This window comes from Micromonospora arida, from assembly GCF_003857035.1.
Taxonomy (GTDB): domain Bacteria; phylum Actinomycetota; class Actinomycetes; order Mycobacteriales; family Micromonosporaceae; genus Micromonospora; species Micromonospora arida.
This window is the reverse complement of the sequence record NZ_QGSY01000331.1, coordinates 1-44,652: the sequence shown is the minus strand read 5'-3', so window position 1 is coordinate 44,652 and position 44,652 is coordinate 1. Positions and strand designations below refer to the sequence as shown.

Below are 44,652 nucleotides of genomic sequence, written 5' to 3'. Positions count from 1 at the left end.
GGAACGGGGCGGGCGCGATCTCGCCTGGCGAGGTTCTACCTGCCGTTGAAGACCGGAGGGGCGTAGCCGGTCGGCTTGTCGCCGATGCCGAGGCCGGGGCTCACCACCCAGGACTGGTACTGCGGGGTGAACATCACGTAGGGCACTTCGAGCTGCGGCGCGCTGGCCTCCTCGAGTTGGCGGCGGGCGTCGGCGGGGATGTCGAAATTGAGGGCCTCGAAGTTGCTGCCGACCTGCTCGGCGCTGCTCGCACCGATGATCACCGAGGCCACGGCGGGTTGGGTGGCGACCCAGTTGATCGCGACCTGTGCCATGCTGCGGCCCAGTTCGGCGGCGACGCTCTCCAGGGCGTCGATGACCTGCCACTCGCTGGCGCTGACCTCGCGGCCGCCGGTGTCGGGGTTGGTCAACCGGCCGGTCCCGCTCAGGCCGTCGCCGCTGCGCCGGTACTTGCCGCTGAGCAGACCACTGGCGATCGGGCTCCACGCGGTGAGCCCCATGCCCATGGTCTGGGCCATCGCCGCGTACTCCGCCTCGATGCCGCGACTGACCAGGGAATACGGCAGTTGCAGGTTGATCATCGGGGCCAAGCCGTGCGCTTCGGCGTAGCTCTGTGCGCGGGCTGCGTACCAGGCCGGTACGTCGGAGAGGCCGGCGTACCGGATCTTGCCGGCACGCACCAGGTCGTCGAGGGTGTGCACGACCTCCTCGACCGGGGTGATCCGGTCCCAGGTGTGCAGCAGGTACAGGTCGATGTAGTCGGTGCCGAGCCGGCTCAGCGATGCCTCCACGGCCCGCATGATGTGCTTGCGCCCGTTGCCGCTCGCGTTCGGGTCGCTCGGGTCGACGGTGTTTGTGAACTTGCTGGTGAGCACGAGCCGCTCGCGTACGCCGGCCCGCTCGATCAGCCGGCCGAGGATCTTTTCGCTTTCGCCTGCGGTGTAGAAGTCCGCCGTGTCGATGAAGTTCCCGCCCGACTCCAGGTACTGCCGGAAGATCGGCTCGGCCTCCTCCTCGGTCTTGCCGTACGCGGCGTGGAACCCGTCGACGCCGAAGTTCATCGTGCCCAGCGCCAGCCGGCTCACCCGCAGACCGGACCGCCCGAGCAGGTAGTAGTGGTTCATCGTGGTGCCCTCCCGATCTTGGTGTCGGTCCGCTGCGGACCGCGCGTTCCAGACCATTGCTCGGCAAAAATGGACCTGCAAGTCCAAAAACCGAGATAGGGTTGGACCCGCAGGTCCAGACGAGGAGATCGCATGACACGGGCGTTGACCCGCAAGGGCGAGGCGACCCGGGCGCGGATCGTCGCCGGCGCCGCCGCCGAGATCCGTGAGCGTGGCGTCGACGAGGTACGCCTCGAGGACGTGATGGCCCACACGGGCACCAGCAAGGGCCAACTCTTCCACTACTTTCCGGACGGAAAGGAAGAACTGCTGCTGGCGGTGGCCCAACACGAGGCCGACCAGGTCCTGCTCGACCAGGAGCCGATGCTCAGCAACCTGACGTCCTGGCCCGCATGGCTGGCGTGGCGCGAGCGACTGATCGAGCGCTACCGGGCGCAGGGGGTGAAATGCCCGCTCAACGGCCTGCTCGGCCAGACCGGGCGGCGAGCGCCGGGCGCACAGGCGATCGTGACCGGGCTCATGTGGCGCTGGCAGAACGCGATCGCCGACGGCGTCCGGCACATGCAGTCGACCGGAGACATCTCCGGAGACGTGGACGCCGACCGCGCCGCCGCGGCGCTGCTCGCCGGCATCCAGGGCGGCGTACTCCTGCTGCTCTCCACCGGAAAGACCGACCACCTGGAAGCGGCCCTCGACCTCACCATCGACTCCCTGCGGGCAAGTGCCCGGACGCAGACGTGGCAGGTGACGACGACATCTCCGGGTGACGGCTACGCGGGGTCGAGGTGATCGAGTCGTTCGAGGTCGGCGGTGCCGGACCGGACCACGGCCGACGCCAGCGCGACGGTCGCCGGCTGGACTCCGCTCTGCTGCTCTGCGGTGGCGATCCGGACCGACTGCGCGAGATGCGCCCGCAGGTGCCCGGCCAGCAGGCGGTGAAACGGCCGCCCGCTGGCCGCCCGCAGCGCGGTCATCTCCTGCGCGGTGACCATGCCCGGCATGTCGTGCCCCTCGTGCGGATTCGTCGTCGGGGCGGCGGCGTCGGCCAGTAGCCGGCGGGCGCGGTCCAGATCGGCGCGCCGGGTGGTCGCGACCTGGGTGGCGGTCTGCCGCCAGGCCGGGTCGGTGGTCCGCGCCGGCACCAGATCGAGGACGGGCAGCAGACGTTCGGTCATCGCCACCGTCAGTTGCAGCCAGGCGATGTCGGTGGGGTTGAACGCCGTACCCGTGGGTGTCGGCGCGGTCGTCGCCGGTGGCGCGGTCACGGGCGGTGTGGCGGTGCTGGCCGCGTCTTGTGGCCCGGCGCCGCAGCCGGCGACGAGCAGCACCGCGCCGAGCACTGTGGAAGCCGTGGGCCGGCGCATCCGATCTCCCTTCTCGACCAGGGCGGCGGGCCCGGGTGACCGGACCCGCCGCCGTGGTGTGGAGTTGTCGCTCAGATCGGTCGGCCGTCGTGACCGCACTTGATGACGGGACGGATGCAGTCCTGGACCCGGCGGGCCAACTCCGCCACCGGCCAGGCGTTGAAGAAGTCGCCGTGCATCGTGTAGCCCGGCCCGGAGGCCAGCCGGAACCGCGACGGGTCACCGGTGACCGGGTACCGCAGCACCTGACGCAACTTCGGCACGTGCACCGGGTGGGTGCTCGGGCAGGCCTGGTTCACCGGGTACGCCAGGTGGCTCTTGTGGTCCGGCGAGTCGAGGTCACGGCCGTTCCAGCACTGCGGGAAGTCCAGGTACGACTCCAGCATCGTGCCCGACGGGCAGTTGACGAAGTCCTTCGACGGCGGCACGTGCCCGGCGTGCAGGCAGGACCAGCGGGCGATGCTGTCGTTCGGTCCGGTGGCCTTCGCGTTGCCGGCGACGAGCCGCAGCCCCAGCGGGAACGGCTGGGTGTTCGCGACGACGTCGGCGCGTACGCCCTCGCCCAGGTAGTAGAACGTGGCGATCGCCGGCTCCACGGCGACGTTGTCCCGATACAGGGTCGGCACCCAGTACGACGAGACGTCCACCCGCGGGTTGCAGGTGGTGGGCGAGTTGACCAGGTCCGGGAGGGTGGTCTTGGCGTTCGTCACCGTGCTGCCGAAGAAGCTGTGCATGTGCGACGCCCCGGGCAGCCCGGGGAAGACGATCGGGTCGTCCGGCAGCCGGTGGCTGTAGGTGCAGTCGGCGGGGAACTCGGCGACCCGGATGGCGTTGGCGCCGAAGTCAGCGCCGGCTCGCCCGGGGGCGGCGTCGGCCCGGTTGGTGGTGGACACCAGGTACGTGCCGAGTAGCACCAGCAGTGCGCCGATCGCCGTGGCGAGGCGCAGTCGGCGGGGGATGCCGGAGAGGGGTGCGGCCCTGTCCATCGTGACTCCTGTCGGGGGGGCGGGTCAGGGACAGCTCCGGCGCCGCCGCCGAAGACATCGGAGTTGTGCCTGGCCAGACTGGGTGGTGGCCGGTTGGGCCGGTGCGAGAGAGCGCTCTCACTGCTCCCAGCCTCACGCTGAAGTCGACAATTGTCAATACGCCCCGCAGTTGGTGGAAAAGACGCCGAAGGGCCGGCCCCGTGGTGGGGTCCGGCCCTTCGGTGTGTGCTGGTGTGCAGGTCAGCTGGTGGCGTAGCCGCGGGTGGCGATCCAGTCGGCGAGGTGCTCGACGGTGACCTCGTAGGAGGCGGTGTTCGCATCGGCGGAGTCGGCGATCTTCACCACGTTCCCGCCGTCGCGGTAACCCACGACGCTGATGTAGTGCCCGCCCTCGAAGGAGTGCACGCCGCCGGCGGTGTCGACGCTGGTGCCGGCGATGTTCGCGACCACGGCCCGGCCGTCGTCCACGGTGCGCACGATGTCGGCGCGCAGCCGGTCGGTCTGCTTACCGTCAGCGTCGGGGCTGGAGATCTCCACGCTGTGGTAGGCGTCGTTCTTGCCGGTCTCCTTGTTCAGCACCGGGGTGATGTCGTTGATGGAGTTGGTGCCGGCCTCGGTGGTGCCCATCTCCTTGGCCATGGCGTCCACGCTGATCTCCTTGCCCTGCACGGACAGGGCATTACGCGTGGCGGCCGGGCCGCAGTAGTAGAAGTTCGGCTGGGCCTCGTAGCGCACACCGAGCTGACGCTCACCGGCGGGCTTACGGTCGCTCTGCGTCTGGGTGGCCGGCTTGGCCTCCGACGCGGCGTACGCGGTGGTGACGGGGCCGGCGATGGCGCCGCCGGTGAAGGCGAGGCCGGCGGCGGTCAGGGCGGTCTTACGGATCAGATCGGTACGCATGATGGCGTGCTCCTCTGCATCGGGGGTGCCCGCACGGCACTCAACGGGGGGTCAGTGCGACGTGCGGGGAAAGTTCGAGGGGTTCTGCCCGGTGACCCGCGAGGGGGGTCGGCGTCGGGACAAGGTGTAACCGTTCGGGGTGGCAGGTCATTCCGCCTGCCCGCGGGGGCCGAACCTGTTGTGCTGCTCGGCCGTGCGGGGATGTAACCGGGGCGGCCTGGCGGGTGTTCCCGGCGGCTGCCCTGCCCGGCCGTTGTCGTGCTCGGCCGTGCGGGGATGTAACCGGGGCGGCCTGGCGGGTGTTCCCGGCGGGGGCCGGCGCGCCAATGACCCGGGCTGTTGCGGTGGTCTGCCAGGTATAACGACCCGACCCGGCCGCCGATTCCGCCGACGGGGTGGCCCCGACCACCCGACACCCGACGCCAAACCCGGCAAACCACCCACCCTGCCGGCCGTGCGAACCCGACACGGAGGTCACGGCGGCGTGATCCACTCGGGTTCCTGAAAGTCGCGGTGTCCCGGCGCCGGGGATGCCCCGACTTCATGAAAGCCGAGTGGATCATGCCGGTCTGCGCCGTTCGCGCGCCCCGGACCGGTCCGACCCCGAGGCCAGCGCGCCGTGTGCCCCGGCCTGGTCCGCGGCAGCCCGCGTCATGTGGCCTGGCCTGATTCGCGTCACCGCGCCGTGACCTGGCCCGGGTCAGCGTGTGGCCTCGCCTGGTGCGGGTCACCGCGCCGTGGCCTGGCCTGGCTGGCCGGGTTAGAGCGTCGTGTGGCCTGGCCTGGCCCGGGTCAGCGTGTGGCCTCGCCTGGTGCGGGTACCGCGCCGTCGGCCTGGCCTGGCCCGGGTCACCGCGCCGTCGGCCTGGCCTGGCCCGGGTCGGCGCGCGGACCGAACCTCGCGTCCCGCATGATCGTGCTCGATCCAGGAAACAGGCCCTTCCCCATGCCACGAGACCACTACATCCAGGATCGAGCACGATCATGCGGACTCGGGCAGGGCGGCTGCGTTCGGGCCGGTCCGACGCGGGGTCAGTGTGGCGAGCAAACCCGGCACGGCGAAGACGGATGGCGCGATCCACTCGGGTTCCTGAAAGTCGCGGTGTCCCGGCGCCGGGGATGCCCCGACTTCATGAAAGCCGCGTGGATCACGCCGCTGAGTGGCGGCCGGCGGCACCTGCGCGGCAGCACGCGGTGCTACGCCGGCGGAGGGGGTCCCGACGTGCGGGTGGGGCAGCCCGAACGTGTCGGACTGCCCCACCCGGGAGCGCAGGGACGAATCAGAACCCGAGGACGCTCCGCCCGCCGACAACCGGCAGTCGCAGTTCGCTGTCGTTCGGCGCGACCCGCAGCTCGGTGCCGCCCAACGGCAGCAGGGTGTACTCCTGGTCGCTGGAGAAGACGACCACGCCGATCCGGTGTCCCGCCGGGAAGATGTAGTCCTTCGGCTCCATGGTCCACCGGTAGTCGTACAGCTTGCCCTGCTTGACCGGCTCGGTGCGCGCGGCGCTCTTGCGGTTCTGCGGGTCCATCCAACCCCGCGTCACCACGGTCGGGGCGGCGGTCGACCCGGCCGGGCCGTAGTCGACCAGGTACGCGGTGAGGTTCGCGTCCGGCTTGTTGTCGATCGCCATCCGCAGTCGCATCTCCGGACGCCCGGAGATGCGCACGCTCTGCGTCAGCTCGGGGGAGCGGTAGGCGAGTCGGTTGGCGCTCGCGGTGTCCGGGTTGGACACCAGGGTGTCCGGGTGGATGGTCCGGCCCTCGTCGACGAAGCTCTGCTCGATTTTGGCCTTCGGCGGCTTGCCGGTGGTGAGCGCGCCGGGTGCGGTGGTGTCGGTGGCCGCGAAGCGCAGGCCGACCTCCCGCGCCGCCGGGTCGGGCCAGTTGGCGTACGTGGTGTAGGCGCGGTCCTCGCGCTGGAGCACCGCCGTCGGCTCGTCCATGATGCCGTTGCGCACGTTCCACAGCCAGAAGTCGAACCAGCGGTTCTCGGTCTGCTTGTACGTCCACGTCTGGCCGCCGGGCAGGGTCACCGAGGCGCTGCTGCCGGGACCGCCGTGGCCGCCCTGGTGCAGCCAGATCTTGCGGGGGACGTCGCGCTTGGCGAGCTGGTCCCACCAGCCGGCGAAGTGTTCGGTCTTCACGTTCCAGTCGTTGAGGCCGTGCACGACGAAGACGCTGGCCTTGACGTCGCGGGCGTCGAGGTAGTCGCGATCCTGCCAGAACTTCGAGTAGTCGCCGGTGACCCGGTCCTGCTTCGCGGTGATATCCGCGAGCTCGTCGGCGCACTGCCCCTCGGCGCGGGCCTGCCCGGCGGTGTACTGGGCCAGGATGTCGAGGTCCTCGCCCTGGAACGTCCCGGGCGCGACCACCAGGCCGTTGGCCCGGTAGTAGTCGTACCAGCTGCTGATCGCGGAGACCGGCACGATGGTCTTGAGCCCCTTGACGCCCGTGGTGGCCACCTGGTTGGGCAGCGTCCCGTTGTAGGAGACGCCGGTCATGCCAACCGCGCCGGTGGTCCAGCCGGCGGTGACCGGGGCGCCGTTCGCGTCGTACCCCTTGGCACGGCCGTTGAGCCAGTCGATGACCGCCTTGGTGCCGAGCGTCTCGGCCTGGTCCCCGCTGGTCGGGCAGCCGTCGGAGTCGCCGGTGCCGACGCTCTGGCCGAGCACCACCGCGTACCCGCGGGGCACGTAGTAGTCGTCCAGCGAGCCGGGCAGGTTGGCCTTCGCCTGGGCCCGCTGTGCGCCGGCGTCGAGTGCGCGACGCCCGTTGCGGTCGGTCAGACCGTTCTGCGGCAGCTCGTCGACCAGCACGCTCGGGTACGGCACGTCACCCCAGGTGCCCTTGCGGTACGGGCTGTGCTCGAAGATGACAGGCACCTTGAAGCCCTGCGTGGCGGTCTCCCGGGGGCGGGAGATGTCGATCGCCACCCGGTCGGGCCGACCGTCGTGGTCGGTGTCCACCGGGGTCTGGACGAACACCCGCTCCTCGATCGCGTCGGCGAGCGAGAACACCGGTTGGGTCATGCCGTCGCTGACCACGATGCCGGTGGGCGTGGTGGGCGTGGGCGGGGCGGCAGCCGCGGGTGGGGCTGCGCTGAGGACCAGGGCGCCGGACACGCCGACGCTCAGGAGTGCCAGATGACGGGGTCGACGCATGCGCGTCTCCCTTCGGTTGGGCTGGTTGCCGGGGTCGGCAGGGGCCAATCTCGAAGATCCATTCGTCGCCATGCTAGGTCCGGGCCGGCGTCCCGTCGATCCCTTCGGCCAGGGACGCATCTGTCGCCCACACCGTCGCTGCCGGTCTACCGGGCGGCAATCGAAACGACATCGAACTGAGCCCGGCGGCGAAACAGCGCCGAAATCCTCAGCGTGCGAGCCGGAAAACCCCTCGTCAAGGGGTGCCCGGGTGATCCTTTCCCTGCATATGATCTTGCCGAAGTCGCCCGAAGAGGCGGGTTCGTCCACATTAGACGAGGAGCAAGATGCTCAGGAAAATGCGATGGCTGTTGGCCGTCGCCGTCACGGCCACGACGCTGACCGCCCTACCGGGCGGCACCGCCACGGCCGGACCCAGCGACATCGGTCAGACCGGCGCACCCGCAGCCACTGCTGACGGGAAGAGGCACACCGTCACCCTGCTGACCGGGGACGTGGTGACCGTACGGGACACCGGATCGGGTTGCCCACACGCCACAATTCGGCCGGCGGACGAGAACGCGGTGATCCACCAGAGCTGCGGCCCCGACGGGCACCTGCACGTCATCCCCGCCCGCGTCGCGTCCCAGCTCGGCTCGGTCCTCGACCCCGACCTGTTCGACGTCACCACGCTGATCGCCGACGGCTACGACGACGACAACTCCGCCGAGCTGCCGCTCATCGTGCAGCCCGCCACCGCGTCCGCCCGGGTAGCCGCGCTCGGTGACGTGCTGGCGTTGCCCAGCATCGGTGCGGTCGCCGGCCGCGTACCCAAGAAGAGCCCGGCCACGGCGAAGCTTGCGACCAACTCGCTGCTCGCGGGCGCGAAGAAGGTCTGGCTCGACCGCAAGGTCCGGGCCACCGCCCTGACCGGCGGTGGGCGCCCGGCCGGCCTGGACCGCAACCTGGGCCAGATCGCCGCGCCGGATGCCTGGAAGGCCGGCTGGACCGGCAAGGGCGTCCGGGTCGCGGTGCTCGACACCGGCGCCGACTTCACCCACCCGGACCTGGTCGGCCGGGTCGCCGAGCGGGCCGACTTCACCGTCGAGGGCGGTGACGCCGTCGACCACAACGGCCACGGTACGCACGTCGCCTCGACCATCGCCGGCACCGGCGCGGCCGCCCACGGTCAGCGTCGCGGGGTGGCGCCGGACGCCGAGCTGGTGATCGGTAAGGTTCTCGACGACTCCGGCTACGGCGACGACTCCGGCATCATCGCCGCCATGGAGTGGGCCGCCACCCGGGCCGACGTCATCAACATGAGCCTCGGCGGCAGCGACCCGGACGACGGCAGCGACCCGCTGTCGCTCGCCGTCGACACTCTGAGCGAGTCCACCGGCGCGCTCTTCGTCATCGCCGCCGGTAACAGCGGCGGCGCCATCTCCTCGCCGGGCTCGGCCGCCAGCGCGCTGACCGTCGGAGCGGTCGACCGCAACGACAAGCTCGCCGACTTCTCCAGCCGCGGGCCGCTGGTCACCAGCAACGTGGCCAAGCCGGAACTGGTCGCGCCCGGTGTCGACATCGTCGCCGCCCGGGCCGCCGGCACCAACCTCCAGGACCCGATCGACCGGTACTACGAGGCGATCAGCGGCACCTCGATGGCGAGCCCGCACGTGGCTGGCGCCGCAGCGCTGCTCGCCCAGCGTCACCCGGACTGGAGCGGTGAGCGACTCAAGGCCGCCCTCGTCGGCGCCGCCGACCCACTCAGCGGCATCGACCCGTACGCCGTCGGCGCCGGTCGGCTCAACGCGGCCCGGGCCCTCGGTGGCCCCACCGGCAACCAGCCGGTGGTCAACCTCGGCACCTTCGCCTACCCGCAGTCCGGGACCAGCGAGACGAAGCTGAGCTGGACCGGTGAGTCGACGGCCGTTCTCGACCTCGACGTGTCGATCGTCAACCACGACGGCCAACCGGTGCCGCGCGGCGCGGCGTCGCTGTCGACGAGCCGGCTGACGCTCAGGCACGGCACCACCGCCTCGGCGACCCTGCGGGTCAACCGTGCGGCGCTGGCCGCCCGACCGGGCTTCTACCTGGCAACCGTCACCGCCCGTTCCGGGCGCAAGCTGGTCGCGACGACCCCGGTGAGCTTCTACGTCGAGCAGCCCAGCTACGACCTGACGATCCAGACGAAGCCGCTGCCGGGCCTGAAGGACGGCGCGGAGAGCTGGATCAACCTGCTGGTCACCAACCTCACCGACCCGCTGATCTACTACGGCGGTGCGGGCGGCACGCCCGGAGACACCTTCACGCTGCGGGTGCCGGCCGGCCGGTACGCGATCCTCGGCTCGTCCGTCGCCTACTACGTCGACAGCGACGTGTTGGAGACGACACTCGCCGCCGAGGTCGACCTGGACGTGCGCGGCGCCCGGAGCGTGACGCTCGACCCGGCGCGGGCCAGGCCTGTGACGGCGACGGTCGACGGGGTGCCCACCACGCCCACCCGGACCGACCTCACCAACGTCCAGACCGCGCCGAACGGCCTGTCCTGGTGGCACCAGATCAGCGGGTACGGTGCCAGGACGACGGTCCGCACCACCGCGCTGCCCAAGCCCACCGTCGGCTCCCGACGCACCTGGGCGGCGGTCAACCTGGACTCGCCAGCCGGCACCGCCAAGCCGTACCGCTACAACCTGGTGCACGAGTACGCGGGCGGCGTGCCGGCCGACCCCGCCTTCCGGGTGAGCAAGGCCGAGCAGGCGAAGCTCGCCCGGATCGAGGAGCGCTTCCACCAGGTCGACTCGGAGGGGATGGTCACCCAGCTGATCCGCAGCGGCTTCACCCCGGACGGGGTGCCGGTGACGCAGACCCACGAGGGGAACCTGCCGCCGTACCGCACCGACTACCTCTCGGCCGGCTACCGCTGGGCGGACGAGGGTGTCTACGGTGGCCTGTCGGCCCAGGAGGCGCCCCGCACCTACCAGCCGGGCAGTCTGCAGACCAAGGTCTGGGCGCGCCAGCCGCTGCACTCCGGCTGGTACGACGACCCGGCCGGCGTCGACCAGAGCTGCGCCACCGCTCCGTCACGGACCCGGGGCAACCTGCACATCGACCTGGTGTCGCTGACCGACCAGCACCAGCGGGCCGACTGCCTCCAGGGCTCCTCGATCGGCGTGAACCGCAAGCTGTCGTTGTACCGCAACGGGAAACTGGTCGAGGAGCGGGACCGCCCGCTCGCCGACTTCACAGTGCCGCAGCAGTCGGCCGACTACCGGCTGACCCTCGACGTCGACACGAGCCTGATCCTGCCGATCTCCACCAAGGTCAACACCTCGTGGACGTTCCGGTCGGCAGGGCCGGACGGCACCGGGAGCGTGCCGCTGCCGCTGCTCGCGGTGGACTACGCGCTGCCGATGGACACCAACAACCACGCCACCGGCGGAACTGCGGAACTGGCCGTCCGGCAGATGCGGGGCATCAAGGCGCAGAAGGTGACGTCGTTCCAGGTCTGGACCTCCACGGACGACGGGGCCACCTGGAAGTCGGCCCGGGTCACCGGCAGCGGCGACAGCTACCGGGTCGCGCTGCCGACGGCCGCCGCCGGGCAGTCCGTGTCGTTGCGGGTGAAGGCCGCCGCCAACGGCGGTAGCGGAATCGACCAGACCATCATCCGGGCGTACCACGCCGGCTGACCGTCGACAGGGTGGTGCGGCCCGGCTCCGGCCGGGTCGCACCACCTTTTGCGTCGCGGTGTCGATCCGGCCCTACCTCGTTCGTCGTGACGGTGAACCGTGACGCCGACAACGAGAGGCACGCCCATGACGTCCGTCGCCGAGACATCGCTGCACCGAACCCATTTCCTGCTGGGCTGTGGCACTGTCGCCGGCCTGCTCTTCCCCGTCCTGTCGTTCGGGCAGGCGTTCACCCGATCCGGCTTCGACCTGCGCCGGCACGCGATCAGCTCACTCACCCTCGGTGACCTCGGCTGGTTGCAGGTCGTCGCGTTCGTGGGCACCGGCGTCCTGGCCGTCGCCTTCGCGCTGGGCCTGTGGCAGTCACTGCGACCGGGCCGCGCCGGCACCGTGGTGCCGGTGCTGGTCGGCGTGTACGGGGTGGCGATGGTCGGCGGTGGGATCTTCGTGCCCGATCCCGCGCTCGGCTGGCCACCCGGCGCCCCGGCGGGGCTGCCCGAGCAGGCCAGCACGGGCAGCGTCCTGCACACGGTGTGCGGTGCGGCGGCGTTCCTGTCGCTGATCGCGGCCGGCCTGCTGCTCGCTCGACGGTTCGCCGCCCAGGGGGACCGGAACTGGGCGCTCTACAGCGCCACCAGCGGTGCCGTCGCGTTCGTACTCACCGCCCTGCCGTGGAGCGAGGGGAGTGCGAGCATCCGCTTCGCCGTCGGCGCGGTGCTCATCTCGGGGTGGCTCGTGGCGCTCTCCTGGCGAACACGCGACGAGGTCGCCTGACCGTTGAGGCGGTTCTCGTCGTAGGCAGGTGACAGCATCACGTCATGGCCACAGCGAAGCAGCCGGTAACCGCTCCGACCGTGATCAGCGTCGACGACTTCCTGGCCGGCAACCCCGACGAACGTAGGCGGGCCGACGCGGGGCGGCTCCGCGCGATCATGGGTGAGCTGACCGGGGAGCCGGCGGTGATGTGGGGCCCGAGCATCGTCGGCTTCGGCAGCTACCACTACACCTACGAGAGCGGGCGTAGTGGTGACGCACCCCTGGTGGGGTTCTCGCCCCGCAAACAGAACCTCGTCCTCTACCTCACCGGCGGCGGTCTCGAGGAGCGGGACGACGCGCTTCTCGCCCGGCTTGGCCCGCACCGCGCCGGACAGGGATGCATCTACCTGAGGCGGCTCGACGACGTCGACGAGAGCGTGCTGCGGCAGCTGATTGAGCGCACCGTCCAGGTGCACAGGGGCGTCGACGGGGGCAGCGGCCGATGAGCCGCCGACGTCACTGGCCCTCCCAGACCGCCTTCGCCCCGGAGTCGCCGGTGCGCACCACGTAATACACGGTGACGGCGGCGGCCACCAGCGACAACACCTGCAACGCCAGGGTCAGCGGCCGACCGGGCCGCCCGTCCGCGCTGGCGTCTGCGGCCTTCGGCGCGACGAGCCGGACCAGCGCCAGGGCCACCACCCCCAACCCGATGCTGGCGTAGAGCGTGATGTCACCGAACTCCTGGTGTGCCTCCAGCTTCGGCAGGAACTCGGGGGTGACCCGGTTGGCGGCGCGCATCCGCTCGAGGAAGGCGTCGCCGGAGAGCTTCGTCAGCAGGGCGGCGACCGGCGCACCCACTGCCAGCAGCCCCAGCACCCACCGGGTGTGCGGCCGGATCGGCGGGACGAACGCGTAACCGACCGTCAGCAGGGCCAGCAGCGGCACGAAGGCGACAGCGGCGTGCAGCAGCAGAGGGTGGGCCGGGATGCCCATGAACTCCTCGAACATCGGCGTCTCCTCCGGTGACATCGGCCTGGACGTTGATCGTCCACATCGGGACGCTATCGGTACCACGCGGGCGTGTCATCCCCGCCGATCGCTCACCTGTCGCGGCCAGGTCGACGGCGACGGGCATCTCGCGCCGGCGAACCCGGCCCGCATCAGAGGTTTCTCAGGGTGACCAACTCGCCGGGGCGCAGCGCGACCTGATGTGCCTCAGCGCTCCGTCCTAGAGTCGGCGACGCGCCCGCCACGGCAGACTCAGGTCGCCGCCGCCCGTACGCCGAGGCCGACCAGGATCACGCCGGTCAGCCGATCGAGCATCCGTCGCACCGATGCGGTGCGGAGCAACCGGGCGGCGGCACCGGAGACGACGGTCCAGCCGGCGAGCCAACAGGTGTGCAGCGCGGCGTACGCCGTGGCGAGCAGCACCATCGGCACCAGCACCGGTCGGCCCGGTTCGAGGAACTGCGGTGCCAACGTGAGGTAGATGGCGGCGGCCTTGGGGTTCAGCACATTGCCGAGCAAACCCTGCAGGTACGGGTGGTCCACGCGCCAGGGCAGCCTTCGGGCGGAAACCGTCGGTCGCCGTCCCGCCTCCGCGCGACGGCGCGACGCGGACCAGAGCATCCAGAGCCCGAGCCCGACCAGATAACCCGCCCCGACCAGCTTGACCACCCAGAACGCCTGCGACGAGCGGAGCACCAGCGCGGCCAGGCCGACAGCGGCCAGCGTGGCGTGCACGTAGAGCCCGGTCACCGTACCGAGGATCACCCACCAGCCCTGCCGCCGCCCGCCGGTGGCGACCCGCGAGACGACCAGGGTCAGGCTCGCGCCCGGCGTGGCGGTGATCGGCGCCACGGCGATCAGGAAGCCGAGAACCGCGACCCCGTGCATCCTCAGACCACCACCCGGTAGTGGGTGGTGAACAGGCCGGCGTCGTCGTACACGTGGAATGCGACGCCGGGCGGTTGGGTCTGGGTGGTCAACGGGCCCTCGCCCTCCCAGGGCATCCGCAGGGTGGAGACCACACCCGGGGCGATCCGCAGTGGACGGCCCGCGAAGGTGCTCGCGGCGGCGGTGTGGAAATGCCCGGTCAGCACGGCGACGACCTGCGGGTGGGCGGCGACGAGTTCGGCCAGGGGGTCGGCCGGCAGAAGCCGCATCGGGTCGATGACCGGGTGGTGCAGCACCACCGGCGGGTGATGCAGGGCGATGAACGTCGGCGTCCCGGCCGGCACCGAACCCAGCTCGTCGGCGAGCCAGGCCATCGTCTCGTCGTCCAGGTGACCGTCGTCCGCGCCGGGCACGGAGGAGTCGGCGAGGAGGAAGACCGCCCCGGCCACGTCGTGGCGGGCGTTGATCGGGCCGGTGCCGCCGCGGTCGTCACCGAGCAGACCCTTGCGGTACGCGTCGCGCACGTCGTGGTTGCCGGGGCAGACCATCACCGGCAGCGGGGAGTCGAAGAGCTTCGCGGCGGTCTCGTACTCGGCCACCTCGCCGTGGTCGGCGATGTCCCCGGTGATCAGGATCGCGTCGACCTGTCGTGGCAGGCCGTGCAGGTGGTCCATGACCCGGGCGGTCCGCTCGGCCGACCGGGGATGGCTGTCGAGGTGGGTGTCACTGAGGTGCGCGATGACCAGCACGAAGGCACTCCTAACGGCTACGAGAGTAAAGCCGTCAAGGACGCTACTCCGGGCCAGGTCGGCCGCCGCAGCGCGTCAGCCGCCGCGGTCAGCTCCGCGAGCGCGGCAGGCAGTCCTTCTTGTACTTGAGGCCCGAACCACACCAGCACGCGTCGTTGCGCTCCGGCGGCCAGGCGATCCGCGCGCTGGGCCGCGCCGACACCTCCGCCGCGTAGCCGGCCCGGACCGCCGCGTCGGCCGGATCGCCGCCACGTCGTCCGGCGAACGCGGTCAACCCGGCCACTGTCGCGCCGAACACGCCCAACCCGGCCTGACCGGAACCCCGCAGCCGAACCAACTCCGTCTCCAGCCGGCCCCGGTGCGCGTCCCAGTCCGGCCCGTACACCTCCGTGAGGGCGGGGTGCTCGGCGAGCAGGCGATCGAACTCGGCCCGTGGCCAGAAGAGCAGATCCGACTCGGCGTCCCGCCGCTCACCGGCCCGCCGCACGAGCTGGGTCTCCAACCGGTCCGCCAGGTCGTCCTGCCGGTCGTGCGGCAGGTTCAGATTGCGGCGTACCCGATGCCGTTGTTGCAACAGGAAGAAGGCGACACCGGGCGCGTCCGGCGGACCGAGATCGACCACCGGGTCGATCGCCGTGCTGGCCGGCCCGGACGCGGCGGTCGCACGTTCGTTGAGCACTGTGTCGACCGCCTCGCTCAGCCACGTCTCGGCGGTCGCCGAACGCCCACCGGCGTCCAGCGCGGCACTGACGTAGGCGGGGGCGTCGGGCTGCACGAGCAGCAACGGGCGCAACGCCGTCAACTCCGCCATCGCCTCGTCGTCGTGACCGCCGGCCCGGAACAGCGCGCGGGCCCGCAGCGCGCGGGCGAACCCGGCCCGAGGGTCGTCTCCGGACGGGTACGCCGCCAGGGCCTGCTCCGCGTACCGCAGCGCGGCCTCGGGCCTCGCTCGGATCTCCGCGATCTCGGCGGCCAGAGTCAGCGCGTCCCCGGCGTCGTCCGGGTCCTCCAGCCGGCCCTGTTCGGCGGCCTCCGCGAGGTCGGCGGCGACACCGAGCGGATTGGCCGTCCCGAGCGCCGAGCGGCGAAGTTCGGCGAGGTCAGCCTTGGTGAGTGTCTCTCTCGTCGGCACGATCTCACGGTACGTCGGCGTGCTCGCCGAATGCGGGCAGATCACCTGTTACGCCGCTCTCATGCCACCCGCCGGGCGGACTACGACCACGCGCCGGCCGCCGCTGCCCGGGCGGCGTAGGTGTCGAAGTCGAGCGGGTCCCGTCCGAGAACCCGACGTACCCCGCCGGTCGGTTCGGCGAGGTGGCCTGCCCGCATGCCGGCGAACAGTGCGTTCAGCGCCGTCGCCGTCTCCGCTGGATAGCCCTCGGCGAGCAGTTCGGCGTGGTACTCCTCCGGGGTGAGTTCCACGTAGCGGATCGAACGGCCGCTCACCCGGGCGATCGTCGCCACCGCCGCGTCGAAGGTGAGCGCACGAGGTCCGGACAGGTCGTACACCTGTTCGTGGTGGCCGGGCGACGTCAACAGCGTCGCGGCCACGTCGGCGACGTCCTGGGCGTCGACGAACGGCTCCGGGGTGGCGCCCATCGGCAGGGCCAGCCGACCGTCGAGCAGCGGTTGCCGAAACAGGTCCTCGCTGAAGTTCTGACTGAAGTTGTTCGGCCGGATGATCGTCCACTCGATGCCGGACTTCCGCACCGCCTCCTCGGCCGCGACCATACCGGGGGAGAAGTCACCGACCCGGTCGATCCCGCGCCCGGACAGCGCCACGATCCGGCCCACACCCGAGTCGACCGCCTGGGTCACGAAGTCGGTGGCCAGCGCGGGGTCCTCCGGCGCGAGCAGATAGACCGCCGAGGCGCCCGCCAGGGCCGGCCGCCACGTGTCCCGCCGCGACCAGTCGAACCGCACCTCACCGGAGCGAGAGGCGGCCCGGGCGTGCCGACCCGCCGCCCGCAGTGTCTGGACCAGCCGACGACCGGTCTTGCCGGTGCCGGCCATCACGAGTGTCGAAGGTGCGTTCGTCGTCATGACCACGAGTCAACTCGCCCAGCCGCAGGCGGGACATGTCCTGTCGTACGCCAGGCATGTCCGATCGTCCGCGGTCCATCCTCCGCGATCTATGGTCGGTGCATGGACCCGTTCGACAATTTGCTGCGCGGCCTGCACGCCGACGGCGCGGCCTTCGGCCGGTCGGTGCTGACGCCGCCGTGGGCGCTGCGGTTCACCGACGGCGCCCCGCTGACACTCTGTGTCCCGATGCGGGGCGAGGGCTGGATCTCCCACCCGGAGAGCGACAAGCCTCGCCTGGTCCGGGTCGGCGAGGCGGCCACCGTGCGCGGGCCGGCACCGTTCGTCTTCTCCGCCGAGCCCCGGTCGAGCTTCGAGCCCGGGGAACTGCAGGACGTCCGGCGCGGCCAGACCGGGGTGGTCGACCCGGTGGGCGCGGACCACACCGACCGCCTCGTGCTGCTGGTCGGGGTGTACCACGTCCGGGGCCGGGTGCCGCAGCGGCTGCTGGGTGCGCTGCCGCCGGTGCTCGTCGTGCCGGAAGACCAGGATTGCGCCGCGCTGCGCGACTACCTCGACGCCCAACTCGACGCGGGCCGGCCCGGACGGCAGGTCGTGCTGGACCGCCTGCTGGACTGGTTGTTGGTCTGCACGGTGCGGGACTGGTTCGACCAGCCGGAGGCCGAGGCCCCCGGCTGGTACCGCGCGCTGAGCGACGACACGGTCGGGCCGGTGCTGCGCGCCATGCACGAAGCACCGGGCCGGCCGTGGACCCTGGCCAGCCTGGCCGCGCAGGCCGGCGTCTCCCGGTCCACACTGGCCAAACGGTTCACCACGTTGGTGGGCGAACCGCCGCTCACCTACCTGACCGACTGGCGCATGACACTCGCCGCCGACCTGCTGGCCGAATCGACCGCGACGGTCGCCGCCGTGGCACGTCACCTCGGGTATGCGGACGCGTTCGGCTTCAGCGCGGCCTTCAAACGCGTGCACGGCATGAGCCCCAGCGGGCATCGACGGCTCGCCCGCACCGACGCGACGGCGGCCTGAGCGGCTGCTCTTCCAGGCCCAGAGCCGGTCGACGAGTGGTCGCAAAACCAACGAACTACGGTCATCTGCCGTCAACCCGTCGTCGGTAGCGTCCGGTCGCCAGTTTCCCGACCAGGTCGCACAAAGGCGGAGTTATGGGCGCGGTGGATCGCCGTACGTTTCTCAAGGCGATGGGAGTTCCCGCGATCGGCGCGGCGCTCCCGTTGGACCTCAGCAAGGCGCTCGCCATCCCGGCGAACAACCGGACCGGCTCGATCAAGGACGTCGAGCACGTCATCATCCTGATGCAGGAGAACCGCTCCTTCGACCACTACTTCGGCACCATGCGCGGCGTACGCGGATTCGGTGACCCCCATCCGGCGACACTGCCGTCGGGCAGGGACGTGTGGCACCAGCCCAATGGGGCCGACGAGCTGCTGCCCTTCCGCCCCGAGGTGAAGGACCTCGGCCAGACCTTCCTGCCGGACCCGCCGCACGGCTGGAACGACGGGCACGCCGCCTGGAACGACGGCCGGTTCGACAAGTGGGTGCCGAACAAGGGCGTCACGGCGATGACCTACCACACCCGCCAGGACCTGCCGTACCACTACGCGCTCGCCGACGCCTTCACCGTCTGCGACAGCTACCATTGCTCGCTCATGGGCCCGACCGACCCCAACCGCTACCACATGTGGAGCGGCTGGGTCGGCAACGACGGCAAGGGCGGCGGCCCGGTCATCACCAACGCCGAGGCCGGCTACGACTGGTCCACGTACCCGGAGCGGCTGGAGCGCAACGGCATCTCCTGGAAGATCTACCAGGACGTCGGCACCGGCCTCAACAACGCCGGGTCCTGGGGCTGGACGAACGACCCCTACATCGGCAACTACGGCGACAACTCGCTGCTCTACTTCCACCAGTACCAGAATGCGCAGCCCGGAACGCCGCTGGCCGACAGGGCCAAGACCGGCACGGAGATCCGCACCCAGGGCCGCGACCCGGAGGCGCTGCTGGCGGACTTCCGCGCCGACGTCGAGGCGGGACGCCTGCCGGAGGTCTCCTGGATCACCGCACCGGAGGCGTACACCGAGCACCCGAACTGGGAGCCGGCGTACGGCTCCTGGTACATCTCGCAGGTCATCGACATCCTCGCGTCGAACCCCGAGGTGTGGAGCAGGATGGCGCTCTTCATCACGTACGACGAGGAGGGCGGCTTCTTCGACCACGTGGTCCCGCCGACGCCCCCGCAGACCCGCGAGTACGGGCAGTCGACAGTGCCGACCACCAACGAGATCTTCCCCGGCGACGCCGACCACCCGGCCGGACCGTACGGCCTCGGCATCCGGGTGCCGATGGTCATCGTTTCGCCGTGGACGCGCGGCGGCTACGTGAACTCGCAGGTCTTCGACCACACCTCACTGATCAAGTTCCTGGAGGCGCGGTTCGGACACGGCCGGCCGGACCTGATCGAGCAGAACATCACCCCGTGGCGGCGGGCCGTCGTCGGCGACCTGACCACGGCGTTCGACTTCCGGCACCCGAACCGCTCGCGCGAGGTCAGGTTGCCCGACACCGACGACTTCAAGCCCGAGGAGTTGGTCCGGCACCCCGACGAGGTGCCGGTTCCGCCGGCGGACCAGCGGCTGCCGAAGCAGGAGCACGGCGTACGCCCGGCGCGGCCGATCCCGTACACCCTGCACGCCGACGGGTGCCGCGGCGACGACTCGTTCCGGATCGACTTCCGCAACTCCGGCGGTGTCGCCGCGGTCTTCCAGGTCCGCCAGGCGGGCAGCGCGGACGCCCCGCGCAGCTACACCGTCGAGCCGGGCAAGCAGCTGACCGACACCTGGCCGGTCACCTCCGGGTACGACCTGTCGGTGCACGGGCCGAACGGGTTCTTCCGCCGGTTCACCGACGGCCGGTCCCACCTCGACGTCACGCCCGCCTACGACGAGCGCGACTACAAGCTGGCCCTCACCGTCAAGAACCGCGGGTCGAAGCGGGTCGAGGTGACCGTCCGGGACGGGTACCACGCCCGACCGGTCAAGGTGTCGCTGCGCCCCGGCGAGACCGAGCGCGTCACGTGGACGCTCGCCCGCACCCACGGCTGGTACGACCTGACGGTTTCCGTCGCCGGTGACGCCGACTTCGCGTACCGCTGCGCGGGTCATGTCGAGAACGGCAAGGACAGCATCAGCGACCCTGCCCTCGGCGGGCTCGTCTAGGCGACACCGCGTCACCCGGGGCGCCGCCGGCCCGGGTGACGCGGCTCGGCGCCGCGATCGGCGGCGGATGTACGGATGAGCGTGATGACTCACAGGCATATTGATGCCGCAGAGTCATCACGCTCGTCACGGCGCTCGCACGTCGGCTCAGTCAGAACTCCTCGTACACCGCCGGGTCCTGGTCCGAGAGCCGCCCGTCCGGGCGGCCCAGCGCGGTGATGGCCTCGACCTGCGCGTCGGTGAGCTTGATGCCGAAGACGTCCAGGTTCTCGACCTGCCGCTGCGGGGAGGCGGCCTTGGGCAGCGGGATCACCTGACGGGCCACGTGCCAGGCGAGGATCGCCTGCGCCGGGCTGACGCCGTGCGCGGTGGCGATCTCCACGACGACGGGATGCTGCTGCAGGTCGTTGCCATGGCCGAGCGGGCTCCAACCCTGCACCAGGATGCCGTGCTCCCGGTGGTAGTCGATCGCTTCCTGCTGCGGAAAGTACGGGTGTACCTCGATCTGGTTGACCACCGGGGCGACCCCGGTCTCGGCCACCAGCCGCTCGATGTGCTCGGGCAGGAAGTTGGAGAGCCCGATGTGCCGCACCAGGCCACGTTCACGCGCCTCGATCAGCGCCCGCCACGCCTGCACGTACAGGTCGACCTTCGGGTTCGGCCAGTGGATCAGGTACAGGTCGACCCGGTCGAGACCGGTGCGGAACACACTCTCCTCGATGGTGGTCAGCGCCTCGTCGTAGCGGTGGTGCCGCCCTGGCAGCTTCGAGGTGACGATCAGCTCGTCCCGCACGTCACCGGCCGACCGGGCGGCCCGGCCGACCGCGCCCTCGTTCTCGTAGTTCACCGCCGAGTCGATCAACCGATAGCCCGCCCGGATCGCCTGACCGATCGCGTCGACACCCGCCGAGCCGTTCAGCCGGTACGTGCCGAGCCCGATCGCCGGCAGAGTGGTGCCGTCGGCTGCCGCAAGATGGGGAATCGTCATGGTTGATCTGCCTTTCGTCGACCGTGACTGACCCTACCCGCACGGTTTGCGCTGCCGAGACCAACCGGTTGATCAGCTCAGGTCGGCGTCGGTTGCCGCCTCGTAGACCGTCTCGACCGACCGGATCACCTTGACCATCGAGGCGAGGTACTCCCGCGTCTCGGGATCGGTGGAGTAGACGATCGTGCCCTTCATCCCGCGGGTCAGTAGGACCTTGTAGGTGTTGCGGATCAGCAGGTCCGCTTCGGCATCGCTGACCGCCTTGCTGCTGCGGAACGCCGGATCCTTCGACTCCTCGCGTCGCGTGACCAGCCGGCCGTCCCGAGCAACCAGGTCCGGCCCGACGATGACGCCTGACCAGTCGTACTCGAAGCCTTGCGCCGTGTAGACGCAGCCCACCTGGCTGAAACCGTTCGGGTCGGTGGCCCAGAACGCGCTACCTGGTGCCTCGCCGACGCTACGGTCACTCTTGACGTTCCAGGGTCGCGACCATCCGCCTACCTCCACGTCCGGCACCAGGCTGTCATCCGATCGCGGATCGCTCCACGGCCAGCAGTACCCGGCGGACATCCTGGCGGTCACGCCGGGCGCCTGCTTGCTCGCGAGGAAGGCCTCCATCTCCTCTGGCGACTCGGCGAGACGTAGGTCGACCTTGCCGTCACCGGTCCAGACCGACGGCTCGCCACCATCCAGACCGAGCAGGTCAACGACCCATCCCTCGTAGGTTTCGCTGCCGCCGCAGCGGAACTGGCCGTGCAAGGACACGATCTCGACGTCGAGCTTGAGTTGCTTCGCGTACGACGAGATGACCTCGACGTTGCCCAACTCGCCCGGCTTCACCACCTGGTGCTCGTCGAGCAGGAAGACGGGCACCCGGGCCGCGGCGATGAGTTCGTCGATCTGCGAGCGAGCCTCCTCCCGTCGAGCTTTCGGCGTGAAGCGGTTGACGGAGGTCTCCCGGATGCGATGCGCCTCGTCGCAGATCAGGACGTCCAGACCGTTGCGTTCGGCGGACATGAAGCTGTTGAAGTAGCCGAACAGATTCTTCAGCCGGGTCGAGCCCTTACCGGCATACCGCCGCAAGGTCTGGGTGAACGACCGCGAGCCCGTGGCGTGCATGACGGAGCGGTTCTGGCGTGCCAACTCGCCCAGCACGGATAGGGCGATCACGCTCTTTCCGCTGCCCGGTCCGCCCGAGACGACCACGACGGACTTACGGTCCGCCGACCGTGCCTTCTCCACGGCGTGCATCACCAACTCGTACGCCACGCGCTGCTCATCCAGCAGCGTGAAGCGCGATCGATTCTTCAGCTCCTGGGCGGCGTACCGCAGCAGGTGCCTACTGGGTCGAACCGAGCTGGTCAGGAAACGGTCAGCCGCGCCAGCGCCAGAGGCCGGGGCAAGGTGAGTACGTAGGTAATCGAGGAACTGGCCCCGCCGTTGCTTGGTGAAGATTCGGCTCTGCTCGGTCGCCTGGCGATCGAACAGATCACGGATGTCGCGGTCGGTCGCGTTGTGCAGGTACGCCGCCCCACGGACCGGATTCCCTTGCTCGGCGAGGATGCCGAGAAAGTCCGTCAGGTACTCGCAGTAAAGCTCGACCTGGACGCCAGGGTGAAGCCGTGGGCCACGCGTGTGCTCGACCGCCACGAGGGTGTCAGAACCCTCATGGGACTCGGCGTAGGACCACTGCTTCAACTCGACGACGATGTAGGAGTCGTCGGACGTGCCGGGGTCCACACCGGCAAGCACCACGTCCACCCGCTTGCTGGTCAGCGGTAACTGGTACTCGACCAGCATCTCCACCTGGCCCAGGCCCGCGTCGGTGAGATCCTGCCCCAGCACCGCCAGGCTGTGCGACCAGGAACGACGTTCTGCCGGGCTCACGTTGCGACCAATCTGCTCCACGATCCGGTCTGCGAGCATGCCGGTGCCACTCAGGCGCAGCAGACCATCGGCGGAAATGCGGAATGCTGACAACACTTGCCCCCGGGCAGCACGAAGTGATCGTGCGCATGGGGGGCGTGTCCGGCAACCGCCGAAAGCCCGTCGTGACGCGCTTCTACGTGATGGACTGTAGCGAAGAGATCAACTAAGCGCCATGTCGATCCTGCCTGCGGTTACCGCTTCGCCGCCGAACCGCGAGCCTGCTCAATTGGGTAGCGGCGAGCCGAATCCTCGAGCTTGGTCAGAGCCGTCTCCACCAGGTCGATGCCGAGCACGTCGGCGAGTCGAGTCAGATAGATCATGACGTCGCCGATCTCGGCCCTCACCCGACTACCCGCGTCCGGGTCAGCCATGACCGCCGCAGACTGCTCCGGCGTGAGCCACTGGAACTCGGCAATCAGCTCACCGACTTCGCCAGCGAGCGCCATGGCCAGGTTCTTGGGCGTGTGGAACTGTTGCCAGTCCCGTTCCTCCGCGAATGCCCGTACGCGGCCCGTCAGGTCGTCCATGGCGTGAAGCATGGCAGACCCGCGTACCAGTGCCTGGCGTCGACGGCGGTCCGATGGCTTGTCGCGATCGAGCGCCCCGGCCAGCGATTTGCTGTAGACGACGGACGGCTCGACGCCCTCCGGTACTGACGCACCGCACGAGACCGGCGCTCGGACTACTGGAATAGTCTCAAGCATCAATTTCGTGCGGATGCGCCAGTTCGGCGCGGCAATCCCAGAATGCTGAGAGAATCGCCGTACGGAAGGAATTGCTAGGTACCGTCGTCGGTCACAACGAGACGATGACCGGCTGGATCTGGACGTTCTTGGTCAGTTGCTGCGGCGAGGGAACGGGTGTGCTGACCTTGACAGACGTGTTGTAGCCGTAGATGACGACCCCATCGAGGTGGTTCGCGCCCGGCCAGTTCGCCTCCAGGCGGACCGCCATCTGAGTAGGGAAGTTGGTCACCTCTTCGGCGCACGACCGGATCAGGACGACGCTCGGGGTGGCGGTCAGGTGGGTGGCGAGCATTCTGGCCAGCTTCTTGTAGGTCCAGCCCCAGTCCTTGGCGCCGGCTTCGGCGTCGCCGATTTCCTCGTCGTTGCCGTGCGCGCGGATGCACAGCGGCTCACCAGCCTGCACCCCGGCCAGGTAGGTGGCCAACTGCCGATCCGCCTCGGCCTGAGTGAGGCCGGCGTCGATGGGCAGGAGAGCGCCCCAGGCAGCCGCTCCCGAATCTGGCCCTGCAGATTGGCCTCGCGTATTCGGATCCTGAGTCGCCACTATGAACATGACATTCTCCTTCGGGTAGCCGCGTTTTATAAGAACCCGCCGAAGGCAGATTAGCGCGGTGGTCGAAGAATGGCCCTGTCAGCTATCCGGCTCAGATGGACGCTGTCGGTGGTCGGACAACTGTTGACGGCAGTTAAAGGGGCAGGCCTGATTGATGTAGGTCATCGACGTGCAATTCCCGGAGGCGCAATTGGCGTCCGACCGACGTCGACTGACACCACGCCCACTGCCTGGGGCGGGCCCGCGGTGCTCCTGCCGAAGTCGCAGCACGTGCAGTTTCACCGCGCTGTCGCCGCTCTCAACTCTCAGACGTCGGGGTAGTTGCCAGGGGGCCGCGTCGTGCATACACGCCGTGGGCACGACGCCGAACTAGCTGCCGCGTCCCTCGCGTTTGGCAGTGGTGAGGAAGTCGGTCCATGCCCGGGCGGTGAAGGTGAGGAGCGGTCCCGTGGAATCCTTCGAGTCGCGGACGGCGACGACCTCGGCGAGGTTCGTGGCGACCTCGACGCAGTTGCCGCCGTTGTCACCGCTGCGGGTGCTCTTACGCCAGATGGCGCCGGTCAGATCAGTCATGCCGCATCTCCTCGATGATCCTCTTGATCATGTCTCTTGATTCTGCCGCGCCGAGCGCGAGGGCCGTCAGTCCTCTCCAGGTGTCCTCGTAGGCCATCAGCTCCTCCGGCTTATCCAGGTAGAGCGCCCCGGTCAGCGACTCGCTGTAAACCACTGAGGGCTCCGGCGCAGTCCGACCCCCGTTAGTTGTCGGGAACTCGAGGATCACAAACGAGCCAGCGACCGCTCCAGGATGCGGCCCGGCAGCGAGCGGCACCACTTGCACTGAGATGTTCGGCTGCTCGGAGACTTTGAGCAGATGTTTGAGCTGGTCGGACATTACGCCGTGGCTGCCGACCACTCGACGGAGTGCCGCCTCGGAGAGCACTGCGTCCAAGCGTGGGGGCTTTGGCAGTCGACGCCTAAGCAACGCCTGTCGTTGTAGCCGCACCTCGACTGCTTGCTCACGCTCCTCGGGGCTCAGCCGACTCCCAGGCTGAAAGAGTCCAAGGGCGTAGGAGCGCGTCTGCAACAACCCAGGAATCAGCGTCTCGCCGTACTCCCGCAGTCGAGCCGCGGCGGATTCCAGGCCCACGTACAGCTCGAACCAGCTCGGCACCGCATCGCCGTACGCGTGCCACCAGCCCTTCGATTTGGTCTCCGCGGCCAGACCGCGCATCGCCTCGGTCATCTCGGGCGACACCCCGTACAGCTCGCACATCGCCTTGACGTCGAGGACACGGACCGAGCCCTGGCCGCATTCGAGGCGCCAGATCTTCTGCCGGCTGTATTCGAGGGCTTCGGCGGCGGCGTCGAGCGTTACCCCGGCCTCGTTGCGGAACTGTCGCAGCAGCCGGCCGAGCTGCCGACGCGGCACGGTCGATCCGATGTCTTCGGGCATCCCGCACACTCCCTGGTTCCGTCACGCAACACTGCGTGACCTGCTCCTGCAACTCCTACGGGTTTCAGCAAAGAAAGTCAATGCACAACAGCGAAATCGCGGCTTGGAACGTTGCGTTTCCACTGCGGACTGTCGCAGGCTGGTCACAGCACGGTGGCTGGCCGGTCCCCCGAACGGCCGCCGTGTTCCCCGAACACCCCTCGCCCCTCCGCATCAGGAAGGCAGGCAGACATGAACGCCAAGAACCAGCGACCAGGGACGGCGAGCGGTGGCGCTACCTACCGCTCCGCTGCGTACACAAGTCTGCTGCCGTGGCAGGTGCGTGAGCGTCGCTTCGCGCCAGTCGGGTTCGGACGTCGCGGTTTGAACCCCGACGACGTGTACGCCTTCCTCGACCGGGTCGCCGTCGACATGGCCGCCGTCTACGCCGCTCTCGCCGAGAGCCGCCGCGAGACCGCCCGGATCAAAGCCGGACTGCGTCGCTGGCAGAGCGACCACGCCGGCACCCGCAACGAGCGGGGCCACACCCGATGAGCCAGCGGTACGTCATCCACCTGCCCGTCGTCGCCACCGACCTGCCCGCCGCACAGCGCCTGGCCCGGGTCATCGGCCGGTGGATGCTGGTGCTGCCGACGACGGACCCGGGGGAGACCACCGTCTCCGAAGAGGACCATCAGCTCGTCCGGCACCGGGTCTTCTGCGACCTGCGGATGCCAGGCGGCCGGCGCTGCCTGCTCCGCGACGGCCACGACGGCCCCTGCTCCCGCCGCCTGCGCCGGTGACCGAACCAGGGCTCGAACAATTCAGCAGAGCCGACTTCGGCGCGCTCAGGAAGTGCAATCCCGCTGGTGACGACATAGATAGGCCAAGGCGGCCATGGCCCGGAACCCGTTCCTGATCGAGTCCGCGCAGGAGCGCGCACTCGACGTGTTCCGCCATTACAAGAGCTACCGGGGGTAGACGTGCTGTACCAGATTCACTTTGAGAAAGAGTTGCCCGCGGCCGCGCTGCGCCGGCGCCTGCAGCAGGATCACGGCATCGCCCCCGACGCCGTGTACGTCGGTCGGATCGAGGACCGGGCGGCGGACGATCCACGTCCAATAGCCATGTTCACCCCGCCCGACGAGGATGAGGGATTCGGCTGGATTCTCACCGGTGACACCGAACTCGCCGACGCCACCGGGCGGAACGAGCGGGATCTCGCCGTCAGCCTGGCGCGTACCTTCGGGGTGCGGGCCCTGGTCGACGACGGCAGCATCTACCCCGACCGGTGGCTGCTGGTCAGTGCCGACGGGAGCAGCGGACGAGTCATGACCGACGACGACGCCGCTGCCGACGGAGACCTCCGAGTCGTGCACGCCCTCGAGCCGATCTCGGGTGAACCGCAGCTCGCTGTGGTGCCACCGCCGGAGTGGGCGCGCGCCTAGCAGACCGTCGTACGGCCGGGGCCCTCTCCACCGGTCGGTTGACCGCTAGGCTGGCCCTCCCTGGTCTCCCCACCTGGAGAAACGCCCATGTCGGACAGCGTATTCGCGCAGTTCACCGCCGACGACGACCAGCTCGAAGTTGGGCTGATCGTGCAGCCGGCGATCAACGCCGCCCTGGTGCACAACCGGGTGCCGCTGGTCCGTCACCTCATTCTCGTGAACCGGGGAGCGGTGCCGCTGACCGACGTGACGTTGACGCTGGAACTGCGAGGCCCGGACGGCGCGCTGACCGAGCCGTGGACGCGTACCCTCGCTGCGCCGTTGCGCCCCGGGGCGAGCACGAGCTGGGACGACTTCCGCGACTTCACGCCCGACCAGGTGCTGCTGTACCGCACCGACGAGGCGTTCCCGGTCGACTACACCCTCCGGGTGCAAGCTCAGGAGCAGACCCTGCGGTTGGTCGCCCCGTCACGAGTGCTGGCCCACAACGAGTGGTTCAACAGCCCAGCCCTGTACGACAGCCTGGCCGCCTTCGTACAGCCGAACACCCGGGCGGTGGAGGCGGTCCTGCGGGCCGCCGCCCAGCTGCTGCTGGTGCGGACGGGTTCCGGCTCGTTGCAGGGCTACCAGGAGGGTTCGGAGCGGGCGGCGCTGATCGCCGGCGCCGTGTACGAGGCGCTGCGCCAACTCGAGATCACCTATCAGACCCTGCCGGCGTCGTTCGAGAACACCGGCCAGAAGGTGCGAACGACTGCCGCCGTCCTGGACGGGCGACTGGGCAACTGCCTCGACCTGTCCGTCACGTACGCCGCGTGTCTGGAGGCGGCGGGGCTGCACCCGCTCATCTTCATCAGCGCGGGGCACGCCTTCGGTGGCTTCCTGCTGGAGGAGGAACGGCTGGGGTCGGCCGCGGTGACCGAGACCAACCTGCTGATCTCGATGGTCGACTCGGGCCGGGCCGTGCCGGTCGAGCTGACCCGCATCGGGCCGGGCGCGCAGTCGGCGACCTTCACCGAGGCGGTACGCGTCGGGCTCGGCCACTTCCGCGGCGACGGTGAGCGCATGCAGGGCGTCGTCGACGTCCACCTGGCCCATCGTTCGGGGATCCGCCCGCTGCCGTCAGCCGACGAGCTGGTCGCGCCCGCCGCGGTCGACGCCGAGGCGACGCCGGAGATAACAGCGTCCCTCGACCTTCCGCCCGGCGTCGCCGCCGCGAAGCTGCGCCAGTTCGCCGACGAGGGCGAGGAGGTGCCGCAGCAGTCCGACGGCTCACCGGCGCGCGTCCAGCAGTGGAAGAAGTCGCTGCTCGATCTGAGCCTGCGTAACCCGCTGCTCAACCTGCCCAAGCGTGGCCGTGGCCTGGACCTGCACGTGCCCGCGGGTGCGCTGGCCCTGCTCGACGACCTCATCCACGACGGCCGTCAGGTGCAGGTCATCCCGCAGGACGACATCAGTCACGTCCACGAGCTGGCCGGGGCACGTCGGGCGCAGGACCTCGACGCCGAGATCCTGACCCGGGAGCTGCGTACCGACCGGCGGGTCTACGGCGCGGTCACCGACGCCCGCTACAAGACCGCGATGCGCGCGCTGCAGCGCGAGGCGCGCACGATGGAGCAGGAGACCGGCAGCAACTACCTCTACCTGACCATCGGCACCCTGGTGCACACGAAGGCGACCGGGGGAGAGGCGTACGCGCCGCTGTTCCTCCTACCGGTGCGCATCGAGGGTGGCAGCGGCCGTCGCCCGTACGCGATGGTCATCGACGGCACCGAGGTCGCCAGCCCGAACTACTGCCTGATCGAGTGGTTGCGGGTGAAGCACAGCGTGCGGATCCCGGAGCTGGAGCGACCGGTCCTCGACGAGCACGGCATCGACATCGCCAAGACCCTCGCGGCGATCAACACGGGGTTGCTCGACAACCGGCTCAACTACCGCATCGACGAGACCGCCAGTCTTCGACTGCTGCAGTTCTCCACCTTCCAGATGTGGCGGGACCTCACCGACCACTGGCCCCGGTTCATGGAGAACCCGGTCGTCCGGCACCTGGTCGAGTCCTCCGGTGCCACGTTCGACGATCCCGCCCGCCCGGAGCACGACGTCGAGATCGCCGTCGACGAGGCCGACCTGCACCTGCCCATTCCCGCCGACGGGTCGCAGATGCAGGCCATCGTGCGCGCCGAGCGGGGCCACTCCTTCGTCCTGGAGGGCCCGCCGGGCACCGGCAAGTCCCAGACCATCACCAACATGATCGCCCGGGCGGTCAGCGCGGGCCGGTCGGTACTGTTCGTCGCCGAGAAGCAGGCGGCCCTGGAGGTGGTGAAGCGCCGCCTCAAGCAGATCGGCCTCGGGCCGTTCGCGCTCGACCTGCACGGGCGCAAGCAGTCCCTCAACGCGATCCGCCAGCAGCTGCGCGACGCGCTCGACCAGTACGACCAGGGCGGCGACGGCACCTGGACGGCCGTCGAGACGGCCTACCGGACGCGGCTCGCCCCACTGACGGAGTACCCGGCCCAGGTGCACACCACCAACCCCGTCGGGATGTCGCTCTGGTCGGCCTACGAGCAGACCCTGGCGTACGGGAACGGCCCGGTCGCCCCGATCCCGGTGGCCTACCTGCACGCACCCGCCCCGGCACGCGCGCAGGTCGAGACGACAGTGCGGGAGTTCCCGGCGGCCGCACGATCGGCCCGACTCCGGCCCGCGCATCCGTGGGCGCTCAGCGGCTGCCGCAGCCTCGACGGGCTGCACGGCGCCGCAGTCACCGAGATCGCTGGTGAGCTCGAACGTCTCCGCGCCGACCTCGCCGCGTACCCGCGCCTGGTCGAGTTGCTGCGGACGCTGCCCGCCCCGGAGACCGTGAGCGAGTTGCAGGCGGGCGCCTGGCTCGCCGTACGCGGAATGTTGCCGGACCGGCAGACCACAGTGCACGCCAGCGACCGGCGGTGGGACGAGGCGGTGGCCCGGTTCCAGGCGGACCTGGCGGCCTTCCGGCAGGGATTCGCCGGTGAGCTGGCCACCTTCCGGCCGGACGTGTTCGCTCGACCGGAGTTGACCGCCTGGCACGGTGAGGCCCAGGAGGCGGCGAAGCGGTTGTTCGGCAAGGGCAAGCGCCGCCAGGCCATCGCGGACCGGTTGGCGGTGCATCTGGTCGCCGGTGCCACGCTCGACGTGGCACAGGTGGAGGTGCTCACCGGCCGGTTGGTCGCCGCCCGGGCGCAGGCCGCCGCGCTCCATCAACATCTGCCGGGTCTCGGTGGGCTGCGGCTGTCGCAGTGGTTGCCCACGGACCCGAACGCGCAGGAGCGGCTGACGGAAGCCGTCGAGGCGACCCGGGTTGGCCGGACGCTGCTGAGCCAGCACCCGCAGGCCTGGGAGCTGTTCCAGAGCGGGTTCACCGACGCCGACGCGGCAATGCTCGACCGATTTGCCTCGCGATGGCGGGCCTGGCGCGGAGTGCTGCGCTCCGGTGAGGCCGAGCTGACCCTGTGGGCGGGCGGTTCGCACTGGACCGATGCCTGGCAGCGCGACGGCGCGGCCTGGCTGCACGAGTTGCAGAGCGAGGAGTTGTTCCCACTGCGCCGATGGGCGACCGTCCTGGCCCACGCCGACGTGCTCGCCTCGGCCGGCCTCACCGACTATCGGGACCAGATGCTGCGCGCCGAGGTGCCCGCGCATCTCGCCGAGGAGGTCTACCGCCGGGGTGTCGCGACGGCGTCCCTCGCCGAGCGGGTACGGGCCGGCGGCCTGCAGTACTTCGACCCGGAACTGCACGACGACGAGATCAGCCAGTTCGAGGCAGCCGCCGGCGAGCTGCGGTCCGCGCTGCCGACGCAGCTGCCGTCGGTGCTGGTCCGTCGCCGCCCCTTCAGCCCCGCCGACCGGCGTGGCCGCTTCGCTGACTTCGCGGCGGAGCTGCGCCGTAAGCGGGGCGGGCGGTCCTTCCGGGAGCTGTTCGAGCAGTACCCGGACGCGGTGCTCGCACTGACCCCGTGCGTGCTGGTCAGCCCCGCGTCCGCGGCGAACTTCCTGGCGCCCGGGAGCCAACGTTTCGACCTGGTCATCTTCGACGAGGCCTCGCAGATCCGGGTGGCGGAGGCGATCGGCGCGATGGGCCGGGGCAGCGCCGTGGTGGTCGTCGGCGACTCCCGGCAGATGCCGCCGAGCAGCATCATGCAGGCCAGCCACAGCGTGGACGAGGTCGACGAGGGCAACGGCCCGGTGCCGGAGGACCTGGAAAGCATCCTCAGCGAGGCCGTCGAGTCGGGACTGCCGCAGCGGTGGCTGTCCTGGCACTACCGCAGCCACGACGAGTCCCTCATCGCCTTCTCCAACCGCTACTACTACGACAACAAGCTCTCCAGCCTCCCGTCGCCCGGTGCCGCCAGCTCCGCGGGCGTCAGCTGGCGGCGCGTCGAGGGCCAGTACGACCGGGGCGGGTCCCGCACCAACGAGGTCGAGGCACGGGCGATCCTCGCGGACATCACCCGGCGGTTGCACGACCCGGCGACCGCCACCCAGTCCGTCGGCGTGGTCACCTTCAACATCCAGCAGCGGGACCTGATCCTCAACCTGCTGGAGGAGAGCACCGACCCGATCATCCGTGAGCAGCTCTCCGGTGCGGTCGCGGAGCCGATCTTCGTGAAGAACCTGGAGAACGTGCAGGGCGACGAACGGGACGTCGTCCTGTTCTCCCTGGCCTTCTCCACCAACCTGGAAACAGGTCAGCTCCCGCTGAACTTCGGCCCGCTCAGCCAGGCCGGCGGCGAGCGGCGGCTCAACGTGGCCATCACCCGCGCCCGCCGCCAGGTCGTCCTCTACTCGTCCTTCGACCCGTCCGACATCGACCTCGCCCGTACGTCGGCGCTGGGCACGCAGCACCTGCGGGCGTACTGCGAGATGGCCGCCGCCGGTGCGGACCGTCTGGGCGACCTGGCCACCGACCGCACCGAGCGGCGTAGTCGGATCCGCGACGAGGTGGCCGCGGCGCTGCGCGACCGCGGCCACGAGGTCCGTACCTCGCACGGTCTCTCCGACTTCACGGTGGACATCGCCGTACGCACACCAGGCTCACCACGGTGGCAGGTGGCCGTCATGCTCGACGGCCCGGACTGGAGCGCCCGCCCGACGGTGGCCGACCGGGACTCCGCACCGACGCTTCTCCGCTCAATCATGGGCTGGCCGGAGGTCGTGCGGTTCTGGCTGCCGGCGTGGATCCACGACCGGTCGGCGCTACTCGACCGGGTCGACGAAGCGGTCACCCGAGCTGAGGCCCCCACGACCGCCGAACCCGAATCCGAGTCCGAGTCGTCGGTTGTCGCAGAGAGCGTCGAGCTGCCACAGCCGCGCCCCGCAACGGACGTGGAGCCGCCGCGTCCGACACCGGCCAGCGAGGTGCCACAGCCGCGCCTCGCGCTGGACGAGGAGCCCCTCCGGGGCGGATCGTCAGCACCCGTCACTGCACTCGCCGCCGCGACCACGGCAACCTCGGCCGCCGACACCATCACGGTGAGCCCGTTCGTTCCGTACGTTCCAACCTCACTCGGAGACCAGGCCGACCTCGACCTCCTGGCTTCCGACCGGCGCGTCCGTGATCTGATGCGGAACGCGCTCCGCGAGATCATCGAGGCCGAGGGGCCCATCGAGCAGCACCGGCTGGCACGCCTCGCTCTCGCCCGGTTCGGTTTCCTCCGGACCCGGGAGGACCGGCGCACCGCCGTGCTGTCCCTCGTCGACTCCCGTCGCCTGTTCACGCACCCGACCGTGAGCCGGTACGCCTGGCCCGATGGCGCCGACCCGCAGACGTACCGCGCGTACCGGGTCACCCAGGCGAGCAACGACCGTGCGTTCGAGGAGGTGCCACCCGAGGAGGTGGCGAACGCTTTCGTGCACGTGCTCCAGGGCATGACGAGCATGGACGAGGAACGGCTGCTGCGCGCCGGCCTGGAACGGCTCGGCTACCGCCGCCGCACCGAAAAGATCGACAAGCTACTCCGGTACGGGCTGCACGTCGCCCTGACCAGCGGTCGCCTCCGCTACGACCAGGAGGGCCGCCTGACCAGCGGTTGACGACAGCCAACCTCGCATCGGCAACAGGGCCGAGGTGAGTACCGGGTTGGTCATGGCGGATGACGTCGACCTTGTGCTCGGTCTCCGGAAGTTGTCGCCCGCCAACCGTCACCAGGCTGCTGCGCAGATGGCTGACGATCTCCTGTTGTGCTGCGGGGGGCAAGTCGTCGATCCACAACGATCCGAGGTTGTTGTCGACGATCTCCTGCAGGTGGTTGGCGGTCGGCCGATGGATGCTGGTGCTGCCCATGACCGACCCGGGGGAGACCACCGTCTCCGAGGAGGACCAGCAGTTCCTCCGTCACCGGGTCTTCTGTGAACTGCTGATGCCGGCCGGCCGGCGCTGCCTCCTTCGCGACTGCCACGACGGCGACTGCTTCCGCCGCTGACGTTCCGTTCGGTCTACTACGGTTGCGCTACCGGTAGAGACCGGCGTCATTCGCTCAGCTTGCGAACAGCATTCTCGACGGAAACTCACCGCTCGATCGCCAGGCCTTGACGATCTTTGACGCGATCGCACCCGCAGCTGAGTTGAAATCGCCATCTTCGACACGGGCGTCGAGGGTGTGCGGATCGATTGTGAGGATTCGATCAAACCTGTCATCCAACCCGAACTCGTACCGAACCTCGCCTGCGGCCGCCTCCACGCGCCGCGCGGTCACCATCATCCCCACGTTCTAGCCTCCAATCCCCGAGTAGTCTTCGTATGTCGGCCCGGGTATGAACGTCTCCCAATTGGACACCTGGTTGGCGGCAAGATGTGCTTCCCGGTATGCCGCCTGCGGGTGTGTCCGGTAGTACTGCAGTTCTGCCAACTCGTGCTCCAAGAGTGCGTAATCCTCGGGCAGTGGGCTACCTCGCCGTAAACGCAGCCACGCCTCAGCCATGGGTGGGCTCGGATCGTATCGTTGATGGATGACTCCGCCCGCATAGTCATCCATTGGGTGGGCGTCGAAGAAGACGTGCCGGCGGATCTGCTCAATCTCCTCCTGAGAGAAACCTCGGGAACCGTCCAGGCGGGGCGCGTCTCCGACGTGGCCAGCTATGACGTCGGCGTCGGCCTGCTGGCGGATCGCCTCGTACGCCTCCTCCGCCCAACGGTCCTGCCCGCCGTAGTCTGCAAGGTTACGAGGTCGAGTGGTGTGGCCTCCATGAACGCCGCGAGCCCCATCTGCTGCGTTCCCTGGAGGCCCGCGCGGAGTGTCGCCAAGTCGGCCCAGCGCCTGCTTGAGCCTCTCGATGAGGTCACCGAGCCTGCGCATCTCCGGAATCAGCCGCCGCAAACTCGCCAGCAGCCCTCGCAACAACCGCGCAATCCGCGCCCCCCACGACGCGACAAGGGTCGTGACCTGCTCCACGACCAGCGGCGCGGCCAGTCCACCGGTGATGAGGAGTTCGCCCGCGTACACGATGATGCGGGACACGCAGGTGGCGATGGCGTCGCGGACCAGGAGTCGGACGGCGGCCACCAGGCCGGCGGCGCCTTCGGTGATCGCGGCCATGGTGTCGGCGCCCTGGGCGAGGCCGGTGATGGCCTGTTGCTGTTCATTGGCCCAGCCGCGGTAGGCGGGGCCGGCACTGCCGCCCCAACCTGCGACGTCGGTGCGGACGGCGCGAGCCAGCTCGGCGGCGTCGTCGCGGAGCGACCCGGCGACGTTGCGCCAGGTCTGGGCGTGCGCGGTGATCTGTGCCGGGTCGCCGGCGAGCCAGTCAAGCGCCTCACTGAGCGGCTTGACGTGTTCGATGAGCCAGGCGATGCCGTACTGGAGCAGGGCGCCGACCGGGTCGGAGACGAGGGCGAGGGCGTCCAGGCTGGCGCTCACGACGCCGAGGCTGCCGTCGATCCAACTGCCGTTGCGGACGCCCTGGGCGATGAGTTCGATGTCCTCGCAGATCCACACGCCCGCCCAGGCGCTCGGCGGGGTGTCCGCAGCGGCGGCGACGAGCGGGTTCGACGTCACGAGCGCTGTCGCACCCTGTCGAGTAGCTGTTTGGCGTGGGCGTCGGAGCTTCGGTAGCGGTCGGCTCCGACCCGGAGCTTGCCGGCGGTGTCCCGCACGGATGTGGCGGCGGCTCCGATGCCGTCGACCAGGGTTCGCTGCAGGCCGTCGAGCAACACTGGCATCATCGCGCAGAGTTGTCCGTAGGCGTCGGTGCCCAGCCGGACGTGCTGGCCTGCCTGCTGGGCGGTTTCGAGGCTGGCAGCGCAGCGATCGAGGCGTGCGGCGTGGGCGGTCAGGTCGTCCGGGTCGACCTGGATGCCGTCACCGGCGGGCATCGTTCGGTCCCTGGTCGGGGAGAAGCCGGCTGCGGTACGAGTCGATGATGGCCTGGGCGCTCGCGTCGTCGCCAAATGACTGCGTGGCTGCGTCGCTGACCTGTCGGAGCAGGTCGGCGCGTGCGGCAGTGGTGGTGTCCAGGATCTGCCGGGCGGTATGCGCCGCGGGTTGTTGCCGGATGCGCTCGTCGAGCCGCAGGTCAATCAGCAGGCCGTTCGAGTCGACGGTGACGTCGACAGTCCGGTCCGCGTTGTGGGCGGTGCCGGTCAGATCCCGCATCGTCGCCGACAGTGTCTTGGCTCGTTCCGCCCGCTCGGCGAGCGACGTTTCCCACTCGTCGAGCCGGCGCTCCGCCGCGTCGAGCGCAGCGTCGTCCGCCCACATGTCGACCCTCCCCAGGGGACCACTGCCGGCGGAAACCGGCGACATCACCGGCACGCTACCAACCGGTGGCGCTGCGTGCATGCCCCCTCAGGGTGGTCAACGGGGCCGTCCGCTCCGCGCGATCTTGCACTTGCTGTCGCGACAAATGACGCACAGTCCCGCATCTCGACGACCGAAACTGCAAGATCGGCGCAGCAGGGGGCGGCGTCCGTATCATCTCGGCATGAGGCGGTTCAGTCGGCGGGCGGTGTTGCTGGCCGGCGGGGGGCTGCTCGTTGGCTGTTCGCGGCGGCCTGAGGCGGACCCGGTCCACCTGCGACTGGCGACCGGGCCGGCGGGGGCGGTCTACCGGCGGATCGGTGGGGCGCTGGCCGAGCACATCTCCGAGCAGGTGCCGAATGCCACGGTTACCACCGTGCCGAGCGGTGCGTCCACCGACAACATCCGGATGCTACGGGCGGGCGAGGTGCACCTGGGGCTGACCAGCCTGGACGCGCTGATCACCAGCGACGGTAGTGCGCCCGGAGGGCTGTCGGCGATCTGCCGGCTCTACGACAGTCATCTGCATCTCGTGGTCATGGCCGGTTCGGCGATCGGCGAGTTTCGGGACCTTGAGGGCAAGCGGGTGTCCCTCGGGGCGCACGACTCGGGCACCGAGTTCACGTCGTTGCGGGTCCTGAAGCTCGGCTCGCTAAAAGCCGACGGCTGGAACCTCAGTCAGGCCGGGTCGGCAGGAGCGCTGCGCGACGGCACGATCGACGCGATGTTCTCGCTCACCGGCGTTCCGACGCCCGCGATCACCGAGCTGGCGCAGCGGCACCCGATCCGGTTGATCCCGTTGGATGCGCAGGCGGACGGGCTCCTCACGGCGTACCCCGGTCCCTACGCCCCGGCCATGATCCACGCGGCTGCCTACGCCGGCGTCCCGGCGACCCGCACCGTCGCCGTACCGAACGTGCTGCTGGCGCGCGACGACCTGCCTGACGACCTCGTCTACGCCATCACCGACACGGTCTTCCGGCACACAGGGTCGATCACCTCCGCTGGTCGTGGCGGCGCCGAGGCCCTTCCGGAGGCGTGGCAGATCAACGTGCGTACCGGAATCTCCACCGCGTCGGTCCCGCTCCATCCGGGCGCGGCGGCCTGGTTCCGCGACCGCAAACGCTGACCCCGGGACCACATCAGACCGGCGTGGACGCGGCGGCGACCGGCAACACCACCACCGCGGCGAGCCCGTGCCCGGACCCGTCCGGACGCGGCAGGCCCTCCTCCAGCCGCAGCTCACCCCCGGCCGCCCCGATGAGGTCGGCGCAGATCGCCAGGCCCAGCCCGGTCCCTGGCACGTTCTGGTGCCGAGGTGAGCGCCAGAACCGTTGCAACGCCTGGGCCCGCTCGGACACGTCGATGCCCTGGCCGTCGTCGCGGACGGCGACGGTGACCACCGCGCCAGCGGAAGCCGCCTGTGCGCTCACCTCCACGACCTGCGCGTCGGACAGCCGCAACGCGTTGCTGATCAGCTCGTCCAGGATGCTGCCCAGACCGCCGGGCGGCTCCAGCAACCGCAACCCCGGGGGTACGTCGACAGTCAGGGTCTGCCCGGCCGTGGCGGTCAGGGCCCGCCACCGGTCCACCCGGGTTGCCAGCACCTCGTCGAGGTCCACCGGTGAGGCCGTGCGCAGGCTCTCCATCCGCGCGGTGGCCTGGAGCGAGTTCAGCATCCGCTGCATCGCCTTCAGCTCGTCGACGGCAACGTCGTACGCCTGCTGCCCGTCGCCGTCGGACCGCAGGTGTGGCGCGAGGCTCTCGACGGCGAGCCGGAGGCTGGTCAACGGGTTGCGTAACTGATGTGACGCGTCGGAGACGAACGCGCGCTGTCGCTGGGCGGCGTTCTCGACGGCGTCCATCATGGTGTTGAACGAACGTGCCAGCCGCCGCAGCTCGATGGGGCCGGCCTCGGCGTCGGCGCGGATGGTCAGGTCGCCCTCGGAGATCCGCGAGGTCGCCGCGTCGAGTTTCCGCACCGGCCGCAGCACCCACGCCGACACCGGCCAGGCGACGGCCGTCAGCGCGAGCAACGGCAGCAGCCCGAGCCCGGCCAGCCGGGCCCAGCGTACGAGGATGAGCTCGCGCGTCCGGGACAGGTCGGAGATGGTCACGACGGCGCCGACGACCTCACTGTCCCGGCCGACCGGCTCCGCCACGACGAGTGCGGAGTCGTCCCACGGCGCCCACTCCCAGGACGGTTCGGAGCGCGCGCCGGCAAGCGCCGCGGTGACGATCCGGGGCAACGCCGCCTCGGCGCGCGCTGCCTTCTGGTACGCGTCGGCCGCTCCGAGCAGCACCGCTCCCGACGTGTCGATCAGCGCGACCGGGATGCCGTAGAGCTCGTGGTAGCGCGTCAGCTCCTGCTGTAACGCCTCGGTGCGGCCCGTCGAGAGCGCGGTCTCGGCCAGTGAGGCGAACCGGCCGACGTCGTTGAGACGGTTGACGTACGTCTCCTGCATCTCGCGTTCGGCCACGGTGATGCTGAGCGGCACCCCGAGCGCCGCGACGAGCAGCACCGCGAGGGGGACCAGGACGACGAGCAGCCGGCGGTGCACGCGGTCAGCCGATCAGCTCCGGCTGGTCGGCCAGCAGCCGATAGCCGACGCCGTGGACGGTCCGGATGACCACGTCCGGCCCCAGCTTGTGTCGCAGCGCCGCGATGTGGGTGTCCAGGGTGCGGCTGGACGACTCCCAGGACGCGCCCCAGATCTGGTCGAGGATGACGTCGCGGCTGACCACGTTGGGCGCCCGCCGGGCCAGGAGCAGGAGCAGTTCGAACTCCTTGCGGGTCAACGGCACGAGTGCGCCGTCGACGGTGACCTCGCGGGTGCCGACGCCGATCCGCATCGGCCCGAGGACGAGCCGCTCGTCGGTCTGGCCGAGAGCGCGAGCGGCCCGGGTGCGCCGCAGGACGGCGTCGATCCGGGCGAGCAACTCGGGGATGCCGAACGGTTTGACGATGTAGTCGTCAGCGCCGGCGCGCAGGCCACGGACCCGTTCGTGCTCCTCGGATCGGGCGGTCACCGCGATGACGGCGGTCTGCGGGTGGTCACGTAGCTTGCGGATCACGTCGAGCCCGTCGCCGTCGGGGAGACCCAGGTCGACGAGGACCACGTCGGACGGCGCGGCGCGCTCGGCCTCCGCAGCGGTGGCGACGCGGTGAACCTCGAAGCCCGCCTGGGTCAGGACGGTCACCAGACCCCGCGCCACGCGGTCGTCATCCTCGATGACGGTTATCCGCATACCGGCGAATTGTACGGCCCGGATCGGTGCTCGTGCCGGCCCGGTTCTTGGGATTTTTCTGACACCATCCGGGCCCCGACCAGCCGAGACTAGGGGCCACTAACGCGCCGAAGGATGTCCATGCGTTGATGGGGAGGTCGCCGTATGCGAACGACCAGCAGGTACCGGGCCACCGCGCGGATGATCGCCGCGATCGGTGTCGTCGCGCTCGCCACCGCCTGTTCGGGTAACGGGGGTGCCGCCGGCGGAGGGGACGCCGCGAATTACCCGGACGAGAACATCACGATCGTCGTGCCGTTCAGCGCGGGTGGCCCGACGGACACGGTCACCCGGATGATCGCGGGGCCGATGGCCGCGAAGCTCGGCGGCAAGATCGTCGTCCAGAACGTCGAGGGTGCCGGCGGCACTGTCGGCGCCGGCGATGTCGCGCGGGCCAAGCCGGACGGCTACACGGTGCTCATGCACCACATCGGCATGTCGACGGCGCCCGCCCTCTACAAGAGCCTCGGCTACAAGCCTCTGGAGGACTTCGAGACGGTCGGGCTCGTCACCGAGGTACCGATGACGATCGTCGCTCGCAAGGACTTCGCGCCCGCGACCCTCCAGGACCTGGTGACCCACGTGAAGGCGAACGCCAACAAGGTCACGCTGGCCAACGCCGGTATCGGCGCCGCGTCGCACCTGTGCGGCCTGCTGTTCCAGAGCACCACCGGTGTGAAGCTCCAGGAGGTTCCGTACCAGGGCACCGGTCCCGCGCTGACCGACCTCGTCGGCGGCCAGGTCGACTTCATGTGCGACCAGACGACAAACACCAGCGGCCAGATCGCCGCGGGAAAGGTGAAGGCGTACGCGGTCACCACGCCCGAGCGGGTGAAGAGCCTTCCCGACCTGCCCACCACCACGGAGGCCGGGTTGCCGCAGTTGAAGGTCAGCGTGTGGCACGGTCTCTACGTTCCGGCCGACACGCCGCCGGAGATCGTCCAGAAGCTCTCCGAGGCGTTGAAGGTGGCGCTGGCCGACCAGGGGGTCATCGACCAGATGGCCAAGCTGGGCACCGCGCCGGTTCCGGCTCAGGACGCGACCCCGGACGCGCACCGGGCGAAGCTGGACGAGCAGCTCGCCACCTGGGCGAAGATCATTGCCGACTCCGGGGTGAAGGTCTCCTGAGGTGGAGCGCCGTCGGTCGTTCCCCGACGTCCTCGCCGGGGGGATCTTCGTCCTGATCGGTGGCGCATTCGTGGTGGGGGCGCTCGGCTACGAGCTGGGCACCCCGACACGGATGGGCCCGGGCGCCTTCCCGCTGCTGGTCGGCGCGGCCGTGGTCGCCCTGGGCCTGGCGATCGCCGGCAAGGGCCTCATCGCCGGTGAGGTGATCTCGTTCGGGCCGATCCCGTGGCGGGCGGTCGCCGTCATCGTGCTCGCGGTCCTGTTCTTCGGGTTCACCATCCGGCGACTCGGGTTCGTACCGACGACGGCGGTGACCGCACTGCTCACCACCCTGGCCAGCGCACGCGTACGGCTGCTCACGGCGGTGGCCGTGGCCGCCGGGCTGACCGTGGCCAGCACGCTCATCTTCGTCGTCGGACTTCAGCTGCGGATCCCGCTGTGGGGCCCCTGGCTGGGCCTCTGACGCGGCATCCGGATTGAGGCATGGAACTCCTCGACAACCTCGCGTTGGGCTTCTCGACGGCCCTGCTGGTCCAGAACGTCCTCTACTGCTTCGTGGGAGTGCTGCTCGGGACCGCGGTCGGCGTGCTGCCCGGCATCGGGCCCACGGCCACGGTGGCGATGCTGCTGCCGATCACGTTCAGCTTCGAGCCGGTCACCGCGCTGATCATGCTGGCCGGCATCTACTACGGCGCACAGTACGGCGGCTCGACGACAGCCATCCTGATCAACCTGCCCGGTGAGTCGTCCGCGGCGGTCACCGCGCTGGACGGGCACGAGATGGCCCGCCAGGGCCGGGCCGGCCCCGCCTTGGCCGCCGCGGCGATCGGGTCCTTCGTCGCGGGTACGGTCGCCACCGTGGCGCTGGCCGCCGCGGCCCCGCCCCTGGCCAGTGTCGCGCTGAAGTTCGGCCCGGCCGACTACTTCTCACTCGTGCTGTTCGGCCTGATCGTGTCCATCGCGCTGGCGCGGGGCACGGCGCTCAAGGCACTGGCGATGATCGCGCTCGGCGTGCTGCTCGGCACTGTCGGCCAGGACATCTACACCGGTACGCCCCGCTTCGTGTTCGAGCAGCGCGAGCTGTACGGCGGCATCGACTTCGTGTCGGTCGCCGTGGGCCTGTTCGGGGTGGCCGAGATCCTGCGCAACCTGGAGAACGAACAGACCCGTACGGCGATCGTCAGCAAGGTGACCAACCTCTGGCCCACCCGCGAGGACCGGCGTCGGATCATCGCCCCGATCCTGCGGGGCACCGGTCTCGGCGCCGCGCTCGGTGTCCTGCCCGGCGGAGGCCACGTGCTTGCCTCGTTCACCTCGTACGCGGTCGAGAAGCGCATCTCGAAGCGGCCACAGGAGTTCGGGCGGGGCGCGATCGAGGGTGTCGCCGGCCCCGAGTCGGCGAACAACGCCGCCGCGCAGACGTCGTTCATCCCGCTGCTCACCCTGGGCCTGCCCGCCCACCCGGTGATGGCGCTGATGATCGGCGCGTTCATCGTCCACGGCATCACCCCGGGCCCGAACGTCATCAACGACGAGCCGGCGCTGTTCTGGGGCCTGATCGCGTCGATGTGGATCGGCAACGTGCTCCTGCTGCTGCTGAATTTGCCGCTGATCGGCCTCTGGGTGCGCATGCTGCGCATCCCGTACCAGGTGCTCTTCCCGATGATCATCCTGTTCGCGGCGATCGGCACCTACTCACTGAACTCCAACGCGTACGACGTCTACGCCATCGCGTTCTTCGGAATCCTGGGCTACGTCCTGATCAAATGCGGGTGCGAGCCGGCGCCCCTGCTGCTCGGCTTCGTCCTCGGCCCGCTGCTGGAGGAGAACCTGCGCCGGGCGCTCATCATCTCCCGCGGCGACCCGTCGGTCTTCGTGACCCGGCCGATCTCCGCCGCGCTGCTGGTCCTGGCGCTCGTCGCGCTCGTTGTCGCCGTCCTGCCGACGATCCGCCAGCGCCGCGCTGTCGTCTTCGCGGAGGAGGAGTAGCAATCCGAACCACGTGACGGTCAGGTCGACGAAGATTGTTCCCGTGACGAGCGACAACACGCCCCGGGGCTGGACCAGCCGGACCGTCTGGGACAGGCGGTTCAACGCCCCGCTGCGCTCGTTCCTGCGTACCGAGACCGGCGGCGCGCGGGTGGTGGTGATCGCCGCGGTGGCGGCTCTCGTCTGGGCGAACCTCAGCGCATCGTCGTACGAGTCGGTCTGGAACACCTCCTTGTCGGTCCGGCTCGGCGACTGGCAGGTGGCGCATGACGTGCGTACCTGGATCAACAGCGGCCTGATGACGTTCTTCTTCCTGGTCGCGGGGTTGGAGTTGCGCCGCGAGTTCGACATCGGTGAGTTGCGGGAGCGGCGTCGCCTGGCGTTGCCGCTGCTGGCCGGGGTCGGCGGCATGCTCGTGCCGATCGCGATCTACCTCGCCATCAACGCCGGGCACACCACCGCGGCGGGGTGGGGTGCGGTGATGGCCACCGACACGGCGCTCGCGCTCGGCGCGCTGGCCGTCTTCGGGCCACGCTTCTCGGAACGGCTGCGGGGTTTCCTGCTGACCGTCGCCGTCGTCGACGATGTGGTGGCGATCGCGGTGCTGGCCATCGCGTACCCGCACCACCCCTCACCGACGGCGCTGCTCGTCGCGGCGGCGATCTTCGGCGTCGTACTGCTCGTCCGGGGCTGCGGGGTTCGGTTCGGCCCGGTCTTCGCGCTGCTCGGGGTGGCGGCCTGGCTCGCCGTCTCGATGTCCGGTGTCGACCCGGTCGCCGTGGGTCTGGTGATGGGGTTGCTGACCTACGCCTACGCTCCCGACCGAGGTGACCTGCAGCGGGCCAGCGACCAGTTCCGCCTCTTCCGGGAACAACCCACCCCGCAACTCGCCCGGATGGCCCACGCCGGGCTCACCGCGGCGCTGTCGCCCAACGAACGGTTGCAGACGCTCTACCACCCGTTGGCGAGCTACGTGGTGGTGCCACTGTTCGCGTTGGCCAACGTCGGCATCGTGATCGACGGCGACCTGCTGGCCAGGGCCGTGACCTCCCCGGTCACGCTGGGGGTCGTGGTCGCGTACGTCGTCGGCAAGCCGGCCGGGATCGTGGTCACCGCGTGGCTGCTGACCCGGCTCAGCGGCAACCGGTTCCGGCCACCCGTCGGTTGGGTTGCCGTCGCGGGGGTCGGCACGATCTCCGGCATCGGCTTCACCGTCGCGCTCCTGATCGCCACCCATGCCCTGAGCGGCCCGGCCCTGGACGAGGCGAAGTTCGGCATCCTCGTGGCGACGCTCGGCGCGTCCCTCGTCACCTGGATCGTGTTCCGCTCCGTCGGACGGCTCTCGCCGGCGCGGCGGACCCGCGCGCTGCTGGGCGTCACCGAGGGGATCGTCGACCTGATGCTGCCGGTCGACGCGGATCGCGATCACATGCGGGGGTCGCTCGAGGCGCCGGTGACGGTGGTGGAGTACGGCGACTTCGAGTGCCCCTACTGCGGGCAGGCCGAGCCGGTGGTCCGAGAGCTGCTGGCGGACTTCGCCAACATCCGGTACGTCTGGCGGCACCTGCCGCTCACCGACGTCCACCCGCATGCCCAACTCGCCGCCGAGGCCGCCGAGGCGGCGGGGGAGCAGGGCGCGTTCTGGGAGATGCACGACCTGCTGCTCGCCCACCAGGACGCTCTCAACCCTACTGACGTGCTCGGTTACGCCGAACAGCTCGGCCTGGACCTGGACGGGTTCCGGGAGCACATGGTGAAGCGGATGGGCGTGGACCGGATCGCCGAGGACGTCGACTCGGCCGACCTCAGCGGCGTCACCGGCACCCCGACCTTCTTCATCAACGGCCGGCGACACCACGGCGCGTACGACATCGCCGCGCTTTCGGCGGCGGTGAAGTCGGCGTTCGCGAGCGCGAAGCTCCGCCCCGAGTACCACCCTCGGGATCCCGAGCGCCGCGAGACCGGCCCGGCGAGCTGACCGCGCGGTCCGTGCGGCCGTCACCGGGCCAGGTGGTCCACCAGCGCCGCGGTCGCTTCCCGGCCGTCGGCGGTGCCGCCACGATCACGGGTACGGCTGGACGCCTCGTCGACCTTCCGGCAGTCGCTGCGTCAACGGGGTCTGCCGCCGTGTGACCTCCGATCCGCGGCCAGGTGCTCGGTGGACTGCGGCGTCCAGCCCTCGTCGGCGCCCGCCGCGTCGGGATGGGGAGGTGTTGGTCGGCGCCTTTGGAGCTGAATCGTTTGCGACATCATCGAGCAGGCGGCGCCTCGGGCTGAGGCTTCGGGCTGGAGCTCTTCGGCCCGAGGGCCGAGGGCCGAGAGCTGAGTGCCGAGGGCCGAGAGCTGAGGGCCGAGGGCTGCGGCGTCCAGCCCTCGTCGGCGGCCTCCGCGTCGGGGTGGGGAGGTGTTGGTCGGCGCCTTTGGAGCTGAATCGTTTGCGACATCATCGAGCAGGCGGCGCCTCCGGCTGAGGCTTCGAGCTGGAGATCTTCGGCCC

Annotated in this window: 38 protein-coding genes; 16 read left to right on the top strand and 22 right to left on the bottom strand. The window is 70.1% G+C overall.

Features of this window, described 5'->3' with window-relative positions:
- Window positions 1–35: 35 nt before the first annotated feature.
- On the bottom strand, window positions 36–1,124 hold the full coding sequence (locus DLJ58_RS32750) for an aldo/keto reductase (RefSeq protein ID WP_124862745.1): 1,089 nt from the start codon (window positions 1,122–1,124) through the stop codon (window positions 36–38).
- Between the two features lie 132 nt (window positions 1,125–1,256).
- Between DLJ58_RS32750 and DLJ58_RS32745 the strand changes: the two genes are divergently transcribed.
- Entirely contained in the window at window positions 1,257–1,913 is a 657-nt protein-coding gene (locus DLJ58_RS32745; RefSeq protein WP_124862742.1) for a TetR/AcrR family transcriptional regulator, read from the top strand.
- Here the strand turns inward: DLJ58_RS32745 and DLJ58_RS32740 are convergent.
- From DLJ58_RS32740 to DLJ58_RS32725, 4 genes are all read right to left on the bottom strand, one after another.
- Window positions 1,895–2,488 carry a DUF305 domain-containing protein gene (locus DLJ58_RS32740; RefSeq protein ID WP_124862739.1) on the bottom strand — a complete coding sequence of 198 codons (594 nt, stop codon included), beginning with the start codon at window positions 2,486–2,488 and terminating at the stop codon, window positions 1,895–1,897. The genes DLJ58_RS32745 and DLJ58_RS32740 overlap by 19 nt on opposite strands.
- A gap of 71 nt (window positions 2,489–2,559) precedes the next feature.
- The gene (locus DLJ58_RS32735; protein WP_124862736.1) at window positions 2,560–3,474 is read right to left on the bottom strand and encodes a DUF1996 domain-containing protein; all 915 of its coding nucleotides are present in this window, start codon (window positions 3,472–3,474) and stop codon (window positions 2,560–2,562) included.
- 240 nt (window positions 3,475–3,714) lie between these two features.
- Entirely contained in the window at window positions 3,715–4,374 is a 660-nt protein-coding gene (locus tag DLJ58_RS32730; protein WP_124862734.1) for a C39 family peptidase, read from the bottom strand.
- A gap of 1,280 nt (window positions 4,375–5,654) precedes the next feature.
- Window positions 5,655–7,538, bottom strand: a complete 1,884-nt coding sequence (locus DLJ58_RS32725; RefSeq protein ID WP_124862731.1) for a Xaa-Pro dipeptidyl-peptidase — start codon at window positions 7,536–7,538, stop codon at window positions 5,655–5,657.
- 338 nt (window positions 7,539–7,876) lie between these two features.
- On the opposite strand from DLJ58_RS32725, the gene DLJ58_RS32720 reads away from it, so the two are divergent.
- The 3 genes from DLJ58_RS32720 (at window position 7,877) to DLJ58_RS32710 (ending at window position 12,468) form a co-directional block, all read left to right on the top strand.
- On the top strand, window positions 7,877–11,206 hold the full coding sequence (locus tag DLJ58_RS32720; protein ID WP_124862729.1) for a S8 family peptidase: 3,330 nt from the start codon (window positions 7,877–7,879) through the stop codon (window positions 11,204–11,206).
- A 126-nt stretch (window positions 11,207–11,332) separates the two neighbouring features.
- On the top strand, window positions 11,333–11,980 hold the full coding sequence (locus DLJ58_RS32715; protein WP_124862726.1) for a DUF998 domain-containing protein: 648 nt from the start codon (window positions 11,333–11,335) through the stop codon (window positions 11,978–11,980).
- 44 nt (window positions 11,981–12,024) lie between these two features.
- A complete protein-coding gene (locus tag DLJ58_RS32710; protein WP_124862723.1) occupies window positions 12,025–12,468 on the top strand; it encodes a DUF1801 domain-containing protein in 444 nt (147 codons plus the stop codon).
- A 10-nt stretch (window positions 12,469–12,478) separates the two neighbouring features.
- Here the strand turns inward: DLJ58_RS32710 and DLJ58_RS32705 are convergent, their stop codons facing one another.
- The 5 genes from DLJ58_RS32705 to DLJ58_RS32685 all read right to left on the bottom strand — a co-directional run bounded on the left by DLJ58_RS32705 (window position 12,479) and on the right by DLJ58_RS32685 (window position 16,653).
- The gene (locus DLJ58_RS32705) at window positions 12,479–12,994 is read right to left on the bottom strand and encodes a DUF2231 domain-containing protein (protein WP_124862720.1); all 516 of its coding nucleotides are present in this window, start codon (window positions 12,992–12,994) and stop codon (window positions 12,479–12,481) included.
- A 231-nt stretch (window positions 12,995–13,225) separates the two neighbouring features.
- Window positions 13,226–13,861: a LysE family translocator gene (locus DLJ58_RS32700; protein ID WP_124862717.1), complete on the bottom strand. Its 636-nt coding sequence runs from the start codon at window positions 13,859–13,861 to the stop codon at window positions 13,226–13,228.
- 2 nt (window positions 13,862–13,863) lie between these two features.
- Window positions 13,864–14,610 carry a metallophosphoesterase gene (locus DLJ58_RS32695; RefSeq protein WP_124862714.1) on the bottom strand — a complete coding sequence of 249 codons (747 nt, stop codon included), beginning with the start codon at window positions 14,608–14,610 and terminating at the stop codon, window positions 13,864–13,866.
- A gap of 88 nt (window positions 14,611–14,698) precedes the next feature.
- Window positions 14,699–15,742, bottom strand: a complete 1,044-nt coding sequence (locus DLJ58_RS32690; protein WP_124862711.1) for an SEC-C domain-containing protein — start codon at window positions 15,740–15,742, stop codon at window positions 14,699–14,701.
- An 80-nt stretch (window positions 15,743–15,822) separates the two neighbouring features.
- Entirely contained in the window at window positions 15,823–16,653 is an 831-nt protein-coding gene (locus DLJ58_RS32685) for an NAD(P)H-binding protein (protein ID WP_124862708.1), read from the bottom strand.
- A 102-nt stretch (window positions 16,654–16,755) separates the two neighbouring features.
- Here DLJ58_RS32685 and DLJ58_RS32680 point away from each other — a divergent pair, with 102 nt between their 5' ends.
- Both DLJ58_RS32680 and DLJ58_RS32675 read left to right on the top strand, forming a co-directional pair.
- Complete coding sequence (locus DLJ58_RS32680; RefSeq protein ID WP_124862705.1) at window positions 16,756–17,682, top strand: AraC family transcriptional regulator; 927 nt, start codon at window positions 16,756–16,758, stop codon at window positions 17,680–17,682.
- A 134-nt stretch (window positions 17,683–17,816) separates the two neighbouring features.
- Complete coding sequence (locus DLJ58_RS32675) at window positions 17,817–19,886, top strand: phosphocholine-specific phospholipase C (protein WP_124862702.1); 2,070 nt, start codon at window positions 17,817–17,819, stop codon at window positions 19,884–19,886.
- Window positions 19,887–20,037: 151 nt separating this feature from the next.
- Here the strand turns inward: DLJ58_RS32675 and DLJ58_RS32670 are convergent, their stop codons facing one another.
- The 6 genes from DLJ58_RS32670 to DLJ58_RS32645 all read right to left on the bottom strand — a co-directional run bounded on the left by DLJ58_RS32670 (window position 20,038) and on the right by DLJ58_RS32645 (window position 25,555).
- Window positions 20,038–20,874, bottom strand: coding sequence for an aldo/keto reductase (locus DLJ58_RS32670; RefSeq protein WP_124862699.1), 837 nt, complete (start codon window positions 20,872–20,874; stop codon window positions 20,038–20,040).
- Between the two features lie 72 nt (window positions 20,875–20,946).
- Window positions 20,947–22,854, bottom strand: a complete 1,908-nt coding sequence (locus tag DLJ58_RS32665) for a DUF2075 domain-containing protein (protein ID WP_124862696.1) — start codon at window positions 22,852–22,854, stop codon at window positions 20,947–20,949.
- Window positions 22,855–22,994: 140 nt separating this feature from the next.
- The gene (locus DLJ58_RS32660) at window positions 22,995–23,330 is read right to left on the bottom strand and encodes a nucleotide pyrophosphohydrolase (protein WP_124862693.1); all 336 of its coding nucleotides are present in this window, start codon (window positions 23,328–23,330) and stop codon (window positions 22,995–22,997) included.
- Window positions 23,331–23,598: 268 nt separating this feature from the next.
- Entirely contained in the window at window positions 23,599–24,102 is a 504-nt protein-coding gene (locus DLJ58_RS32655) for a hypothetical protein (RefSeq protein WP_124862690.1), read from the bottom strand.
- 369 nt (window positions 24,103–24,471) lie between these two features.
- The gene (locus tag DLJ58_RS32650; protein WP_124862687.1) at window positions 24,472–24,675 is read right to left on the bottom strand and encodes a DUF397 domain-containing protein; all 204 of its coding nucleotides are present in this window, start codon (window positions 24,673–24,675) and stop codon (window positions 24,472–24,474) included.
- Window positions 24,668–25,555 (bottom strand): helix-turn-helix domain-containing protein, encoded by an 888-nt coding sequence (locus DLJ58_RS32645; RefSeq protein WP_124862684.1) that lies wholly within the window; start codon window positions 25,553–25,555, stop codon window positions 24,668–24,670. Before DLJ58_RS32645 ends, DLJ58_RS32650 begins: the two co-directional genes overlap by 8 nt.
- A 231-nt stretch (window positions 25,556–25,786) precedes the next feature.
- Between DLJ58_RS32645 and DLJ58_RS32640 the strand changes: the two genes are divergently transcribed.
- The 5 genes from DLJ58_RS32640 (at window position 25,787) to DLJ58_RS32620 (ending at window position 33,437) form a co-directional block, all read left to right on the top strand.
- Window positions 25,787–26,089, top strand: a complete 303-nt coding sequence (locus DLJ58_RS32640) for a DivIVA domain-containing protein (protein WP_124862681.1) — start codon at window positions 25,787–25,789, stop codon at window positions 26,087–26,089.
- Complete coding sequence (locus tag DLJ58_RS32635; protein ID WP_124862678.1) at window positions 26,086–26,337, top strand: hypothetical protein; 252 nt, start codon at window positions 26,086–26,088, stop codon at window positions 26,335–26,337. Before DLJ58_RS32640 ends, DLJ58_RS32635 begins: the two co-directional genes overlap by 4 nt.
- Before the next feature lie 180 nt (window positions 26,338–26,517).
- A complete protein-coding gene (locus DLJ58_RS32630; protein ID WP_244219227.1) occupies window positions 26,518–26,982 on the top strand; it encodes a hypothetical protein in 465 nt (154 codons plus the stop codon).
- An 87-nt stretch (window positions 26,983–27,069) separates the two neighbouring features.
- Window positions 27,070–33,048, top strand: a complete 5,979-nt coding sequence (locus tag DLJ58_RS32625) for a DUF4011 domain-containing protein (protein ID WP_124862675.1) — start codon at window positions 27,070–27,072, stop codon at window positions 33,046–33,048.
- Window positions 33,049–33,281: 233 nt separating this feature from the next.
- Window positions 33,282–33,437 (top strand): hypothetical protein, encoded by a 156-nt coding sequence (locus DLJ58_RS32620; RefSeq protein ID WP_425271364.1) that lies wholly within the window; start codon window positions 33,282–33,284, stop codon window positions 33,435–33,437.
- 54 nt (window positions 33,438–33,491) lie between these two features.
- On the opposite strand, the gene DLJ58_RS32615 is transcribed toward DLJ58_RS32620, so the two are convergent.
- Genes DLJ58_RS32615 through DLJ58_RS32600 form a run of 4 tightly spaced genes read right to left on the bottom strand, consistent with a single transcriptional unit; the run spans window position 33,492 to window position 35,711 of the window.
- Entirely contained in the window at window positions 33,492–33,716 is a 225-nt protein-coding gene (locus tag DLJ58_RS32615; RefSeq protein WP_244219226.1) for a hypothetical protein, read from the bottom strand.
- A gap of 9 nt (window positions 33,717–33,725) precedes the next feature.
- Complete coding sequence (locus DLJ58_RS32610; protein WP_244219225.1) at window positions 33,726–34,949, bottom strand: WXG100 family type VII secretion target; 1,224 nt, start codon at window positions 34,947–34,949, stop codon at window positions 33,726–33,728.
- Between the two features lie 56 nt (window positions 34,950–35,005).
- Window positions 35,006–35,326 carry a type VII secretion target gene (locus DLJ58_RS32605; protein ID WP_124862666.1) on the bottom strand — a complete coding sequence of 107 codons (321 nt, stop codon included), beginning with the start codon at window positions 35,324–35,326 and terminating at the stop codon, window positions 35,006–35,008.
- Window positions 35,313–35,711, bottom strand: coding sequence for a YbaB/EbfC family DNA-binding protein (locus DLJ58_RS32600; RefSeq protein ID WP_124862663.1), 399 nt, complete (start codon window positions 35,709–35,711; stop codon window positions 35,313–35,315). Before DLJ58_RS32600 ends, DLJ58_RS32605 begins: the two co-directional genes overlap by 14 nt.
- 223 nt (window positions 35,712–35,934) lie before the next feature.
- Here DLJ58_RS32600 and DLJ58_RS32595 point away from each other — a divergent pair, with 223 nt between their 5' ends.
- On the top strand, window positions 35,935–36,879 hold the full coding sequence (locus DLJ58_RS32595; protein ID WP_124862660.1) for a TAXI family TRAP transporter solute-binding subunit: 945 nt from the start codon (window positions 35,935–35,937) through the stop codon (window positions 36,877–36,879).
- A 13-nt stretch (window positions 36,880–36,892) separates the two neighbouring features.
- On the opposite strand, the gene DLJ58_RS32590 is transcribed toward DLJ58_RS32595, so the two are convergent.
- Together DLJ58_RS32590 and DLJ58_RS32585 are read right to left on the bottom strand one after the other, a co-directional pair.
- Window positions 36,893–38,311 (bottom strand): sensor histidine kinase, encoded by a 1,419-nt coding sequence (locus DLJ58_RS32590; protein WP_124862657.1) that lies wholly within the window; start codon window positions 38,309–38,311, stop codon window positions 36,893–36,895.
- 4 nt (window positions 38,312–38,315) lie between these two features.
- Window positions 38,316–38,999 (bottom strand): response regulator transcription factor, encoded by a 684-nt coding sequence (locus DLJ58_RS32585; RefSeq protein WP_124862654.1) that lies wholly within the window; start codon window positions 38,997–38,999, stop codon window positions 38,316–38,318.
- A 144-nt stretch (window positions 39,000–39,143) separates the two neighbouring features.
- Here DLJ58_RS32585 and DLJ58_RS32580 point away from each other — a divergent pair, with 144 nt between their 5' ends.
- The 4 genes from DLJ58_RS32580 to DLJ58_RS32565 are packed head-to-tail and all read left to right on the top strand — an operon-like array spanning window position 39,144 to window position 44,133.
- Window positions 39,144–40,166, top strand: a complete 1,023-nt coding sequence (locus tag DLJ58_RS32580; protein ID WP_208741465.1) for a tripartite tricarboxylate transporter substrate-binding protein — start codon at window positions 39,144–39,146, stop codon at window positions 40,164–40,166.
- Window position 40,167: 1 nt separating this feature from the next.
- Window positions 40,168–40,629: a tripartite tricarboxylate transporter TctB family protein gene (locus DLJ58_RS32575; RefSeq protein WP_112679933.1), complete on the top strand. Its 462-nt coding sequence runs from the start codon at window positions 40,168–40,170 to the stop codon at window positions 40,627–40,629.
- Window positions 40,630–40,649: 20 nt separating this feature from the next.
- Window positions 40,650–42,155, top strand: a complete 1,506-nt coding sequence (locus DLJ58_RS32570; protein ID WP_124862651.1) for a tripartite tricarboxylate transporter permease — start codon at window positions 40,650–40,652, stop codon at window positions 42,153–42,155.
- A 43-nt stretch (window positions 42,156–42,198) separates the two neighbouring features.
- Window positions 42,199–44,133, top strand: a complete 1,935-nt coding sequence (locus tag DLJ58_RS32565; RefSeq protein WP_124862648.1) for a Na+/H+ antiporter NhaA — start codon at window positions 42,199–42,201, stop codon at window positions 44,131–44,133.
- Window positions 44,134–44,652 lie beyond the last annotated feature (519 nt).

Bases quoted from the DNA above. Each gene is read 5' to 3' on its own strand.
- DLJ58_RS32650 (WP_124862687.1), bottom strand. From the start codon at position 24,675: ATGACTGATCTGACCGGCGCCATCTGGCGTAAGAGCACCCGCAGCGGT.
- DLJ58_RS32595 (WP_124862660.1), top strand. From the start codon at position 35,935: ATGAGGCGGTTCAGTCGGCGGGCGGTGTTGCTGGCCGGCGGGGGGCTG.
- DLJ58_RS32585 (WP_124862654.1), bottom strand. From the start codon at position 38,999: ATGCGGATAACCGTCATCGAGGATGACGACCGCGTGGCGCGGGGTCTG.
- DLJ58_RS32600 (WP_124862663.1), bottom strand. From the start codon at position 35,711: ATGTGGGCGGACGACGCTGCGCTCGACGCGGCGGAGCGCCGGCTCGAC.
- DLJ58_RS32655 (WP_124862690.1), bottom strand. From the start codon at position 24,102: ATGTTCATAGTGGCGACTCAGGATCCGAATACGCGAGGCCAATCTGCA.
- DLJ58_RS32700 (WP_124862717.1), bottom strand. From the start codon at position 13,861: ATGCACGGGGTCGCGGTTCTCGGCTTCCTGATCGCCGTGGCGCCGATC.
- DLJ58_RS32570 (WP_124862651.1), top strand. From the start codon at position 40,650: ATGGAACTCCTCGACAACCTCGCGTTGGGCTTCTCGACGGCCCTGCTG.
- DLJ58_RS32705 (WP_124862720.1), bottom strand. From the start codon at position 12,994: ATGTCACCGGAGGAGACGCCGATGTTCGAGGAGTTCATGGGCATCCCG.
- DLJ58_RS32720 (WP_124862729.1), top strand. From the start codon at position 7,877: ATGCGATGGCTGTTGGCCGTCGCCGTCACGGCCACGACGCTGACCGCC.
- DLJ58_RS32580 (WP_208741465.1), top strand. From the start codon at position 39,144: ATGCGAACGACCAGCAGGTACCGGGCCACCGCGCGGATGATCGCCGCG.
- DLJ58_RS32710 (WP_124862723.1), top strand. From the start codon at position 12,025: ATGGCCACAGCGAAGCAGCCGGTAACCGCTCCGACCGTGATCAGCGTC.
- DLJ58_RS32635 (WP_124862678.1), top strand. From the start codon at position 26,086: ATGAGCCAGCGGTACGTCATCCACCTGCCCGTCGTCGCCACCGACCTG.
- DLJ58_RS32615 (WP_244219226.1), bottom strand. From the start codon at position 33,716: ATGATGGTGACCGCGCGGCGCGTGGAGGCGGCCGCAGGCGAGGTTCGG.
- DLJ58_RS32640 (WP_124862681.1), top strand. From the start codon at position 25,787: ATGAACGCCAAGAACCAGCGACCAGGGACGGCGAGCGGTGGCGCTACC.
- DLJ58_RS32625 (WP_124862675.1), top strand. From the start codon at position 27,070: ATGTCGGACAGCGTATTCGCGCAGTTCACCGCCGACGACGACCAGCTC.
- DLJ58_RS32740 (WP_124862739.1), bottom strand. From the start codon at position 2,488: ATGCGCCGGCCCACGGCTTCCACAGTGCTCGGCGCGGTGCTGCTCGTC.
- DLJ58_RS32730 (WP_124862734.1), bottom strand. From the start codon at position 4,374: ATGCGTACCGATCTGATCCGTAAGACCGCCCTGACCGCCGCCGGCCTC.
- DLJ58_RS32715 (WP_124862726.1), top strand. From the start codon at position 11,333: ATGACGTCCGTCGCCGAGACATCGCTGCACCGAACCCATTTCCTGCTG.
- DLJ58_RS32685 (WP_124862708.1), bottom strand. From the start codon at position 16,653: ATGACGACGAACGCACCTTCGACACTCGTGATGGCCGGCACCGGCAAG.
- DLJ58_RS32680 (WP_124862705.1), top strand. From the start codon at position 16,756: ATGGACCCGTTCGACAATTTGCTGCGCGGCCTGCACGCCGACGGCGCG.
- DLJ58_RS32750 (WP_124862745.1), bottom strand. From the start codon at position 1,124: ATGAACCACTACTACCTGCTCGGGCGGTCCGGTCTGCGGGTGAGCCGG.
- DLJ58_RS32605 (WP_124862666.1), bottom strand. From the start codon at position 35,326: ATGCCCGCCGGTGACGGCATCCAGGTCGACCCGGACGACCTGACCGCC.
- DLJ58_RS32675 (WP_124862702.1), top strand. From the start codon at position 17,817: ATGGGCGCGGTGGATCGCCGTACGTTTCTCAAGGCGATGGGAGTTCCC.
- DLJ58_RS32745 (WP_124862742.1), top strand. From the start codon at position 1,257: ATGACACGGGCGTTGACCCGCAAGGGCGAGGCGACCCGGGCGCGGATC.
- DLJ58_RS32645 (WP_124862684.1), bottom strand. From the start codon at position 25,555: ATGCCCGAAGACATCGGATCGACCGTGCCGCGTCGGCAGCTCGGCCGG.
- DLJ58_RS32620 (WP_425271364.1), top strand. From the start codon at position 33,282: ATGCTGGTGCTGCCCATGACCGACCCGGGGGAGACCACCGTCTCCGAG.
- DLJ58_RS32660 (WP_124862693.1), bottom strand. From the start codon at position 23,330: ATGGACGACCTGACGGGCCGCGTACGGGCATTCGCGGAGGAACGGGAC.
- DLJ58_RS32670 (WP_124862699.1), bottom strand. From the start codon at position 20,874: ATGACGATTCCCCATCTTGCGGCAGCCGACGGCACCACTCTGCCGGCG.
- DLJ58_RS32725 (WP_124862731.1), bottom strand. From the start codon at position 7,538: ATGCGTCGACCCCGTCATCTGGCACTCCTGAGCGTCGGCGTGTCCGGC.
- DLJ58_RS32735 (WP_124862736.1), bottom strand. From the start codon at position 3,474: ATGGACAGGGCCGCACCCCTCTCCGGCATCCCCCGCCGACTGCGCCTC.